General features: G+C 69.6%; 53 protein-coding genes, 2 tRNA genes and 1 riboswitch (2 of these 56 cut by a window edge). Of the genes, 25 read left to right on the top strand and 30 right to left on the bottom strand.

The genetic code is table 11. From position 1 onward, the window contains the following. Both Q5716_RS02435 and Q5716_RS02430 read right to left on the bottom strand, forming a co-directional pair. A protein-coding gene (locus tag Q5716_RS02435; RefSeq protein WP_305001494.1) for a BMP family lipoprotein crosses the window boundary here: on the bottom strand, nt 1-621 show its 5' portion. 477 nt of this gene lie to the left of the window's left edge; 621 of the gene's 1098 nt are visible here — the first part of the coding sequence; its start codon is at nt 619-621; its stop codon lies beyond the left edge, outside the window. A 175-nt stretch (nt 622-796) separates the two neighbouring features. Further along, nucleotides 797-1918: a mannose-1-phosphate guanylyltransferase gene (locus Q5716_RS02430; protein WP_305001493.1), complete on the bottom strand. Its 1122-nt coding sequence runs from the start codon at nt 1916-1918 to the stop codon at nt 797-799. Nucleotides 1919-2034: 116 nt separating this feature from the next. On the opposite strand from Q5716_RS02430, the gene Q5716_RS02425 reads away from it, so the two are divergent. Continuing rightward, a complete protein-coding gene (locus Q5716_RS02425) occupies nt 2035-3153 on the top strand; it encodes a glycosyltransferase family 4 protein (RefSeq protein WP_305001492.1) in 1119 nt (372 codons plus the stop codon). On the opposite strand, the gene Q5716_RS02420 is transcribed toward Q5716_RS02425, so the two are convergent. Further along, the gene (locus Q5716_RS02420; RefSeq protein WP_305001491.1) at nt 3150-3989 is read right to left on the bottom strand and encodes a hypothetical protein; all 840 of its coding nucleotides are present in this window, start codon (nt 3987-3989) and stop codon (nt 3150-3152) included. The two genes, Q5716_RS02425 and Q5716_RS02420, sit on opposite strands and share 4 nt — an antisense overlap. Before the next feature lie 266 nt (nt 3990-4255). On the opposite strand from Q5716_RS02420, the gene sdhC reads away from it, so the two are divergent. From sdhC to Q5716_RS02400, 4 genes are read left to right on the top strand one after another with little or no spacing between them, the layout of a single operon-like run. Further along, complete coding sequence (gene sdhC, locus Q5716_RS02415; RefSeq protein ID WP_305002952.1) at nt 4256-4636, top strand: succinate dehydrogenase, cytochrome b556 subunit; 381 nt, start codon at nt 4256-4258, stop codon at nt 4634-4636. After that, nucleotides 4636-5088, top strand: a complete 453-nt coding sequence (locus Q5716_RS02410) for a succinate dehydrogenase hydrophobic membrane anchor subunit (RefSeq protein WP_305001490.1) — start codon at nt 4636-4638, stop codon at nt 5086-5088. Before sdhC ends, Q5716_RS02410 begins: the two co-directional genes overlap by 1 nt. After that, on the top strand, nt 5085-6872 hold the full coding sequence (gene sdhA / locus Q5716_RS02405; RefSeq protein ID WP_305001489.1) for a succinate dehydrogenase flavoprotein subunit: 1788 nt from the start codon (nt 5085-5087) through the stop codon (nt 6870-6872). Before Q5716_RS02410 ends, sdhA begins: the two co-directional genes overlap by 4 nt. Further along, nucleotides 6872-7627: a succinate dehydrogenase iron-sulfur subunit gene (locus Q5716_RS02400; RefSeq protein WP_305001488.1), complete on the top strand. Its 756-nt coding sequence runs from the start codon at nt 6872-6874 to the stop codon at nt 7625-7627. The genes sdhA and Q5716_RS02400 overlap by 1 nt, the downstream gene beginning before the upstream one ends. 196 nt (nt 7628-7823) lie before the next feature. On the opposite strand, the gene Q5716_RS02395 is transcribed toward Q5716_RS02400, so the two are convergent. Both Q5716_RS02395 and ptsP read right to left on the bottom strand, forming a co-directional pair. Beyond that, nucleotides 7824-9392, bottom strand: coding sequence for an RNA polymerase sigma factor (locus Q5716_RS02395; protein ID WP_305001487.1), 1569 nt, complete (start codon nt 9390-9392; stop codon nt 7824-7826). A gap of 296 nt (nt 9393-9688) precedes the next feature. Continuing rightward, entirely contained in the window at nt 9689-11332 is a 1644-nt protein-coding gene (ptsP, locus tag Q5716_RS02390) for a phosphoenolpyruvate--protein phosphotransferase (protein WP_305001486.1), read from the bottom strand. Nucleotides 11333-11455: 123 nt separating this feature from the next. On the opposite strand from ptsP, the gene Q5716_RS02385 reads away from it, so the two are divergent. The 10 genes from Q5716_RS02385 to Q5716_RS02340 all read left to right on the top strand — a co-directional run bounded on the left by Q5716_RS02385 (nt 11456) and on the right by Q5716_RS02340 (nt 20469). Next, nucleotides 11456-12397 (top strand): YihY/virulence factor BrkB family protein, encoded by a 942-nt coding sequence (locus Q5716_RS02385; RefSeq protein WP_305001485.1) that lies wholly within the window; start codon nt 11456-11458, stop codon nt 12395-12397. 10 nt (nt 12398-12407) lie between these two features. Then, nucleotides 12408-13247, top strand: coding sequence for an exodeoxyribonuclease III (locus Q5716_RS02380; protein ID WP_305001484.1), 840 nt, complete (start codon nt 12408-12410; stop codon nt 13245-13247). 12 nt (nt 13248-13259) lie between these two features. Then, nucleotides 13260-14273: a tryptophan--tRNA ligase gene (gene trpS / locus Q5716_RS02375; RefSeq protein WP_305001483.1), complete on the top strand. Its 1014-nt coding sequence runs from the start codon at nt 13260-13262 to the stop codon at nt 14271-14273. Nucleotides 14274-14305: 32 nt separating this feature from the next. Further along, nucleotides 14306-14815 carry a GNAT family N-acetyltransferase gene (locus tag Q5716_RS02370; RefSeq protein WP_305001482.1) on the top strand — a complete coding sequence of 170 codons (510 nt, stop codon included), beginning with the start codon at nt 14306-14308 and terminating at the stop codon, nt 14813-14815. Continuing rightward, the gene (locus Q5716_RS02365; protein WP_305001481.1) at nt 14812-15513 is read left to right on the top strand and encodes an HAD family hydrolase; all 702 of its coding nucleotides are present in this window, start codon (nt 14812-14814) and stop codon (nt 15511-15513) included. Before Q5716_RS02370 ends, Q5716_RS02365 begins: the two co-directional genes overlap by 4 nt. A gap of 50 nt (nt 15514-15563) precedes the next feature. Continuing rightward, nucleotides 15564-15699, top strand: a riboswitch (FMN riboswitch). 78 nt (nt 15700-15777) lie between these two features. Then, on the top strand, nt 15778-16785 hold the full coding sequence (gene ribD / locus Q5716_RS02360; protein ID WP_305001480.1) for a bifunctional diaminohydroxyphosphoribosylaminopyrimidine deaminase/5-amino-6-(5-phosphoribosylamino)uracil reductase RibD: 1008 nt from the start codon (nt 15778-15780) through the stop codon (nt 16783-16785). 2 nt (nt 16786-16787) lie between these two features. Continuing rightward, nucleotides 16788-17414, top strand: a complete 627-nt coding sequence (locus Q5716_RS02355; RefSeq protein ID WP_305001479.1) for a riboflavin synthase — start codon at nt 16788-16790, stop codon at nt 17412-17414. Beyond that, nucleotides 17411-18694 carry a GTP cyclohydrolase II gene (ribA, locus tag Q5716_RS02350; protein ID WP_305001478.1) on the top strand — a complete coding sequence of 428 codons (1284 nt, stop codon included), beginning with the start codon at nt 17411-17413 and terminating at the stop codon, nt 18692-18694. Before Q5716_RS02355 ends, ribA begins: the two co-directional genes overlap by 4 nt. Further along, on the top strand, nt 18691-19161 hold the full coding sequence (gene ribH, locus Q5716_RS02345; RefSeq protein WP_305001477.1) for a 6,7-dimethyl-8-ribityllumazine synthase: 471 nt from the start codon (nt 18691-18693) through the stop codon (nt 19159-19161). The genes ribA and ribH overlap by 4 nt, the downstream gene beginning before the upstream one ends. Before the next feature lie 27 nt (nt 19162-19188). Next, the gene (locus tag Q5716_RS02340; RefSeq protein ID WP_305001476.1) at nt 19189-20469 is read left to right on the top strand and encodes an MFS transporter; all 1281 of its coding nucleotides are present in this window, start codon (nt 19189-19191) and stop codon (nt 20467-20469) included. 29 nt (nt 20470-20498) lie between these two features. Here Q5716_RS02340 and Q5716_RS02335 read toward each other — a convergent pair whose 3' ends face one another. The 3 genes from Q5716_RS02335 to Q5716_RS02325 are packed head-to-tail and all read right to left on the bottom strand — an operon-like array spanning nt 20499 to nt 23034. After that, nucleotides 20499-21314 (bottom strand): ABC transporter permease, encoded by an 816-nt coding sequence (locus tag Q5716_RS02335; RefSeq protein WP_305001475.1) that lies wholly within the window; start codon nt 21312-21314, stop codon nt 20499-20501. Further along, nucleotides 21311-22111: an ABC transporter permease gene (locus Q5716_RS02330; protein WP_305001474.1), complete on the bottom strand. Its 801-nt coding sequence runs from the start codon at nt 22109-22111 to the stop codon at nt 21311-21313. Before Q5716_RS02330 ends, Q5716_RS02335 begins: the two co-directional genes overlap by 4 nt. Next, nucleotides 22108-23034 carry an ABC transporter ATP-binding protein gene (locus tag Q5716_RS02325; RefSeq protein ID WP_305001473.1) on the bottom strand — a complete coding sequence of 309 codons (927 nt, stop codon included), beginning with the start codon at nt 23032-23034 and terminating at the stop codon, nt 22108-22110. Before Q5716_RS02325 ends, Q5716_RS02330 begins: the two co-directional genes overlap by 4 nt. A gap of 90 nt (nt 23035-23124) precedes the next feature. Between Q5716_RS02325 and Q5716_RS02320 the strand changes: the two genes are divergently transcribed. Next, entirely contained in the window at nt 23125-23340 is a 216-nt protein-coding gene (locus Q5716_RS02320) for a hypothetical protein (RefSeq protein WP_305001472.1), read from the top strand. A gap of 55 nt (nt 23341-23395) precedes the next feature. Further along, nucleotides 23396-25219 carry an ABC transporter ATP-binding protein gene (locus Q5716_RS02315; RefSeq protein ID WP_305001471.1) on the top strand — a complete coding sequence of 608 codons (1824 nt, stop codon included), beginning with the start codon at nt 23396-23398 and terminating at the stop codon, nt 25217-25219. An 88-nt stretch (nt 25220-25307) separates the two neighbouring features. Here the strand turns inward: Q5716_RS02315 and Q5716_RS02310 are convergent, their stop codons facing one another. From Q5716_RS02310 to Q5716_RS02230, 17 genes are all read right to left on the bottom strand, one after another. Then, complete coding sequence (locus tag Q5716_RS02310; protein WP_305001470.1) at nt 25308-26102, bottom strand: TrmH family RNA methyltransferase; 795 nt, start codon at nt 26100-26102, stop codon at nt 25308-25310. A gap of 18 nt (nt 26103-26120) precedes the next feature. Next, entirely contained in the window at nt 26121-27584 is a 1464-nt protein-coding gene (locus Q5716_RS02305) for an NAD-dependent succinate-semialdehyde dehydrogenase (protein ID WP_434056602.1), read from the bottom strand. Beyond that, nucleotides 27584-28201 (bottom strand): isochorismatase family protein, encoded by a 618-nt coding sequence (locus tag Q5716_RS02300; RefSeq protein ID WP_305001468.1) that lies wholly within the window; start codon nt 28199-28201, stop codon nt 27584-27586. Before Q5716_RS02300 ends, Q5716_RS02305 begins: the two co-directional genes overlap by 1 nt. A 13-nt stretch (nt 28202-28214) precedes the next feature. After that, a complete protein-coding gene (dacB, locus tag Q5716_RS02295; protein WP_305001467.1) occupies nt 28215-29699 on the bottom strand; it encodes a D-alanyl-D-alanine carboxypeptidase/D-alanyl-D-alanine endopeptidase in 1485 nt (494 codons plus the stop codon). Nucleotides 29700-29736: 37 nt separating this feature from the next. Beyond that, the gene (locus tag Q5716_RS02290) at nt 29737-30564 is read right to left on the bottom strand and encodes a hypothetical protein (protein WP_305001466.1); all 828 of its coding nucleotides are present in this window, start codon (nt 30562-30564) and stop codon (nt 29737-29739) included. Between the two features lie 353 nt (nt 30565-30917). Continuing rightward, a tRNA-Thr gene (locus Q5716_RS02285) sits at nt 30918-30993 on the bottom strand. Between the two features lie 48 nt (nt 30994-31041). Then, nucleotides 31042-31680, bottom strand: coding sequence for a TetR/AcrR family transcriptional regulator (locus Q5716_RS02280; RefSeq protein WP_305001465.1), 639 nt, complete (start codon nt 31678-31680; stop codon nt 31042-31044). A gap of 33 nt (nt 31681-31713) precedes the next feature. Further along, nucleotides 31714-33264 carry an alpha/beta hydrolase gene (locus Q5716_RS02275; RefSeq protein ID WP_305001464.1) on the bottom strand — a complete coding sequence of 517 codons (1551 nt, stop codon included), beginning with the start codon at nt 33262-33264 and terminating at the stop codon, nt 31714-31716. A gap of 15 nt (nt 33265-33279) precedes the next feature. Further along, nucleotides 33280-34818: an alpha/beta hydrolase gene (locus Q5716_RS02270; RefSeq protein WP_305001463.1), complete on the bottom strand. Its 1539-nt coding sequence runs from the start codon at nt 34816-34818 to the stop codon at nt 33280-33282. Then, on the bottom strand, nt 34815-35951 hold the full coding sequence (locus Q5716_RS02265; RefSeq protein WP_305001462.1) for a DNA polymerase III subunit delta': 1137 nt from the start codon (nt 35949-35951) through the stop codon (nt 34815-34817). The genes Q5716_RS02270 and Q5716_RS02265 overlap by 4 nt, the downstream gene beginning before the upstream one ends. Before the next feature lie 30 nt (nt 35952-35981). Beyond that, nucleotides 35982-36593, bottom strand: a complete 612-nt coding sequence (gene tmk / locus Q5716_RS02260; RefSeq protein ID WP_305001461.1) for a dTMP kinase — start codon at nt 36591-36593, stop codon at nt 35982-35984. Next, nucleotides 36593-39742, bottom strand: a complete 3150-nt coding sequence (gene topA, locus Q5716_RS02255; protein ID WP_305001460.1) for a type I DNA topoisomerase — start codon at nt 39740-39742, stop codon at nt 36593-36595. The genes tmk and topA overlap by 1 nt, the downstream gene beginning before the upstream one ends. Further along, complete coding sequence (locus tag Q5716_RS02250; protein ID WP_305001459.1) at nt 39739-40059, bottom strand: TadE family type IV pilus minor pilin; 321 nt, start codon at nt 40057-40059, stop codon at nt 39739-39741. Before Q5716_RS02250 ends, topA begins: the two co-directional genes overlap by 4 nt. Next, nucleotides 40056-40256 (bottom strand): DUF4244 domain-containing protein, encoded by a 201-nt coding sequence (locus tag Q5716_RS02245; protein WP_305002951.1) that lies wholly within the window; start codon nt 40254-40256, stop codon nt 40056-40058. Before Q5716_RS02245 ends, Q5716_RS02250 begins: the two co-directional genes overlap by 4 nt. A gap of 83 nt (nt 40257-40339) precedes the next feature. Beyond that, the gene (locus Q5716_RS02240; RefSeq protein WP_305001458.1) at nt 40340-42430 is read right to left on the bottom strand and encodes an acyltransferase family protein; all 2091 of its coding nucleotides are present in this window, start codon (nt 42428-42430) and stop codon (nt 40340-40342) included. Nucleotides 42431-42478: 48 nt separating this feature from the next. Next, on the bottom strand, nt 42479-43405 hold the full coding sequence (locus Q5716_RS02235; protein WP_305001457.1) for a type II secretion system F family protein: 927 nt from the start codon (nt 43403-43405) through the stop codon (nt 42479-42481). Next, nucleotides 43402-44370, bottom strand: a complete 969-nt coding sequence (locus tag Q5716_RS02230) for a TadA family conjugal transfer-associated ATPase (protein WP_305001456.1) — start codon at nt 44368-44370, stop codon at nt 43402-43404. The genes Q5716_RS02235 and Q5716_RS02230 overlap by 4 nt, the downstream gene beginning before the upstream one ends. Before the next feature lie 333 nt (nt 44371-44703). Between Q5716_RS02230 and acs the strand changes: the two genes are divergently transcribed. Then, nucleotides 44704-46665, top strand: a complete 1962-nt coding sequence (acs, locus tag Q5716_RS02225) for an acetate--CoA ligase (RefSeq protein ID WP_305001455.1) — start codon at nt 44704-44706, stop codon at nt 46663-46665. Nucleotides 46666-46697: 32 nt separating this feature from the next. Here the strand turns inward: acs and Q5716_RS02220 are convergent, their stop codons facing one another. After that, the gene (locus tag Q5716_RS02220) at nt 46698-47159 is read right to left on the bottom strand and encodes a RidA family protein (RefSeq protein WP_305001454.1); all 462 of its coding nucleotides are present in this window, start codon (nt 47157-47159) and stop codon (nt 46698-46700) included. Further along, a complete protein-coding gene (sp36, locus tag Q5716_RS02215) occupies nt 47159-47335 on the bottom strand; it encodes a Sp36 family protein (protein WP_305001453.1) in 177 nt (58 codons plus the stop codon). Before sp36 ends, Q5716_RS02220 begins: the two co-directional genes overlap by 1 nt. An 82-nt stretch (nt 47336-47417) precedes the next feature. Between sp36 and Q5716_RS02210 the strand changes: the two genes are divergently transcribed. Continuing rightward, nucleotides 47418-49958, top strand: a complete 2541-nt coding sequence (locus tag Q5716_RS02210; protein WP_305001452.1) for a transglycosylase domain-containing protein — start codon at nt 47418-47420, stop codon at nt 49956-49958. After that, entirely contained in the window at nt 49955-50929 is a 975-nt protein-coding gene (locus Q5716_RS02205; protein ID WP_434056575.1) for a metallophosphoesterase, read from the top strand. The genes Q5716_RS02210 and Q5716_RS02205 overlap by 4 nt, the downstream gene beginning before the upstream one ends. 27 nt (nt 50930-50956) lie before the next feature. On the opposite strand, the gene Q5716_RS02200 is transcribed toward Q5716_RS02205, so the two are convergent. Then, on the bottom strand, nt 50957-52750 hold the full coding sequence (locus Q5716_RS02200) for a DUF4012 domain-containing protein (protein WP_305001451.1): 1794 nt from the start codon (nt 52748-52750) through the stop codon (nt 50957-50959). A 106-nt stretch (nt 52751-52856) separates the two neighbouring features. Between Q5716_RS02200 and Q5716_RS02195 the strand changes: the two genes are divergently transcribed. Then, nucleotides 52857-52930, top strand: a tRNA-Pro gene (locus tag Q5716_RS02195). Between the two features lie 62 nt (nt 52931-52992). Then, nucleotides 52993-54441, top strand: a complete 1449-nt coding sequence (locus tag Q5716_RS02190) for a sugar transferase (protein ID WP_305001450.1) — start codon at nt 52993-52995, stop codon at nt 54439-54441. A 3-nt stretch (nt 54442-54444) separates the two neighbouring features. On the opposite strand, the gene Q5716_RS02185 is transcribed toward Q5716_RS02190, so the two are convergent. After that, on the bottom strand, nt 54445-55134 hold the full coding sequence (locus tag Q5716_RS02185) for a thymidine kinase (RefSeq protein ID WP_305001449.1): 690 nt from the start codon (nt 55132-55134) through the stop codon (nt 54445-54447). Further along, nucleotides 55131-55775, bottom strand: a complete 645-nt coding sequence (locus Q5716_RS02180; protein WP_305001448.1) for a response regulator transcription factor — start codon at nt 55773-55775, stop codon at nt 55131-55133. The genes Q5716_RS02185 and Q5716_RS02180 overlap by 4 nt, the downstream gene beginning before the upstream one ends. Before the next feature lie 100 nt (nt 55776-55875). On the opposite strand from Q5716_RS02180, the gene Q5716_RS02175 reads away from it, so the two are divergent. Further along, nucleotides 55876-56997 (top strand): glycosyltransferase, encoded by a 1122-nt coding sequence (locus Q5716_RS02175; protein ID WP_305001447.1) that lies wholly within the window; start codon nt 55876-55878, stop codon nt 56995-56997. Next, a complete protein-coding gene (locus Q5716_RS02170) occupies nt 56994-57671 on the top strand; it encodes an acyltransferase (protein WP_305001446.1) in 678 nt (225 codons plus the stop codon). The genes Q5716_RS02175 and Q5716_RS02170 overlap by 4 nt, the downstream gene beginning before the upstream one ends. Further along, a protein-coding gene (locus tag Q5716_RS02165) for a glycosyltransferase (protein WP_305001445.1) crosses the window boundary here: on the top strand, nt 57668-57671 show its start. The gene runs 935 nt beyond the window's last position; the window shows 4 of its 939 coding nt (coding positions 1-4); the start codon lies at nt 57668-57670; its stop codon lies off the right edge, out of view. Before Q5716_RS02170 ends, Q5716_RS02165 begins: the two co-directional genes overlap by 4 nt.

Here is a 57671-nt window from a genome sequence, read left to right as displayed (position 1 = left end):
CTGCACCGCGGTGCCCTTCTGCTCGTTGTAGTACGCGACACCCTGGGCGAAGCCGTCCATGAAGATCGTGACGGTCGGGAAGTTCATGCCGCCCCACGTCGCGACCGTGCCGGTCTTGGTGTAGCTCGCCGCGGCGTAGCCGACGAGGAACGCGGCCTCGGCCGTGTTGAAGACGATCGGCTTGGCGTTGTCGTAGTCGGGCTTGCCGTCGAAGTCGGCGTCCGCCGCGTCGTCGATGAGGGCGAAGTTGACGTCGGGGTTCGCGGCGGCGGCCTCGAGGGTCGCGGCCGAGAGCGCGAAGCCGACGGTGACGATGAGGTCGCAGCCCTGGCCGAGGAGGCTCTCGATGTTGGGCGCGTAGTCGGTCTCGGAGGCGGACTCGACGGTGATGGGCTCGACGCCGATCTCGGCGGCGGCCTCCGTCAGGCCCTCGTAGCCGAGCTGGTTGAACGACTTGTCGTCGAAGCCGCCGGCGTCGGAGACCATGCAGGGAAGGAAGTCGACTGCGGCCTCGCCGCCGTCGGTCTCCTCGGGTGCTGCGGCGCAGCCGGCGAGCACGAGTGCGCCCGTTCCGACGAGCGCAAGGCCGCTGAGAACGCGGCCGCGGGAGATGATGCTCAAGGTGTCCTCCAAGATGCAGCCCAGCGGGATAGCTGGGACATAGTGGAGTACACGTTACCTAAAGTTACGAGCGCCGGAACGGCCAATCGGAGGCCGTGGCCGAAAGGTTACACACTCGCGACGGCGCCGAAACGCGCTCGACACATATCCCGGCTGACCGGGACATTCCCTGACCTCAGAGCACGTCGTCGCGGCCGGAGAGCTTGAGGGCGTCGACCACGGATTTCACGCGCTGCGCGTTGGACGTGGTGGTCACGAGGAGGGCATCCGGCGTATCGACGACGACGATATCGGTGACCCCGACGAGGGAGATCATTCGATCGCTCTGGCTGATCACGATTCCGGTCGAGCGGTCGGCGAGCACGCGGGCGTTCTCCCCCAAGATGGCCAGATCCGACTTCCGCCCCCCGGCGTGCAGCTTCGCGATGGAGGCGAAGTCGCCGACGTCGTCCCACTCGAAGTCACCGGGGATCACGACGAGTCGACCGGCCGCGGCGGCGGGCTCCGCGACCGTGTAGTCGATGGCGATCTTCCGCAGCCGCGGCCACTCCTTGTCGACGACGGCTCCCCGGGCCGGGGTGTCCCACGCGTCGGCGAGCCGCTCGATGCCCGCGAGGAGGTCGGGGTCCGACTCACCGATCTGACGGAGCAAGACATCGGCGCGGGCGATGAACATCCCGCCGTTCCACAAATAGTCGCCGTCGGCCAGATACCGCTCCGCGGTGGCGAGGTCGGGCTTCTCCACGAAGGAGTTGGCGGCGACCGCGTTGGGCGCCCCGTCGATGGCGATCGGGCCGGCGCAGTGGATGTAGCCGAAGCCGATCGCGGGCTCTGTCGGGGTGATGCCGATGGTGGCGATGAACCCGGCTCGGGCGGCGGCCACACCCTCCTGCACGGCGCGGCGGAAGCCGCGGGCATCCCGGATCACATGGTCGGCGGCGAACGAGCCGACGATGACGTCGGGCTCCCGTCGCACCAGGATGGCGGCGGCGAGACCGATCGCGGCGGACGAGTCGCGCGGCTCGCTCTCCAGCACCACGTTGGGGTCGGAGAGGTCGGGCAGCTGATCCTCGACGGCGGCCCGGTGGGCGCGTCCGGTGACGACCATGATGCGGCTGGGGCCGGAGAGGGGCGCGAGCCTGTCCCAGGTGTCCTTGAGGAGCGTCTGGCCCGATCCTGTGAGGTCGTGGAGGAACTTCGGCGCGTCCGCGCGGGACAGCGGCCACAGTCGCGAACCGATGCCCCCCGCCGGGATCACGCTGTAGAAACCGTCGATCGGCGCACCGGTGGGGCTCATGGTCGACGATTCTAGGGCGTGGATGCTGTGAGCCGCCGTGGTCTGGACGACGATCGGTCACCGACACGACAGGCACGATTCACCCGCCGTCCACGTGCCCGGCGGACCCTGGGGCCATGCGGGTAGTCGTCGTGAGCGAGTCCTTCCTCCCCACCACCAACGGCGTCACCACGAGCGTTCGCAAGGTGCTCGACCATCTGGCGCTGCGCGGGCACGAGGCGATGGTGATCGCCCCGGCCGCGGGCGCGCCGCGGGACTACGCGGGGTTCCGGGTGCACGAGGTGCCCGCCGTCGCGTACCGCCAGTTCCCGGTGGGGCTCCCGAGCCCGCAAGTGACCAAGCTCATCGCCGACTTCGCGCCCGACGTCATCCACGCCGCCTCGCCGTTCCTGCTCGGCGCGCAGGCGATCGACGCCGGCAGGAGGCTCGGTATCCCCGCGGTGGCCATCTTCCAGACCGACGTCGCCGGGTACGCGCGCCGCAACCGGCTCGGCGCCGCCACGAAGTTCGCGTGGCGCGTCGTGCGCTGGGTGCACGAGGGAGCCGCCCTCACCCTCGCGCCGTCGACCGCGTCGCTCGCCGATCTCGAGGCCGCGGGCGTCGAGCGCCTCGGCCGCTGGGGGCGCGGCGTCGACCTCGCTACCTATCACCCGCGCAACCGGGTCGACCCCGCCGTCGTCCGGCTCCGCCAGCGTCTGGCGCCCGGGGGCGAGACCATCGTCGGCTATGTCGGGCGGATCGCCCCCGAGAAGCAAGTGGAGCGCTTCGACGCGCTGCGCGGGATGCCCGGCGTCCGACTCGCGATCGTCGGAGACGGGCCATCCCTGCCGTCCGTTCGCAAAGCACTGCGCGGGATGCCCGTCTCCTACCTCGGAGCGCTGTCGGGCCGCGACCTCGCCGTCGCCTACGCCTCGTTCGACGTCTTCGCCCATACCGGGGCGGAGGAGACCTTCGGCCAGACCGTGCAGGAGGCGCACGCGAGCGGGCTGCCCGTGATCTCGCCGCGCGCCGGCGGGCCGATCGACCTCATCGATCACGGCGTCGACGGCTACCTCTTCGACCCGCGCTTCGACGCGCAGCTGCGCGCCTACGTGGAAGGACTCGTGCTCGACGAGCCGCTGCGGCTGCGCATGGGCGAAGCCGGCCGACGCGCCGTCGTCGGCCGCTCGTGGGAGTCGGTGTGCGACGAACTCATCGGGCACTACGAGAGCGTGCTCGCGCCGGTGGGGGTTTAGCGGTTCAGGAGCGCCTGGCACTCGCTGCTGATGTACCCGATCGCGCCGCAGAACCACCCCTCGGGCAACGGGGCGAGGACGACAGATCCTCGGGGCGAACCAGAAGACTGACGAGAAGCCTCCGCCGCCGCATCCGCCGCTGCCTGCTGCGACGCGCGGAGCGCCGCCACAGCGCTCGCGTAGGCCGCGGCTGTCTCGGCGAGCGACTCGTCGTCCTCGATCGCGGCGAGCAGGGCGTCGCGAGCCGCCTCGACGGCCGACCGGGACTCCGGCGTCGCGAGCGGCGCGGCGCCGAGCGCCGTGGATGCCTCGGCCCCGACCGTCTCCGCGAGCGCGAGCAGCGCGGCGCTGCTCCCCTCGGTCGCCTCGGCCAGCTCGGCAGCCAGAGCAGCGACGGCAGCTGACCTCTCCCCCTCGGCATCCGCCCACTCCAGGAGCGGATCGACGCTCGCGCGGAGTTCCTCGACCGACTGTGGCCGCTCGGTCGCCGGCATGGCCGCCCCGTCGGGCGCCTCCGCGGCGAGGGCCTCGTCGAGCGCGGCGACGGCGGCGACCAGGGGGTCGAGCACGGCGGGGGCGAAGTAGCCGGGCGCGGAGGCAGCGACGGCGCGGGCATCCTCGAGCACCGGCTCGGCGGCCTCGCGGGCCTCCGCGAGCAATTGAGCGGCAGTCGCCGCGTCAGTGGATGCGTCGAGTGCCGACTCGGCGGCAGCGTCGAACGCTTCGGTCGCGATGCGCCGCTCCTCCCACGATTGCGTCTGGATGGCGAGCGCCGGCACGGCGGCACCGAGGACGAGCGCGACGACCGCGACCGCGGCCACGAGGAGCTTCTGCAATGAACACTCACTTTCTAGGGGCTGGCGACAGCATAGCGACGGCCGCAAGATTCGGTGTTCTTTCGCGAAGTATCTTGAAGTCGAGCTATTTAGGGCTGCCTAAGACGCATGTTCACCCTGAGTGAAATACACTGAGATGGTCTGCAATCCAGACGTCCGTCGGCCGCCAAGGACGCGGCCCGAATTCCTCGCAAGGAGGGTTCCTCGTGCCAGAGAAATCGGCGGGTACCCTGGCGACCGAGACGGTCGCCTCGCCCACGATCCGAATGCCGAAGCGACCGGCCGGCACCCTCTATCGAGGACGCGAGGGCATGTGGTCGTGGGTGCTGCACCGCATCACCGGTGTCGCGATCTACTTCTTCCTCCTGGTCCACATCCTCGACACCTCGCTCGTCCGGTTGAGCCCCGAGGCGTACAACGCCGTGATCGGCGCGTACAAGACGCCGATCATGGGCCTCGGCGAGATCGGCCTCGTCGCCGCGATCGGCCTGCACGCCCTCAACGGACTGCGGATCATCCTCATCGACTTCTGGAGCGTCGGCACCAAGCACCAGCGCGTCATGTTCTGGGTCGTCATCGGCCTGTGGCTCGTTCTGCTCGCCGGCTTCATCCCGCGCCAGCTCATGCACATCTTCGGAGGCGAGTGATGACCACCATCGAGGCTCCCCGCACCCCCGCGGCCAAGCCCCAGCGCCGCCGCGGCATCAACTGGGAGAAGTGGGGCTGGATGTACATGCGCGCGTCGGGCGTCGTGCTCGTCGTGCTCATCTTCGGCCACCTCTTCGTCAACCTCGTCGCCGGAGAGGGAGTCAAGGCGATCGACTTCGCGTTCGTCGCGGGCAAGCTCGCCGACCCGTTCTGGGTCGTGTGGGACACCCTGCTGCTGTGGCTCGCGCTCATCCACGGCGCCAACGGCATGCGCACCCTCGTCAACGACTACGCCACCAACCCGACCGTCCGGCGCATCCTGCTCGGGGCCATCCTCGCCTCGACGGTCGTCCTCCTCACCCTGGGAACCCTCGTGATCTACACCTTCGACCCCTGCCCCGCCGGGCAGCCCGCCGATCTGCTCCCGAGCTTCTGCCCGGTGAACCAGTGACCGAGCCCTACGAGAGCACGACCGTCGACGGAGTGCGCTACCACCAGTTCGACGTGGTCATCGTCGGCGCCGGCGGCGCCGGGATGCGCGCCGCGATCGAGGCCGGGCCGAAGGCTCGCACGGCCGTCATCTCCAAGCTCTACCCGACCCGCTCGCACACGGGCGCCGCGCAGGGCGGCATGGCTGCCGCGCTCGCGAACGTCGAGGAGGACAACTGGGAGTGGCACACCTTCGACACGGTCAAGGGCGGCGACTACCTCGTCGACCAAGACGCGGCGGAGATCCTTGCCAAGGAGGCCATCGACGCGGTCATCGACCTCGAGAACATGGGTCTGCCGTTCAACCGCACGCCCGAGGGCAAGATCGACCAGCGCCGCTTCGGTGGTCACACCCGCGACCACGGCAAGGCCCCCGTGCGCCGAGCGTGCTACGCGGCCGACCGCACCGGGCACATGATCCTGCAGACGCTGTTCCAGAACTGCGTCAAGCTCGGCATCAACTTCTTCAACGAGTTCTACGTGCTCGACCTCGTGATGACCGGCGACAAGCCGTCCGGAGTGGTCGCCTACGAGCTCTCGACCGGTGAGCTGCACGTGTTCCAGGCGAAGGCGATCGTCTTCGCGACGGGCGGCTTCGGCAAGATCTACAAGACCACGTCGAACGCGCACACCCTCACCGGTGACGGCGTCGGCATCATCTGGCGCAAGGGTCTCCCGCTCGAGGACATGGAGTTCTTCCAGTTCCACCCGACGGGACTCGCCGGTCTGGGCATCCTGCTCACCGAGGGCGCCCGAGGCGAGGGCGCCATCCTGCGCAACGCATCCGGCGAGCGCTTCATGGAGCGGTACGCCCCCACCATCAAGGACCTCGCTCCCCGAGACATCGTCTCGCGGTGCATGGTGCAGGAGGTCGCGGAGGGCCGCGGCGCCGGCCCCCACAAGGACTACGTGCTGCTCGACTGCACGCACCTCGGCGCCGAGATCCTCGAGACGAAGCTCCCCGACATCACCGAGTTCGCGCGCACCTACCTCGGGGTCGACCCCGTCGTCGAGCCGGTGCCGGTGATGCCGACGGCCCACTACGCGATGGGCGGCATCCCGACCAACGTCAAGGCAGAGGTACTGCGGGACAACGACACCGTCGTGCCCGGCCTCTACGCCGCCGGCGAGTGCGCGTGCGTGTCGGTGCACGGCTCCAACCGCCTCGGCACCAACTCGCTTCTCGACATCAACGTGTTCGGCAAGCGCGCCGGCAACAACGCGGTCGAGTACGCGGCGACCGTGGACTTCACGCCGCTTCCGGATGACCCGGCCGCGGGCATCCGGTCGCTCATCGAGTCGCTGCGCAACTCCACCGGCACCGAGCGCATCGCGGCCATCCGCAAGGAGCTGCAGGACCACATGGACCGCAGCGCCCAGGTGTTCCGCACCGAGGAGTCGCTCACCGAGGTCACCAAGGTCATCCACGACCTGCGCGAGCGCTACAAGAACATCGCGATCCAGGACCACGGCAAGCGCTTCAACACCGACCTGCTCGAGGCGATCGAGCTCGGGTTCCTGCTCGATCTCGCCGAGGTCGTGGTGTTCTCCGCCCGCAACCGCAAGGAGAGCCGCGGCGGCCACATGCGCGACGACTACCCCAACCGGGATGACGCGAACTACATGAAGCACACCATGGCGTACCTCACGGGCGACCCGCACTCCGCCGACGCCGCCGACCACATCCGGCTCGACTGGAAGCCGGTCACGATCACCCGCTACGAGCCGATGGAAAGAAAGTACTGATGACTCTCGTCACCGACGCGCCCGCCGAGGTCGGCGCCGTTCAGGCCTACACCGCGACGCTCATCATCCGCCGCTTCGACCCGGACGTCGACGCCGAGCCGTACTGGCAGGACTTCGACGTCGAGGTGTACTCGACGGACCGCGTACTGGACGCCCTGCACAAGATCAAGTGGGAGCAGGACGGGTCGCTGACCTTCCGGCGCTCGTGCGCGCACGGCATCTGCGGCTCCGACGCGATGCGGATCAACGGCAAGAACCGACTCGCCTGCAAGACCCTCATCAAGGACCTCGACATCTCCAAGCCGATCTACGTCGAGGCGATCAAGGGCCTTCCGCTGGAGAAGGACCTCATCGTCGACATGGAGCCGTTCTTCGAGTCGTACCGCTCGATCAACCCGTTCCTCATGGCGACGTCCAAGCCCGAGAAGGGCAAGGAGCGAGTGCAGTCCGTGGTCGCCCGCGAGCGCTTCGACGACACCACCAAGTGCATCCTCTGCGCGGCGTGCACGTCGAGCTGCCCGGTCTTCTGGACGGACGGCCAGTACTTCGGCCCCGCCGCGATCGTCAACGCGCACCGCTTCATCTTCGACGACCGCGACGAGGGCGCTCAGGTGCGCCTCGACATCCTCAACGACAAGGAGGGCGTGTGGCGCTGCCGCACGACCTTCAACTGCTCCGAGGCGTGCCCCCGCGGCATCCAGGTCACGCAGGCCATCGCCGAGGTGAAGCAGGCCATCCTCAGGGGGAAGCCCTAGGGGCTTTTCCCGCCGGATGGCGCCGCAGGGTGCGCCCCACAGGGCGCGCCCGAGGACCTCGTAGTACTTCCCGCGCATCATGGCGCTCCGGCTCTGCCTCAGCTGCGAGTTCCGGCACGTCTTGGCGTGCCGCGGCATCGCGCATTCTGCCGGAAGCCGCGCGGAAACGCGGACGACGGCGCGAGCGGCCCGCCGCTCAGTTCACGAGCACGACGTTGACCTGCGAGCTGCCGACGGTGAGCGCGAGCGGCTTGATGAGGGCGTTGACGAGGCCGTCGAGCGTGCCGAGCAGCTTCTCGACGGTTCCCCCGCCGGGCAGCAGGGTCGCCAGGTAGGAGCGGTCGACGTACTGCACGAGCTCGAGGGAGGAGAGCCCGCCGGGCACGGCTGTCGCGTTGATCGTGAACGATCCGTCGGGGTTGACGATCGTCGTCGCGTAGACCTGGCCCGCTGCCTGCAGTGAGAGGTGGGCGCCAGGAGTGCCCGTCCCGGCGAGCGACAGGTCGATGCCCGCCACTCCCCCGGGCGCGGTGTGCCCCTCGGGCGCCTCTCCGCCGGTGATCGTGTCGACGACCGAGTCGGTCAGGTCGTCGACCTCGTCCGCAACGCCCTCGAGGAGGTCACCTCCCGTGGTCGAGTCCGTGGGCGGCGCGTCGAGATCGGGGATGCTGATGGGCGAGTCGGCTCCGGGGGTGTCGTCGCCTATCCCATCCGGAGTGCCGCCGGGCGCGTCATCCGGCCGGTCGTCCGTCGGTGAGGCGATCGTCGTCGGCGTGAACTGCGGGATCGTGATGATCGCTGCCGCCCCGACGATCCCGACGGAGACGGCGATGGACCCGATGATCGCGACGGGAGCGGTGATGACGCTCGCGAGGCCGGCGGCCCCCGCGGCGCCCGCCGCGCCGACACCGGCAGTGGCGAGGTCGAGACTCGACAAGTCGGGGACGGGCGGCACATCCATGGCCATCGCCGTCGACGGCGCGTTCAGAGACGCCAGCAGCGTGCCGCCGGCGGCACCTCCGAGGAGGATCGGCATGAGCACGGACGCGAGCCGCGAGCCGACCTCGTCGACCTCCTCGCTGATGATCGCGCACTTCGTGCAGGTCTGGAGGTGGAAGACCATTCGCTCCTCGTCGCGGGCGCCGAGGGACTGGCGGGCGTGGTCGGCGAGCTTCGAGAGGGCCCACCGGCACTCGCCCGACGCCGTCGCGTCCGAGATGTGGGCCTGCAGCCACGCCTTGCGCAGCCCCTCGCGGGCGCGGTACGAGAGGGCGGCGACGCCGTTGGCGGTCATCCCCAGCACGGGCGCGACCTCGTGCGGGTCCATCCCCTCGACCTCGGTGTACCAGAGGACGGTCTGCCAGCGCTCGGGGAGGCTGCGGAACGCGCGCGCGGTAAGGGTGCGGTCGAGTGCGTCGGCGGCGGGGTCGACGAGGCTCGCCGGGTCTTCGAACTGCGCGAGGTCGTCGACGGCGATGTCGCGGGATGCCGCGCCCCACGTCGAGGCGACGTTGCGGATGCACGTGTACAGGTACGGGCGGAACGCCCCCGTCGGTCCCCCGCCGGCCTGCACGGCCTTGAAAATGCGGGTGAAGGCCTCGGATACGACGTCGTCGGCGTCGAGGGTGGTGAACTGGTGCGCCACCCGCACCCCTGCTCGGTAGTGCCGGCGCCAGAGCTCGGCGAAGGCGCGCTGGCTCCCCGCGCGGGCCCCCGCTACGAGGGACTCGTCACTCGCTGCTGTTGTCACGTCGTGTTCGGTCATGCCCCAACCAATCCCGAATTGCCTTCAGTCCTACACCCGATCGGCGCGGTGCACCAGGGGTTCTACCCAGAAAGACAGACAATTCGGTCTACTATGACGCGGCTCGGCGGAGGCGATTGTGTGGCCGCGTTAACGGGGAGAGCCGCCGTCCCACTCCCGAAACGGCGGCTCACTGCCCCAATCAACTCATCCCCGGTCCCTCTTTAACCCGATGGGGACGAATGAGTCTGCTTGCGCATTCTCACTGAGAAAGACCGCGCCACCGCGCAACTATGACGCGGGTCGGTCGATTGCCCTCACGCGGCGTCGGCTGCTGCCCGCGCGCCGGCGGCGGTCTGCGCGGCGAGGGCCGCTGCGGCCTTCGCGCGCGCCTGCTCCATCGTGACGCCCGCGAGCTCCGCCCGCACGTCGGCGAGCGCTGCGGGGGTCATGGACAGAGTGGTCGCACCGAGGCCCACGAGTACGACCGCGAGCTGCGGGTCGGCCGCCGCCTCGCCGCAGATTCCGACGGGCTTGCCCGCCGCCGCCCCTGCATCGCCGAGCATCTTCACGAGACGCAGGACTGCAGGATGCCACGGGTCCTGGTAGCTCGCGACGCTGCCGAGCATCCGGTCCGCCGCCAGCGTGTACTGGGTGAGGTCGTTGGTGCCGATCGACACGAAGTCGGCCGTCGCGAGCACCTGGTCGGCGACGACCGCGAGGGAAGGCACCTCGGCCATGACGCCCACGGTTTTGAGCCCGAGCGCCCTGCCGAGCTTGACGAAGTACTGCGTCTCCTCGGCGTCGGCGACCATGGGGGCCATCACCCAGAGGTCGGCGTCCGTGGCATCCTGCGCGCCCTTCAGCGCGGTGAGCTGGTCGAGCAGGATCTGCTCGCTCGCCCGGAGCGCCCGCAGGCCCCGCAGCCCGAGGGCCGGATTCTCCTCGTGGGCGTCGTTGAGGAACGACAGCGGCTTGTCCGCTCCCGCGTCGAGCGCCCGCACGACGACCTTCTTGCCGGGGAAGTGCGACAGCAGCTCGGTGTACTGCTCCTGCTGCTGGGCCACCGTGGGGGCCGTCTTGGAGTCGAGGAAGAGGAACTCGGTGCGGAACAGCCCGACCCCCTCCGCCCCGAGCTCGACCGCTGCCGGGCCGTCCTTCGGCGAGCCCACGTTCGCCAGCAGCGGCACCGGCGTCCCGTCGGCGAGCGCCCCGGGCACGATCGGCTGGCCGGAGGCGGCAGCTCGGGCGGCGATGCGGGCCTGCGCGTCGGCGACCTGGGCCTCGCTCGGGTTCGGGATCACGATGCCGGACGCGGCATCCGCCACGACAACGGTGCCGTCCTCGAGCTCGAGGGCCCCGGTGACGCCGACGATCGCGGGGATCGACTTGGACCGAGCGAGGATCGCGGTGTGGCTGGTCGGACCGCCGTCGCGGGTGACCAGGCCGAGCACCTTGTCGAGGTCGAGGAGCGCGGTGTCGGCCGGCGCGAGGTCGGTCGCGACGAGGATGAACGGGGTGTCGCTCGTGGGAACGCCGGGCGCGGGCACCCCGCGCAGGTTCGCGATGATGCGCTGGGCGACATCGCCGAGGTCGGTGGCGCGTTCCGCCATATAGCCGCCCATGCCGATGAGCATCTCCTGGAAGGCTCCGAACGCCTCGAAGACCGCGCGCTCGCCCGACTTGCCGGAGTCGATGCGCGCCTTCACGTCATCGACGAGAGTCGGGTCCTGGGCCATCATCGACGCTGCCTCGAGAACGGCCTGGGCCTCTCCCCCGGCCTTCTGGCCCTTGGCGGCGAGGTCCGCGGCCACGGCGGCCAGGGACCGCTGCACCGTTTCGAGCTCGGCAGCGGCATCCCCGCCGTGGCCGGCGTCAGCCGGCTCGGGCAGGGGCTCGGGCATCCTGAGGATCGGGCCGACCGCGACACCGCGACCGACGCCTACTCCGCGAAGTTCCATAGAAAAACGTTCCTCTCCATCGAAGTTGCCCACGTGAAGCCTAACCAGGCTGCCCGCGTACTGCGTTCGCGCTCGCGCGGCAACCCCTCCTCCGGGCATGCGGGACCCGCTTAGGGTTGACGTATGGCGCTCATGACTACGGTGCGGGCCTGGGTCGCCCGAATCATGAAGCTGAAGCCTGTGCGCGTGCTCCAGCACTACAGCGCCCACCGCGGGCCGTTGCTCGCCCAGGGCCTTTCGTACCAGGCGATCTTCGCGGTGTTCGCGGCGATCGCGGTGGGGTTCTCGGTGCTCGGGTCGGTGCTGCAGTCGCGGCCAGACCTACTGAATGCCCTCATCGACCTCATCTCGTCCAATGCTCCCGGACTCATCGACGACGGATCGGGAGAGGGCGCGATCGACCCCGACCAGCTCGTCCAGTCGACTCCCTTCACTCTCGCCGCCGTCATCGCCCTCGCTCTCTTGCTCTTCACGGCGACCGGATGGCTCTCCTCGGGAAGGGAGGCCGTGCGCATCCTCTTCGACCTCCCGAGCGCTGCGCTCAACCCGGTCCTCGCGTGGCTGAAGGACCTCGGGCTCGCGCTCGCGTTCGGTGCCGCGCTGCTGCTGTCCGCCTCGCTGTCGGTCGTGAGCACGACGGCGACGAGCGGGTTTCTCGACGCCCTCGGGGTGGAGGCGGAGTCGCCCGTCGCGCGGGTCGTGACGGCGGCGGTCGGCATCCTGCTCATGCTCGTTCTCGACGTCGCGATCCTCGCGGGGTTCTTCCGCATCGTGTCCGGCATCCGAATCCCCTTCCGCGTGCTGTGGCAGGGCGTGCTGATCGGCGCGGTCGCCCTCGGGGTCCTCAAGGTGTTGGGGTCGAGCCTCCTCGGCGGGGCGACGAGCAACCCGCTGCTCGCGTCGTTCGCCGTCATCATCGGGCTGCTGATCTGGTTCAACCTGATCTGCCAGGTCATCCTCGTGTCGGCGGCCTGGATCGCGGTGAGCGCGGCGGATGCCGGGCTCGACCTGCACGGCAAGCCCGCCGCGCCGAAACCGGCGAAGACCGTCGGTGGCGCTCAGTAGGCTCGATCGCATGGTTCGAGTGGCTACCGTGAACACCAACGGCGTGCGCGCCGCCTTCCGCAAGGGAATGGGCGACTGGCTGGATGCCCGGGGCGTCGACATCCTCGCGATGCAGGAGGTCAGGGCCGCCACCGAAGACCTGGAGAACCTCCTCGGCGACGAGTGGGACATCCTCCACGACGCGGCGACGGCGAAGGGCCGCGCGGGAGTGGCGATCGCGTCCCGCAACAAGGCGTCGATCCACCGGGTGGCGTTCGGCGCTGACGACTTCGACACGGCAGGACGGTGGCTCGAGGCGGACTACGAGGTCGACGGTCGCATCCTCACCGTCGTGTCGACCTACGTGCACACCGGGGGCGAGGTGGGCACCCCGAAGCAGGACGACAAGTACTCCTTCCTCGACGCGATGGAGGCGCGACTGCCCGAGCTGCAGGCGCACTCGGAGCTCGCGCTCGTCGTGGGCGACCTCAACGTGGGGCACCGGGAGCTCGACATCCGCAATTGGAAGGGCAACCGCAACAACGCGGGCTTCCTGCCGCGCGAGCGCTCCTACTTCGACCGCTTCTTCGGGCCCGCCGGCGAGCCCGTCGAGGGAGTCGACGGCTCGGTCGGGCCCGGCCTCGGCTGGGTCGACGTCGGTCGCCGGTGGGCGGGCGAAGTGGACGGGCCCTACTCGTGGTGGTCGCAGCGCGGCAAGGCTTTCGACACCGACACGGGGTGGCGCATCGACTACCACGTGGCGACCCCCGCCCTCGCGGAGACTGTGACCGCGTACTCGGTGGACCGCGCGGCCGCGTGGGACCAGCGGTGGAGCGACCACGCCCCCGTCGTCGTCGATTACGCCCTCTGACCCGGCGTTAAGATGGGTCGGGTGACCCAGCCCCGCCTCTTCTCCGGAATGCAGCCCTCCGCCGATTCGCTCCATCTCGGCAACTACATGGGGGCGCTGCTGCAGTGGCGGCAGATGCAGGAGACCTACGACGCGGTGTTCTGCGTCGTCGACCTGCACGCGATCACGGTTCCGCAGGACCCGGCGCTCCTGCGTGAGCAGACCCGCCGCACCGCGGCCCAGTACATCGCCGCCGGCATCGATCCGGAGAAGTCGACCCTCTTCGTGCAGTCGCACGTGGCGGCGCACCCCCAGCTCGCGTGGGTGCTCAACACGATCACGGGCTTCGGCGAGGCCAGCCGCATGACGCAGTTCAAGGACAAGTCGGCCAAGCAGGGCGCCGACTCCGCGTCGGTGGGCCTGTTCACCTACCCGATCCTCCAGGCGGCAGACATCCTGCTGTACGACGCCACCGTCGTTCCGGTCGGCGAGGACCAGCGGCAGCACATCGAGCTGACCCGCGACCTGGCCGGCCGCTTCAACTCGCGCTTCGGCGACACGTTCGTCGTGCCGGAAGTGCAGATCCTCAAAGAGACCGCGAAGGTCTACGACCTGCAGGAGCCGACCGCCAAGATGTCCAAGTCGGCCGCCAGCGACTCGGGCGTGCTGTGGCTGCTCGACGAGCCGTCGCGCACCGCGAAGAAGATCAAGTCCGCGGTCACCGACGCCGAGCGCGAGATCCGCTTCGACCGCGAGGCCAAGGCCGGAGTGTCGAACCTGCTCACGATCCACTCGGTGCTCTCCGGCCGGTCGATCGCCGACCTCGAGGTCGAGTTCGAGGGCAAGGGCTACGGCGACCTCAAGGGCGCCGTCGCCGAGGTCGTGACCGGCGAGTTCGGTCCGATCCGCGAGCGTGCCCTCGAGCTGCTCGCCGACCCGGCCGAGCTCGACCGACTGCTCTCCCGCGCCGCCGACCGCGCCGCCGAGATCGCGGATGCGACGCTCGCCCGCGTCTACGACCGCATCGGCTTCCTCCCGAAGGCCTGATGGAACCCGTTCGGCTAGCAACCGATCGACTGGTGCTCGACCAGCCGGTCGCCGACGACATCGACCTCGTCACCGAGTACTGCCAGGACCCGGTCTTCGAACGGTTCATGACCCTGCCCTGGCCGTACCGCCGCGGCGACGCCGAGTTCTTCGTGACCGAGTTCGTGCCGCACGGCTGGCGCTCCGACCTCGAGTACACGTGGGCGGTGCGAATCGACGGGGGCTTTGCCGGGGTGATCGGCTACCGTGTGCCGACAAGGAGCGTCGGTTTCTGGCTCGGCGCCCCGCACCGAGGCCGCGGCACCATGCCCGAAGCCCTGACGGCGGTCGCCGATTGGGCGTTCCAACGGGGCGAGCGGGAGCTGCGCTGGGAGTGCGTGCTCGGCAACCGCGCCTCCCTCGCGGCCGCCCGCAAAGCGGGCTTCCGCTACACCGGCCAGCGGCCCGCGGAGATCCCGATGCGCGACGGCTCGCGACCGGAAGCGTGGCACGGAGTGCTCCTGCGCGACGACGACCGCACCGAGAAGGACGGCTGGCCGTGATCGAGCTCGTGCTGTTCGACCTCGATGACACGCTCTTCGCGCATCGCGGTGCGGTGGAGGCGGGCATCCTTGCGCACCGCACCGCGCACGGACTACTCGGCGACGACCTCGCGGAGCTCGCGCGATGGAACGAGCTCGAGGAGGTGCACTACCACCGCTACCTCACCGGCGAGCTCGACTTCCTCGAGCAGCGTCGCGAGCGGGTGCGCGGCTTCGTCGAGCCGCACGGACTCACGATCGCCGACGCCGACGCGGATGCCTGGTTCGAGCGGTACCTCGCCGAGTACCGGCTTGCCTGGCGGCTCCACGAGGACGCGCTACCCGTGCTCGACGAACTCGAGGCGCGGGGCATCCGCACCGGAATCATCACGAACGGCGACATCGTCTTCCAGTCGTCGAAGATCGACGGGCTCGGCCTCACCGGGCGCTTCGAGCACGTCGTCGCGTCGGGCTCGGTCGGCGTCGCGAAGCCGGATGCCCGCATCTTCCACCTCGCCTGCGAGCTGTTCGGGGTGCCGCCCCAGGACGCCGCCTACGTCGGCGACCGGCTCGAGACCGATGCCGTGGGCGCCGCATCCGCGGGGCTCACGGGCGTGTGGCTTGCGCGGGGCGAGCCGACGGAGGAGCAGCTGCGCCGGGCGACGCAGGCCGGGGCCCGCGTCATCCGGTCGCTCACGGAGCTCCGCGACCTGGTCTGAGCATCCCGGGAATAGATCCAGCACGCCCGCGTTACACTCGACAGCAGTACTACGTGCTCCGGGGTCGGTGAAAGTCCGAACCGGCGGTGACAGTCCGCGAGCCCGCAAGGGTTGAGCCGGTGGAATTCCGGCACCGACGGTAATGAGGTCGAGAGGCCTCTCAGTCCGGATGGGAGGATGCACGGGCTCGCTGGTGTTGCCAGCGAGCAGGTCAGTCGACCATTGATGCCCCGGAGTCCGTCTCGACGACGACAGGAATCCGGGATGACCGAGCAGCAGCACTTCGAGCGGGCCATGCGCCACGGCCTCGAGCTCGCCGCGAACGGCCCCGTCACGGGCGGCAACCCCCAAGTGGGCTGCGTCCTCCTGGCCCCGGACGGCTCGATCGTCGCCGAGGGCTGGCACCGCGGCGCCGGGACCCCGCACGCCGAGGTCGATGCGCTCAGCAAGGTCGCCGACGCCCGGGGTCTCACCGCGGTCGTGACCCTCGAGCCCTGCAACCACACCGGGCGCACGGGGCCGTGCAGCGAAGCTCTCATCGCAGCCGGCGTCTCGCGCGTCGTGTTCGCGGTCTCCGACCCCGGTCGCGCGTCCGGCGGCGGAGCCGAGCGACTCCGCCAGGCCGGCGTCGAGGTGATCGCGGGCGTTCTCGCCGACGAGGCGGAGGCATTCCTCGAGAAGTGGCTCACGGCGACCCGTCGCGGCACCCCGTGGGTGACCGTGAAGTGGGCCTCGACACTCGACGGCCGCGCCGCCGCGGCCGACGGCTCGAGCCAGTGGATCACCGGCACGGCGTCCCGCCAGCGCGTCCACGAGCAGCGCGCCGAGTCCGACGCCATCGTCGTCGGCACCGGGACGGTGCTCGCGGATGACCCGACACTCACCGCCCGCGGCGACGCGGGCGAGCTGCTCGCGCACCAGCCCCTGCCGGTCGTGATCGGGGAGCGGGGCATCCCGGCGACCGCGAAGCTGCGAGACCGTCCGTTCGTGGAGGCCGCCACCCGGGACCTCGGTGCCGTGCTGCGCGACCTCTACTCCCGCGACGTGCGCCGCGTCTACGTCGAGGGCGGCCCGACTCTTGCGAGTGCGTTCATCGCCGCCGACCTCGTCGACGAGTACGCCGTCTACCTCGCCCCGAAGCTGCTCGGTGGCCCTCGACTGGCGATCACCGACCTCGGGGTCGCGTCCATCGACGACGCGCGCGAGCTCGTCCTCGTCTCCGTCGAAAGCCTCGGCGACGACATCCTCATCACGGCTCGGCCGAAGGAGTAACCATGTTCACCGGAATCATCGAAGAGGTCGGCGAGGTCATCGCCTGGGACCAGAGCGGGGATGCCGCGCGCCTCACCGTTCGGGCCCCCCTCGCGGTCTCCGACGCCGCCCACGGCGACTCGATCTCCGTCTCCGGCGTCTGCCTCACCGTCGTCGACCAGGGGCCGGACTGGTTCACCGCCGACGTCATGGCGATGACCATCGCCATGAGCACGCTCGGCGGCTCGCAGCCGGGGCGCCGCGTCAACCTGGAGCGCGCCGCACGGGTGGACAGCCGCCTCGGCGGCCACATCGTGCAGGGCCACATCGACGGGACCAGCACCGTGCTCGGCGTGACCCCGGGCAGCGCCTGGCAGGTCGTGCGCTTCAGCCTCGCCGACGAGCTGGCCCCCCTCGTCGCCCGCAAGGGCTCGATCGCCGTCGACGGCGTCTCGCTCACGGTCAGCGGGGTCGGTCGCGACTGGTTCGAGGTGTCCCTCATCCCCGAGACCCTTGCCGCCACCACCCTCGGCAGCCTGCAGCCGGGCGACCGCGTCAACATCGAGACCGACATCCTGGCGCGCCACGTGGCGCGACTGGCCGAGTTCAGCACCACCGAGTTCAGCACCACCGAGAGGAGCGAGTCATGAGCCTCGCCGACATCCCCGCCGCGCTCGACGCCCTGCGCGCCGGCCGGCCCGTCATCGTCGTCGACAATGAGAGCCGCGAGAACGAGGGCGACGTCATCCTCGCCGCCCAGTCGGCCACGCAGGAGTGGATGGCCTGGACCATCCGCCACACGTCGGGGTTCATCTGCGCTCCGATGACGAACGAGATCGCCGACCGGCTCGAGCTGCCGCTCATGGTCGCCGACAACCAGGACCCGCTCGGCACCGCGTACACGGTGTCGGTCGACGCGGCCGACCGATACTCGACGGGCATCAGTGCCGCGGACCGGGCTCACACGTTGCGCGTGCTCGCCGACATGACGTCGACGCCGACGAGCCTGCGCCGACCGGGCCACATCCTCCCGCTCCGCGCAGTCGAGGGCGGTGTCCGCACTCGCGCCGGGCACACCGAGGCGACCGTCGACCTGCTCAAGCTCGCCGGCCTCGTGCCGGTCGGGGCGATCGGCGAGATCGTCGCGGAGGACGGCGAGATGATGCGGTTGCCCGGGCTCATCGCGCTCGGCGAGGAGGCGGGCATCCCCGTCGTCACGATCGAGGCGCTCATCGCGTACCTGCAGGAGTGGCACTGCGACTCCGACGTCCCCGTCGCCGTGGCCATCCCCGAGAGCTCGCGCGTGATCTTCGAGGTCGAGACGACCGTGCCGACCGTGCACGGCGCGTTCCGCTTCCGCGCCTACCGCGACCGGATGACCGGCGCCGACCACCTGGCCATCATCAAGGGCACCCCCGCCAACGGGACTCTGCTGCGGGTGCACTCGGAGTGCCTCACGGGCGAGGTGTTCGGCTCGGAGAAGTGCGAGTGCGGTCCGCAGCTCGACTCGGCGCTCGAGCAGATCGACCGCGAGGGCGGCATCGTGATCTACATGCGCGGCCACGAGGGTCGCGGCATCGGCCTGATCAACAAGCTCAAGGCGTACCGTCTTCAAGAGGACGGCCTCGACACGCTCGACGCCAATCTCGCCCTCGGGTTCCCGGCGGACGGCCGCGATTACGGCGCCGCTGTGGCGATCCTCGAGGACCTCGGCGTGTCCGAGGTTCGCGCGATCACCAACAACCCCGAGAAGCTCCGCCAACTCACCGAGCGCGGCATCACCGTCGTCGAGCAGGTTCCGCTCGTCGTCGGCGTCGGCGAGTTCAACGAGGCCTACCTCGAGACCAAGCGCGACCGCATGGGTCACGTGCTCCCCAGTAACACCGTCCTCGAGGCCCAGGTGGCCTCGAACCAGAAAGGAATCGCATGAGCGGCGCAGGTTCGCCCACCATCACCTCCGACGGCCGCGGCCTGAAGGTCACCATCGTGGCCGGGCAGTGGCATGAGGAGATCACGAACGGCCTCCTCGAGGGTGCCCGTCGCGCGCTCGCCGAGGCGGGGGCCGAGGTCAGCGAGGTCCGCGTGCCCGGGAGCTTCGAGCTTCCCGTCGCGAGCAAGGCGGCGCTGGATGCGGGTGCCGATGCGGTCGTCGCCCTCGGCGTGATCATCCGCGGCGGTACGCCGCACTTCGAGTACGTGGCGGATGCCGCGACGTCGGGCCTCACCCAGGTCTCGATCGCCACCGGCAAGCCCGTCGGCTTCGGTGTCCTCACGCTGGAGGACGAGCAGCAGGGCCTCGACCGCGCCGGGCTTCCCGGCTCGAAGGAGGACAAGGGCGCGGAGGCCGCCGAGGCCGCTGTCGCCACGGCGATCGTGCTGCGCGACATCCGCGCGTAAGCGAGCGCGGGGCAGTAGTCTGGCGCGGTGACTGCTGCCCCTCCGCCGACGGCGCCAAGAGCCTTTACTCCGTTCGCCGAGCCCACTCGCCGCGTTCCCGCGGGCTGGATCGCCCTCTTCGCCACCGCCTGGTTCGGGATCTGGATGGCCCAGCTCACGCCCATCCAGCTGCTGCTGCCGCAGCAGGTCGACTCCGTCCTGAACCCCCTGAACTGGACTGACAGCGTCGTCGCCTTCGGCATCATCTCGGGCATCGCGGGGGCGTGCGCCCTGCTCGCCTACCCGATCACCGGTGCGCTCTCCGACCGCACCACCTCGCGCTTCGGCCGCCGGCGCCCGTGGATCTTCGCGGGAACCCTCGTCTTCGCCATCGCACTTTTCGTGCTCGGCCTGCAGACGACGATCCTCGGCGTCGGCATCTCCTGGGCGGTCGCCATCATCGGGTTCTGCATGCTCACGGCCGCCCTAACGGCGACGATCTCCGATCAGGTACCGGTGAACCAGCGCGGTTTCGTCTCGGGATGGGTCTCCGCACCCCAGGCCCTCGGCACCGTGCTCGGCATCCTGCTCGTCACGACCCTCGCGCTCAGCAACTTCGTCGGCTACGCCCTCATGTCGGTGCTGCTCGTCGTGCTCGTGCTGCCGTTCCTGCTCGCCATCCCCGACGAGGTGCTGCCGAAGGTGCTGCGTCCGCCGTTCACCCTCGGTGCGCTCATCAAGGGCTTCTGGATCAACCCGGTGAAGCACCCGGACTTCGGCTGGACCCTCCTCAGCCGCATCCTCGTCAACATCGGCAACGCGCTCGGGACGACCCTGCTGCTGTACTTCATCATGTTCGGCCTCGGCCGGGAGGCCACCGCCGAGGACGACCTGCTGAGCCTGACGGTCGTCTACCTCGTCTTCTTCATTCTCGCGGCGCTCGGCTTCGGCAAGCTCTCCGACGTCATCGGCAAGCGCAAGCCGTTCGTCTACGTCGCGGCGTATCTCCAGGGTCTCGCTGCTCTGCTCATCGCGTTCATCCCCGACCTCACGATCACGTACCTCGCCGCCGGTCTTCTCGGCCTCGGGTACGGGTGCTTCATGGCGGTGGACCAGGCGCTCGCGACGCAGGTTCTGCCCAACTCCCACACCCGCGGCAAGGACCTCGGCATCATGAACATCGCGACGACGGTGCCGCAAGCGGTCGCCCCGCTCGTCGGCGCGTTCATCGTGGCCTACCTGGGCGGGTTCCTCGGGCTGTTCATCGTCTCGGCGGCGACGGCCGTCGTGGGCGGGCTCGCGATCCTGCCGGTGCGCAGCGTCAAGTAGCGCGGGCGCGGTTCGAGAGCCTCCGGTAATCAGTCGAGGAACAGCGCGCGCAGGCGCCTCGTCGTGAAGATCAGCCCGAGGGCGATCATCACGAGGAAGTAGCCGAGGTGCACGAGCATCGCCCAGGTGAGAGCCCCCGTCGTGAGGCCGCGCACGAGCTCCACGCCGTGCCACAGCGGCAGGGCCTGGACGACCCACTGGATCGGCTCGGGGTACACCGTGATCGGATAGAACGTCGCGGAGAACAGGAACATCGGCAGCATCACGAACTGGATCCAGTCCATCTGCTGGAACGTCTTGAGGTAGCTCGTGATGCCCATTCCGAGCGACGCGAAGCCGAAGGCGATGAGGAGGATCGCCGGCAGCGCGAGCAGCGCCGTCCACGAGAGGTTGAGACCGAGCGCCTGCATCACCAGGAGGAAGGTCGTGCCGTAGGCCGCGCCGCGCAGCAGGGCGAGCGAGATCTCGCCGAGCGCGACATCCAGCGGCCCCAGGCTCGTCGCGAGCATGCCCTGGTAGAGCTTGCCGAAGTGCATCTTGAAGAAGACGTTCCACGTCGAGTCGTACACGGCTCCGTTCATCGCGGACACCGCGAGGAGGGCGGGAGCGATGAACGCCGCGTAGGGGATCTGGTCGCCCCGGGCATCCGTGACCCCGGAGATGTAGGAGCCGAGCCCGATCCCCATCGCGAGCAGGTAGAAGATCGGCTCGAACACGCCGGTGAGCACGATGATCCAGTTGGTGCTGCGGGTCGCGAGCAGCCCGCGCCCCACGACCGCGCGGGCATTGCCGGCGTACAGGGCCTTCACTCCGCCACTGCGCGGTCGGTCGAGGGTCGTCGTCACTTGTTCAGCCTCCTCGCGACGGTGCGGACGCACAGCTGCCAGCCGATGACGCCGAGCGCGAGCAGGTACACGACGTGCGCGACGGTGAGCCAGATCGGCTCGGTGGGTCCGTAGACGAACTGGCGACCGAGTTCGCTGGCGTGCCACAGCGGCGACAGCCAGCCGATCCACTGCAGGAACGCCGGAAGCTGCGTGAGCGGGAAGACGGTGCCGCTGAAGAGCGTGAGCGGCAGGATGACCGTGCGCTGGAGGATCGCGAATTGACCGCGGTCCTCCTGGATGGTGGCGGAGTACGCCGCCACCGGCGCGAAAGCGAAGCCGCCGAGCATCCCGGCGACGATCGTCAGGATGCCCCAGCCCGACGGCACGGCTCCGAACGCGAGCATGACGACGAAGTACACCGTCGTCGTGATGAGCATGCGGATGCCGATGAAGAGCATGAGCCCGTCGACGATCTGGCGGGCCGTGAGCGGCGTCGAGTTCATCCCGACGAAGATCGGGTTCCACTTGAGGCCGAGGAGGATGCCGAACGTGTACTCCTCCATCGCGACGAGCACGGCGGCGGTCGCGAGGAGCGCCGGGGCCACGAACTCCAGGTAGCTGATGCCCGGTACCGGCCCGACGTTCGACGTGATGAGGGTCGCGAGACCCACGCCGAACGCGAAGAGGTACAGCAGCGGGGTGCCGATCGTCGTCGCGATGATCGTGCCCGTGTACCCGCGCATCGCGCGGATCTTGTGCTCGGTGACGAACCAAGCCCTCGCGTGGGAACGCGGTTCGGCGGTGACGGCGCTCATTCGATGAGGCTCCGGCCGGTGAGCTTGAGGAAGACGTCCTCCAGGCTCGAGCGCCGCACGAGGCTCGTGATCGGCTCGAGGCCGCGCCGGGTGACCTCGGCGAGGGCCTCCTCGCCGGAGTGGGCGTAGAGAAGGATGCGGTCGGGCAGCACCTCGAGACGGTCGCCGATGCCGGCCAGATCGGCGGCGGCGGTCGCGTTGCGCTCCGACCCGAATCGCACCTCGAGCACCTCCCGGCTGGAGTGCTCGCGGATGAGCGACGCGGGAGAGCCCTCGGCCATGATGCGGCCCTTGTCGACGACGATGAGGCGGTCGGCGAGCTGCTCCGCCTCGTCCATGTAGTGGGTCGTGAGCACGAGAGTCGTGCCCTGCTCGCGGAGTCGGTACAGGCGGTCCCAGAGGATATGCCGGGCCTGCGGGTCGAGCCCCGTCGTCGGCTCGTCGAGGAGGAGCACGCGGGGCTCGTTGATGAGGGCGCGCGCGATGGTGAGGCGCCGCTTCATCCCGCCGGACAGGTCGTCGACCTTGGCCTTCGCCCGGTCGGAGAGCTGGGCGAACTCGAGAAGCTCGTCGGCTCGCGCGGCGACCTGAGCCCGGGGCAGCCCGAAGTAGCGGCCGTAGACGAGCAGGTTGTCGCGCACGCGCAGCTCGGTGTCGAGGTTGTCCTGCTGGGGCACGACGCCGAGCTGCGAGCGGATCGCCGGCCCGTGCTCGTTGGGGTCGAGGCCGAGGATGCTCAGGCTCCCGCTCGAGCGCGTGGACACCGCCCCGATCATCCGCATCGTCGTGGACTTGCCCGCTCCGTTCGGGCCGAGGAGACCGAAGCTCTCGCCGGGGGCGACCTCGAAGGTGATGCCGTCGACGGCGGCGAAGTCCTTGTACTTCTTGACGAGATCGGTGGCGACGATGACGGGGGCTGGCACGGTACAGGAGCCTAACCCGAGGCACCGACAGCGTCGACATTCGTCAACCTGAGTTGACGGCACCCCGTTCGTCAACTATGGTTGACGGCCATGGACTCCGCAACGATCCACACCCTCGCCGCCGACGCCGGGTCCGAGGACCCCATCGTCGCGCTGCGCGCGGTCGCCGGACTGCGGCGCGAGCTCGACCGGGTCGAGGCCGTCGCCGTGAGGCGCGCGCGCAACAGCAATGCCTCCTGGCAGCTGATCGCGCTCGCCCTCGGAGTCAGCAAGCAAGCCGTCCACAAGAAGTACGGCAGGAGCTAGCGAGTTACGCCGCCGGGAGTAAGCACGCGGCACCTCGCCAGGGAAGACTGGAACCATGAGCACAACCCCCGCCCCCTCGGGCCCCCGATCGCCGTTCGCCCGACCGAAGGACGACGGCCCCCGCGCGAGCCTGCGGCAGCTCCTGCCGTACCTCGGCGAGCACCGCGGCATGATCGCGTGGGCCATCGCGCTGAGCATCCTCGGCGCCGGAGCATCCCTCGCGCAGCCGCTCCTCGTGAGCCAGGTCATCGAGGTCGTCCAGGCCGGCGAGGCGCTCGGGCTCATCGTCTGGGCGCTCGTGGGGCTCGTCGTCGCCTCGGGCGTGCTGTCGGGCATCCAGCACTTCCTGCTGCAGCGCACCGGGACGTCCGTCGTGCTGTCCGCCCGCCGCCAGCTGGTGCGCCGGATGCTGCGGCTCCCGATCAGCGAGTTCGACACCCGCCGCACGGGCGATCTCGTCTCCCGCGTCGGGTCAGACACGACGCTGCTCTACGCCGTCATCACCCAGGGACTCGTCGACGCCGTCGGCGGAGCACTCGTGTTCGTGGGCGCTCTCATCGCCATGCTCCTGCTCGACCCCGTGCTGCTCGGCCTGACGGTGCTCGTGATCGCCGTCGCCGTCGTCACCGTCGTGACGCTGTCGTCGCGCATCCGGGTCGCGAGTCGCAAGCAGCAGGAGAAGGTCGGCGACCTCGCCGCCTCCGTCGAGCGCTCGCTGTCGGCCGTGCGCACCGTGCGCGCGGCCAATGCCACCGATCGCGAGATCGACGCGATCGAGGAGGACGCCCGGGGCGCGTGGCGGGCGGGGCTGCAGGTCGCGAAGATCTCGGCCCTCGTCGTGCCCGTCGCCGGCATCGCCCTGCAGGTGGCGCTCCTCGTCGTGCTCGGCGTGGGCGGCTTCCGCGTCGCGAGCGGCGCGATCACGGTCGCGAACCTCGTCGCGTTCATCCTCTTCCTGTTCATGATGATCATGCCGCTCGGCAGTGCGTTCGGCGCGATCAACTCGGTCAACCAAGCGCTTGGGGCGCTCGGCCGCATCCAGGAGATCGTCGCCCTGCCGTCGGAGACCGACGGGGATGCCGCCATCCGGCCGGTCGCGGCGATCGAGTCCGATGACGCGGTGTCGTTCGAGGACGTCGTGTTCACCTACCCCGAGGGCGCCGCGGGGCACTCCGACCTCGACGACGACGCCCCCGACCGCACCGTCCTGCACGGGGTCACGTTCTCGGCGCCCGCGGGGAAGCGCACGGCCCTCGTCGGCCCGTCAGGGGCGGGCAAGTCCACCATCCTCGCCCTCATCGAGCGCTTCTACGACCCGACCTCGGGAGTGGTCCGCTTCGGGGGCGTCGACATCCGCGGCCTCGATCGCACGGAGCTGCGCAGCCGCATCGGGTACGTGGAGCAGGATGCTCCGGTGCTCGCGGGGAGCATCCGCGACAACCTCCTGCTCGCGACGCCGGATGCCACGGACGAGCAGTGCATCGAGGTGCTGCGCTCGGTCAATCTCTCCGAGGTGCTCGAGCGCAACCCGCTCGGGCTCGACGCGCCCGTCGGCGAGGACGGCATCATGCTCTCCGGCGGGGAGCGGCAGCGGCTCGCGATCGCCCGCGCGCTGCTCGCCGCTCCCCCGATCCTGCTGCTCGACGAGTCGACCTCGTCGCTCGACGGGCTCAACGAGCAGCTCCTGCGCGAGGCGATCGACGCCGTCGCGACGGATCGCACGCTCATCGTGATCGCGCACCGGCTCTCCACGGTCGTCGACTCCGACCAGATCGTCGTGCTCGACCACGGCCGGGTCGTCGGCACGGGAACCCACTCCGAGCTCGTGGAGTCGACGCCCCTGTACCGCGACCTCGCGAAGCACCAGTTGCTCGTGTGAGAGTCGCGGGCCCGCACGGGCTCGTGCGATTCGCAGGGGCGCGTGTACCTTCCCGCGCCACAGCGAATGAGGCGAGCCCTTGTCCCGGCTATTCGGCGAGGGCGTACATCGCCACGGCGGCCGTGGCGGCGACGTTGAGCGAGTCGATGCCGTGGTGCATCGGGATCTGGACGACCGAGTCGGCGGCCGCGATCGCCTCGCGCGTGAGGCCGTATCCCTCCTCGCCGAGCACGAGTGCGACACGGTCCGGTGCGGTCGCAGCGTACTCGCGCAGCGACACCGCGCCCGGCTCGAGCGCGAGGGCGGCAGCGGAGAACCCGTGCTCGTCGAGGGCCGCGCGCGTGTCATCCCAGCCGCCGAGGCGCGTCCACGGCACCTGCAGCACGGTGCCCATCGAGACGCGGATCGCCCGCCGGTAGAACGGGTCGGAGCAGCGCTCCGTCACGAGCACCGCGTCAGCGCCGATCCCCGCAACGGAGCGGAAGATCGCGCCGACGTTGGTGGGGTCGGCGACGTTCTCGAGGATGACGACGCGCCGGGCATCCCGCAGCAGCTCGCCGGGCGAGGGCAGTGCCGGTCGGTGCATCGACGCGATGAGCCCCCGGTGCAGCAGGTACCCGGTGAGCTCCTCGAGCAGCTCCGACGGCCCCGAAAAGACCGGCACGTCATCGCCCACGAGGGCCAGCGCCTGCTCGACGGATGACCCGAGCGCGAGGACCGACCGGGGCCGATGCCCCGCGCGCAGCGCCCGCTCCAGCACGAGCGCCGACTCGGCGATGTAGAGCCCGTGCTCGGTGCCCTGCGCCTTCTTGAGAGCAACGTCGGTGCGATGCGAGAAGTCCGCCAGCCGCGGGTCGTCGAGCGAGTCGATCGGGATGATCATGCCGACCTCCCCGACCGCCTACGCGAACGGGTTCGGCGTCAGCACGTACTTGGTTTCGAGGTACTCGTGGATACCCTCGAAGCCGCCCTCGCGGCCGACACCCGACTGCTTGACGCCGCCGAACGGCGCCGCCGCGTTGGAGACGACACCCACGTTGAGCCCCATCATGCCGGTCTGCAGCGATTCGATGAGGCGCTGGCCGCGAGCGAGATCCTGGGTGAACGCGTACGACACGAGCCCGTACTCGGTGTCGTTGGCCTTCGCGACGGCATCCGCCTCGTCGGTGAACGTGATGATGGAGAGCACCGGCCCGAAGATCTCCTCGCGCAGGATGTCGCTGCCCGCGACGACCCCGGACACCACCGTCGGCGCGTAGAAGCTGCCGTCGCGGTCGAGCACAGTGCCGCCCGTGAGCACGGTCGCGCCGCGGGACACCGCGTCCTGGACGAGCTCGTCGGCCTTGGAGACCGCGGCGTCGTTGATGAGGGGGCCGATGGTGACGCCGTCGTCGGTCCCGCGACCGACGCGCATGCCCTTCACGCGCTCGGTGACCCGGCGGGCGAACTCCTCCGCGACCGACTCGTGGACGATGAAGCGATTGGCAGCGGTGCACGCCTGGCCGATGTTGCGGAACTTCGCGAGCATCGCGCCCTCGACGGCCTTGTCGAGGTCGGCGTCCTCGAAGACGAGGAACGGGGCGTTGCCGCCGAGCTCCATCGACGTGCGCAGGACGTTCTCCGACGCCTGCTTCATGAGCTGCTGGCCGACGCCCGTCGACCCGGTGAAGCTCAGCTTGCGCAGTCGCGGGTCGGCGATGATCGGGCCGGACACGTCACGGGAGGTCGAGGTCGTGATGACGTTGACGACGCCCTTCGGGAGCCCGGCGTCCCCGAGCAGCTTCACGAAGTAGAGGGTCGTGAGCGGGGTGAGCTCCGCGGGCTTGATGACGGAGGTGCACCCGGCGGCGATCGCCGGGGCGATCTTGCGGGTGGCCATCGCGAGCGGGAAGTTCCACGGCGTGATGAGGAACGAGGGGCCGACCGGCAGGTGAGTGACGATCATGCGCCCCGTGCCCTCGGGGTTCGAGCCGTAGCGCCCGGTGATGCGCACCGCCTCCTCGCCGAACCAGCGCAAGAACTCGCCACCGTAGGCGACCTCGCCGCGGGCCTCCGCGAGCGGCTTGCCCATCTCGAGGGTCATGAGCAGCGCGAACTCGTCTGCCCGCTCCTGCAGGAGGTCGAAGGCGCGGCGGAGGATCTCGCCGCGCACCCGGGGCGGGGTGGCGGCCCAGTAATCCTGGGCGGCGACGGCGGCGTCGAGGGCCCGCGTGCCGTCCTCGACCGACGCGTCGGCGATGGTCTTGATGACCGCGCCGGTCGCCGGATCCTGCACGTGGATGGATCGGCCGGAGGTCGACTCGACCCACTCGCCGCCGATGTAGAGGCCGGCCGGCACCTTCGCCAGCAGCTCGGATTCGGTGATCACTTCTCTCCCTTGGTGGTGGGCTGGGTGGTGGGGTTCGTGGTGGGCTGGGCGGTCACGAGCTCGACGCCCGCGGCCTCCAGCCGGGCGAGCGCCGCGGCGCTCGAGTCGTCGGCGACACCGGCGACGAGATCGGTCAGCACGCGCACGCGACGTCCCGCTGCGACGGCGTCGAGCGCGGACGCGAGCACGCAGTAGTCGGTTGCGATCCCGGCGACATCGATGTCGGTGACGCCGAGCCGGTCGAGCGCCTCGGGCACGGTCTCGCCGTCATCCGTGATGCCCTCGAAGATCGAGTAGGCGGGTTTGCCCTGGCCCTTGCGCACGTGCACGTCGATGAGCCCGTCGTCGAGAGCGGGGTGGTACTCGGCGCCCTCCGTGCCCGCGACGCAGTGCTCGGGCCAGGTGTCGACGAAATCCGGCTCCGGGTGGAAGTGCCCTCCGTTGTCGTTGTGGCCGTCATGCCAGTCGCGGGATGCCACGATCACGTCGTACGGATGCCCGTCGGCGAGGTACTCCGTGACTCCCGCGGCCACCGCCGCGCCCCCGTCGACGCCGAGCGCGCCGCCCTCGGTGAAATCGTTCTGCACGTCGATGATGAACAGCGCTGAAGTCACGTCCGCCCGCCGATTAGTTGTTGGAGAGGTTGTTGCCGCACGTGAAGAGCGCGGTCGCGAGGGTGTCCTGCGCCTCCTTGGCGTCGGAGCTGATGCCGTCGCGGATCGAGGTGAACATGAACGCGAGGGGCGTGCCATCCGCCGCGTTGACGATTCCCGCCAGCGTGTACGCGGTGTCGATCCAGCCGGTCTTGGCGATGACCTGACCGGCCGCGATCGCGTTCGCGCCCGTGAAGCGCCCCGCGAGCGTGCCGCTCACGCCGGCGACGGGGAGCGCGTTGTACATCACCCCGAGGTTCGCCTCCCCGGTGCGCGCCTTCTGCATGAGGGAGGTCACGAACGCCGGCGAGACCGCGTTGAGCGCGCTCAGCCCCGAGCCGTCGCGCACTCCCACACCGGCCGTGTCGAGACCGAGGGGGACGAGCGCTCCCGGGATGGCCTGCGCAAGCGATGCGGATGAGCCGTCGAAGCCCATCGCCTTGGCGGTGACGCGGGCGAGGTTCTCGGCGAGGACGTTGTCGCTCCACGACATCATCTGCGCGACGAGCACGCTCACCGGCTGCGATTGCACCTCCGCGAGCACCGTGGAGCTGACCGCGGAGCCCGTCGAGAAGGTGACGCCGTAGAGGCCCGCCGCTGACGCGAACGCGCGCCCGGCATCCCCGATCGGGTCGCCCGTGCGCGTGCTGACCGTGGAGGACGGGTCGGCGCGACCCCCGTCGACCATGAGCGCGGTCACCTCGGCCTGGTAGCCGTCGGCCTGCTCCTTGCGGTCCCAGGAGTCATCCCACCGGTCCGACGGGTTCCACATCGTCGAGTCGAGCACGATCTCGGTGATCGGGATGCCCGGGTGCAGCTGCTCGTAGCGCTGCATCGCCGCAGCCGCGAGGTCGGAGATCTGGGCGGCACCGCTGTAGACCGTGCCCGTGGTGGTCGCGAGGGTCGGGTCGCCGCCACCCTTGAGGACGATCACGCCGGGGGATGCACCGTCGAGGACCTGCGTCGTGAGTCGCCCGTCCGGGCCGAGGATCTGCAGCGCGGCCGATGCGGTGAGCGTCTTCATGACCGAGCCGGTGCGCTCCGGCACGAGGCCATTGCGGTCGAGCAGCACTTCGCCGGTGTTCGCGTTGACGACGTAGGCGGAGAGGTTCGCCAACCGCGGGTCGGCCATGACGGGAGCGACGGAGCACGTGCGAACGGGGCTTGCGCCGGGAGTAGTCGAGGGCTGCGGACGGGGCGGGATCGTGGCATCCGCGATCGGGGCGGAGACGGGCGCGCGCGAACCCGAGGCGATCCCCGCGAACACGGCGCCGGTGCCGAGGAGCAGGAACACCACGCCCAGCGCCCCCGCGAGCCAGGCGGTGGGGTGCTTGCGGATCAGCGCCGCGAGACCCGTGGGCGCTGCAGCCTCGGCGGGCGCCTCGGCATCGGCGGCCCCCGCTGGAGCATCCTGACGGCTGAGCGCCTGGGTCGGCTGCGAGTCCTGCGAATCCGTCACCCGTCAATGATACGGGGGCCGGATGCGGCCACCCGGGTCAGCAGCTGACCCAGCGGGCCGCCGCGCGCGTGAACGAGTAGGGCTCGTCGATGCCGCCGTGCGTCATCGCGAGGGCGATGCAGACGCCCGCCGTCGACGTGCCCGGGCGGTACAGCGATGCCCGGTGCGACAGCGATTCCCACCACTTCGTCGCGACCGTGGTTCCCGTGTTGTTGCTGCCGCCGGCGAGGTTGCCGTCGCAGCCGACACTCGGCACCCCGTCGATGCGCACGGAGCCGATGTGACCCCACGCGTCGAGCGGGTCGGGGCTCGGCGACTCCGCCATCCAGAAGAGGCGCTGCTCCATGCAGGAGTCGTAGATGAACCGTGACACCGGCGGCAGGCAGTTCTGGTAGCGCAGCAGGTTGTACTGCGTCGCAAAGGCGACGAGGTCGGCGCTCGTCGTCCCCGGCACGCCCTGGGCCGAGCGCGCACTCGGAGCGCCCGAGGTCGTGAAGGTGCCGAGCCCGGGGCACTCGAGGCCGCGCGACGCGAGGTCCTTGACCCGGGCGATCGTGTCCGGGTCGGTGCTCAGGTACGGCCCGCCGATGATGTTGGGGGCCGCCTCCTTGTCCGCGCCCACCCAGGGCGGGGCGTCCGAGCCGACGGCGGACTCGACACCGAGGTAGTCCAGCGGAGCGGCGACGTCGTCCGCGGGCGTCGCAGCGCCCGCCGTGTCGGTCCCATCCGTGGCGCCCGTCCCGGGCGACTCGACGACCGCGGGAACTCGCGTTGCGGTCGCCTCGATGACGGGGATGCTCGAGCTCGCGACCCCGACGGACCGCTCTGCGGTCGACGGGGCGGCGGGACCCGAACCCGCCGCCACCGGGGAGGAAGCCCCGATTCCGCCGCCGCTGACGAGAGGGATGGCCAGTGCCAACGCTGCTGCGAAGACCCCCGCACCAATGCCGAATCGCCCCATGTCGTGTACCCCCATACACTCAGGACACCAACCCCGAATGCGGTGTCCTGTGCAACACGGTAGAACCGCATTCACCACGCGGCAAGGGACTTAGGGCCCGACGGGAGGGTTTACCCGCGTATTGGGGGTACAAAATCGGCGGCGTGTCCGCACTTTGGAGGACAAATCGGGGTACATAATCGCGGAGCCGAGCTCGACGCCCGCACCACGTTAGCCCCCGGCCGCAGCGCTGCAGCGGCGACACGCAGACGACCGGATGGAGCCGCCCAAGGGAATCGAACCCTTGACCTTCTCATTACGAGTGAGATGCTCTGCCGACTGAGCTAGGGCGGCATACCGTCGACCGGGGCCGAGGCACAGCATGAAAGCTTAGCCCAAGATTCACGCGGCGTCGGACGAGAGCACGATTTTCAGTTCTGCAAAGCTCTCTGTCACATGATCGGCGAGGCGGCTGTCGCGATCGCCCCGGGCCCAGGATCCCCACGCGTGCCGCATGGCCGCGAAAGCAACATTGGCCACGAGGCGACCGCGGCTCTCCGCGACGGAGGGTTCGAGCGACGGGTCATCCGCGAGCAGTCGTCGCGCGACGATGCTGCCCATCTCGTCCTCGAGTCGGCGCATGCGGGCGATGCGCATCGCGAAGAGGTGCGGATGCTGCTGCAGCACCGACTTGCGCCGCTGCATGAGCTCCTGGTCGTGCCCCTCCCCCTCGACCGTCTCGACGATGATCTCCGCGAGACCATCCAGGAGGGAGGCGCCACGGCCGGCCGAGACGAAGCGCTCGACGAGCTCGCCCGACGGGAGAGGCGGCAGCTCGCCGACGACGGCGTCCTCCTTCGACGCGAAGTAGTTGAAGAACGTGCGGGGCGAGATGTCGGCCTGACGGCTGATCTCGTCGACGGTCGTCCCGTCGAGCCCGCGCTCCCCCACGAGGTCGATGACCGCGAGCTGGATCGCGCGGCGCGTCGCCCGGCGCTTGCGCTCGCGCAGGCCGAGCTCCTCGGTTGCTGAGGCGGTCATCATCCTATTCTTGCACAGTGCGCAAAAATATCGTCAGCAGTCCGGGTCCTCCGTCGGCACGATGCCCTTGAGGAAGTAGTCGTCGACCGTCGAGACGATGCACTCGTTGCCCTGGCCGTAGGCCGTGTGCCCCTCGCCGTTGAAGGTGATGAGCTGGGCGCTCTCGAGCTGGTCGGCGAGCGCGACACCCCACTCGTACGGCGTCGCCGGGTCGCCCGTGGTCGAGACCACGAGAATCGGCGGGGCGCCCGCGCCGGTGAGCTCCGTGATACCCGGCCCGATGTAGTGGAACGGCCAGTTGATGCACGTCGTGTCACCGATCGGCGGGGACGGCCGGTAGGTCGTCGGGGATGCCTCCTGCAGCAGCCGCTCCTGCTCGGCGAGCACCGCCGGGTCCGTCTCGACCGGGTAGTCGACGCAGTAGATCGCCAGGAACGCCTCGAGCGAGTTGTCGATGTAGGTGCCGTCGACATCCCGGCTGTAGTAGTAGTCGGCGAGGAAGAACGCAGTGTCCGTCTGGCCATCCATGGCCTCGCTGAACAGGTCGTTCAAGAAGCCCCACGACTCCTGCGAGTACAGCGCCATGCTCATCGCGATGTCGAGCACCCCGGCATCCATCAGGCGGCCGTCCGCGCCCGGAATCGGATTCGCGTCGTAGCGGTCGTAGAGCTCGCGGATGGTGGCGAGGTCCGTCGCCTTGTCTCCTGTGAAGGGGCAGTCGTCGAAGAGGTCCGGGCACGCCGCGAGGTAGTTCTCGAGGGCGAGCTGGAATCCGGCAGTCTGGGTGAGCCCCACCTCGAACACCGAGATCGAGGAATCCGTGGCCCCGTCCACCACGAGGCGGCCGACCTTGTCCGGGAAGTTCTCGACGTAGTACGAACCGATGTCGCTGCCGTAGGAGTAGCCGAGGTAGTTGAGCTTCTCGTCACCGACGATCGCGCGGAGCATGTCGAGGTCGTGCACCGTGCTCTGGGTGTCGATGAACTGCAACAGCTCGCCCGTGCCCTCGAGGCACGCCTGGCCGAAGTCGATCGACGCTTGCGTGACCTCGTCGATCCAGGCCTGGGTGCCGCGAGGCGCCTCCGGCAGCCCGAAGATGAACTCGTCGAGCTGGGCATCGTCGTAGCACGTCACCGGCGCGGAGCGGCCCACTCCGCGGGGGTCCCAGCCGACGATGTCGAACGACTCCTGCAGGTCCTCGCTCACCGCGAAGTCGACGCTGTCGTACACGAAGTCATAGCCGGATGCTCCGGGCCCACCCGGATTCGTGAAGAGCGAGCCGAGCTTCTGCCCGGAGCCCGTGGCCGGCTGGCGCACGAGCGCCAGCTCGATGTCCGTCTCCGGTGAGGGGTTCGCCCAGTCCATCGGGGCGGTCGCGGTCGTGCACTGCATGCCGTTGTCGCAGTCGACCCACGTGAGCACCTGCTCGTAGTACGGCTTCAGCTCCGCGGGCACCTCCTCGCCCGTGGGTGTGGAGGTGGTGCCGCCCCCGTCAGGGCCGGTGAGGGAGAAGCATCCCGAGAGCATGAGGACGGCGGCAGAGGCTGCTGATACAGCGGCGAGGAGTCCGAGTCGGCGAGTCACAACCCCGACCCTAGCTCAGCAACGCGGGTCGCCGTCGGGGACTGTCCCCTCGATGAGGAAATCGTCGACCGCGTCGTTCACGCAGTCGTTCGACTTGTTGTACGCGGTGTGCCCCTCGCCGTCGAAGGTGACGAGGTGCCCGTTCTGCAGAGTCTCGGCGACGGTCACCGCCCACGCGTACGGCGTGGCGGGGTCGTTCGTCGTGCCGATCACGAGGATGTCGGAGGACCCCGGCGCGACGATGGGGGCGCGCTCGCGGACCGCCGGCACTGGCCAGTTCGGGCAACCGGTGCCACCCCACGACATCTGCGGGCCGAACACGGGGGCGAGCTCGCGGAGCTCGGCGGCCTCGGCGCGCATAGTCGCCACGGACCCGTCGCCCCGGGCATCCAGGCAGTTGATGCTGATGAAGGCCTCAGTCTGATTGTCGAGATACGTGCCGTCGGGACTGCGCCGGTTGTAGGTGTCCGCGAGCTGGAACGCGTACTCGGCGTCACCGGAGAAGACGGACGCGAACAGCTGGCGCAAGTACACCCAGTTCGACTCGGTGTAGAGCGGCAGGATGATGGCCGTGAACATCGCGCTGCTGCCGAGCCGTCGCCCGTCGGGAGCGGACAGCGGACTCGCGTCGAGGGTATCGAGCAGCGCCCGGACCTCCGCCATCGCGTCATCCACTCCCCCGTCGAACGGACAGTCGGTCGCGCCGATGCAGTCCTCGAGGAAGGCGCGCAATGCGCTCTCGAAGCCCTGCGCCTGAGTCGCGGTGGCCTCGAAGTCGGTGGCGGCCGGGTCGACAGCGCCGTCGAGGACGAGCCGGCCGGTGCGCTCCGGGAAGAGCTCGGCGTACACCTGGCCGAGCAGCGTGCCGTAGGAGTAACCCAAGTAGTTGAGCGACTCATCGCCCAGCGCGGCCCGCAGCATGTCGAGGTCGCGCGCCGCACTCGGCGTGTCGACGTGGCCGAGGAGCGGGCCGGTGAGCTCGAGGCAGCGCTGCCCGAACGCGGCGGTGGACGCGGATGCCGCGGCCAGCCACTCATCGCTGCCCGGCACCCCCGGCGCGATGTCGTAGATATAGGCATCGAGCTCGGCGGGATCGTCGTAGCACGAGACGGCGGTGGAACGGTTGACCCCGCGGGGGTCGAAGCCGACCACGTCGAACGACGACTGGAGCCGCTCATCGGTCGCGTAATCGATGCTGTCGCGCACGAAGTCGTAGCCGGACGCGCCAGGACCGCCGGGGTTCAGCAGGAGCGAGCCGATCGGCGAGCCGGAGGTCGCCGGCTGACGGATGAGGGCGAGCTCGATCCGGTCGCCCGCGGGGTCGTTCCAGTCGAGCGGCGCTATCGCCGTCGAGCACTGCAGTCCGGCACCGCACGAGGTCCACTCGAGCACCTGGTGGTAGTAGGGCTCGAGCTCCGCCGCCACCTGCTCTCCCGTCGGGGTCGACGTCGATCGTTCGACGGGCGGGAGGAACCAGGAGACGCAGCCGCTGAGGGCGAGAGCCGCCGCGGCGAGGACAGCGACGGCAGCGGCCGCAGGAGCACGTCGAGTCACGCGCGCGGCCTCGTCCGCACCGCGGTGACGAGCATCGCCTCGAGCGCGAGCGCGGGGGCGACATTGGCATCGATCCGGCGGCGGGCGATGGTGATCGCATCCATGGTCGTGAGAGTCTGCGGCGCCTCGCACATCGCTGCGGCCTCCCGGATGCGGTCGACGATCTGCACATTCACGAGGTCGCCGGGCACGCCGAGCTGGATGAGCAGGATGTCGCGATACAGCGAGAGGAGGTCGACCATGATCCGGTCGATGCCGTCGCGAAGGCTGCGGGTCGCGCGGCGCTTCTGGTCCTCCTCCAGATTCTTCAGCTGGGCGCGCAGCGCGGGGGGAACGGTGCCGCCGGGCTCGACTCCGAGGGAGCGGAGCGCGGCATCCCGCTCCTCGGCGTCCCGCTCCTGGGTGAGCGCTTCGGCGTCGGCCTTCGCCACCTCGAGGAGCGCGGCGGCGGCGAGCACGGCGTCGGTCACCGAGCGGATGCCGAGGGCGATGTCGAGAGTACGATCGCGGCGCTCGAGCGCCCCGGCGTTCGTCGCGAGCCGGTGCGCCATTCCGATGTGCGATTGGGCCTCGCGCGCGGCACGCTCGGCGATCGCGGGGTCGACCCCGTCGCGACGCACGAGCAGGTCGGCGACCTCGGACACCTCGGGGACGCGGAGGCGGACCGTGCGCACCCGCGAGCGGATCGTCGGGAGCAGATCGGCCTCGCTCGGCGCGCACAGGATCCAGACCGTGCGGGGCGGCGGCTCCTCCAGTGCCTTGAGCAGCACGTTCGACGTCCGCTCGGCCATGCGGTCGGCATCCTCGATCACCATCACGCGGTAGCGGCCGACGGAGGGCGAGAACTGGGAGGCGGCGACCAACTGTCGCACGTCTTCGATGCGGATGATGACGTGCTCGGTGGAGAGCACGCCGAGATCCGGATGGGTACGGGCGGCGACCTGGCGCTCGGTCGCCTCGCCCCCGCCGAGGAGGGCAGCGGCGAACGCGTAGGCGAGGTTGGAGCGACCGGAACCGGGCGGGCCGGTGATGAGCCAGGAGTGCGTCATCGCCGAGTCGTCGGTGAGGGATGCCGCGGCCTCGACGACGGCGATGGCCTCCGCCTGGCCCGTCAGCTCGCTCCACAACGCCATGCGCGTAAGCCTATGCGAGGCGGCCGACGACTAGCCGAGCAGCGGCTGGACGCGGGAGCGGATGCGCGCCGCGATGTTCTCGATCGAGTCGCGCGCGTCGAGCACGAGGAACCGCTGCGGCTCCGCGGCCGCGAGCTCGAGGTAGGCCTCGCGCACTCTCGCGTGGAAGTCGTCGCCCGCCGCCTCGAGTCGGTCGTACCTCGTGCGATCGGCGAGCCGGTCCTGGCCCTCGTGCAGGTCGAGCAAGATAGTGAGGTCGGGGAGCAGTCCCTCCGTAGCCCACAGCGAGAGCTCGCGCACCTCCGCGCCGCCGAGGACGCGACCCGCGCCCTGGTAGGCCACGGACGAGTCGAGGTAGCGGTCCTGCACGACGATGTCGCCGCGCTCGAGGGCGGGTCGCACCCGGGTGGCGATGTTGTGGGCGCGATCGGCGGCGTAGATGAGCGCCTCCGCGCGAGGCGCGATGTGGCCGCGGCGATGCAGCACGATCTCGCGCAACTCGAGACCGAGGTCGGTGCCTCCCGGTTCGCGCGAGAGCACGACGGTCCGGCCGAGCGACTCGAGCCACTCGGTCAGGAGGGCCGACTGGGTGGACTTGCCCGACCCGTCCCCGCCTTCGAAGGTGATGAAGAGACCCGGCATCACTTCTTCTTGGCGGCGGGGCGAGCCGCGGTCTTGCGCGCGGCGGTCTTCGCCTTCGGCTTTGCAGGACCCTTCGCGCGCTTGTCGGCGAGCAGCTGCACAGCTCGGTCGTAGTCGATGTCCTCGATGGACTCGCCCCGCGGGATGGTCGCGTTCGTCGTGCCATCGGTGACGTACGCGCCGAACCGCCCGTCCTTGATCTTGATGGCCTTCTCGCTGACCGGGTCCGGCTTCTCGAACTCTTTGAGCGCGCTCGACGCTGCTCGGCCACCGTACTTCGGCTGGGCGAAGATCTCGAGCGCCCCGGGGAGGTCGATCTCGAAGATCTGGTCCTCGGTCGTCAACGACCGGCTGTCGGTGCCCCTCTTCAGGTAGGGACCGAAGCGCCCGTTCTGGGCGGTGATCTCGGCACCCGTCTCGGGGTCGAGCCCGACCACGCGAGGGAGCGACAAGAGCTTGAGGGCGGTATCGAGATCGATCGTCGCGAGGTCCATGGATTTGAAGATCGACGCCGTGCGCGGTTTCGGGGCAGCGACCTTCTTGGGCTTCTTCGTCTTCACCTCACCCGTCTTCGGGTCGACCACCTCGACGGCGGGCTCCTCCGGCACCTCGGGCTCGAGCTCGGTGATGTACGGCCCGAACCGGCCGTCCTTGGCGACGATCTCCTTGCCGTTCTCCGGGTTCACGCCGATCACGCGGTCGGTCACGACGGGGGCATCGATGAGTTCGCGCGCCTTCTCGGCCGTGAGCTCGTCGGGGGCGAGGTCCTGGGGGATGTTCACGCGACGCGGCGTGTCGGGATCGTCGCCCGGCGCCTCGAGGTACGGACCGTACTTGCCGATCCGGAGGGTCACGTCGTCGGCGATCCGGATGGAGTTGATCTCGCGGGCGTCGATCTCGCCGAGGTTGTCGATGACGGTCCTGAGGCCCCGGTGGTCGCCGCTGCCGAAGTAGAAGCCGGTGAGCCAGTCGACCCGGTCGGCCTCGCCGTCGGCAATGCGGTCGAGGTCGTCCTCCATCTCCGCAGTGAACCCGTACTCGACGAGGTCGGCGAAGTACTGCTCGAGCAGGCGGACGACACTGAACGCGATCCAGTTCGGCACGAGGGCCTGGCCGCGCGGGGTGACGTAACCCCGGTCGATGATCGTCGAGATGATGCTCGCGTACGTCGAGGGGCGCCCGATGCCGAGCTCCTCGAGCTGCTTGACGAGGCTCGCCTCGGTGTACCGCGGCGGCGGGCTCGTCTCGTGGCCCTTCGCCTCGACCTCGAGTGCGGTGAGCGACTGGCCGACCGTGAGCGGGGGCAGCTTGGCCTCCGTCGGCTCTGCCGGCTCGTTGCGCTCCTCGTCCTGGCTCTCCTCGTAGGCCTGCATGAAGCCGCGGAAGGTGATGACCGTTCCTGTCGCGACGAACTCGGCGACGCGCCCTTCCTCCGTCGTGCCGGTGATGGTGACGGATGCCGTCGACCCCTTCGCATCGGCCATCTGCGACGCGACCGTGCGCTTCCAGATGAGGTCGTAGAGCTTCCAGTCATTGCCGCGGAGCACCGACTGCAGCTCGCTCGGGGTGCGGAACGTGTCTCCCGAGGGACGGATCGCCTCGTGCGCCTCCTGGGCGTTCTTGCTCTTTCCGGAGTACTGGCGGGGAGCATCCGGCACCGTCTCCGCGCCGTAGAGGGAGCGGGCCTGAGCGCGGGCCGCCTCGATCGCCTGCTGACTGAGCGTCGGCGAGTCGGTTCGCATATAGGTGATGTACCCGTTCTCGTACAGAGACTGGGCGACGCTCATCGTCTGGCGGGCGGAGAAGCGCAGCTTGCGGCCCGCCTCCTGCTGCAGAGTGGATGTGGTGAAGGGCGCGGCCGGCCGGCGCGTGTACGGCTTCGACTCCACGTTGCTGACGACGATCGGCACACCCGGCTTCGACAGGGCGGCCGCGAGAGCGTGAGCGCCGCTCTCGTCGAGCGCGACCGCGTCGCCCTTGAGACGGCCGCGGTCGTCGAAGTCCCGACCGGCGGCGACGCGCTTGCCGTCGAGCCGCACAAGACGCGACTCGAAGCGATCCTTCTCCGCGCCGGGAGTGAGGGCGGCGACCAGGTCCCAGTACGCCGCGGTCACGAACGCGAGGCGCTCGCGCTCTCGATCGACGACCAGTCGGGTCGCCGCGGACTGCACCCGGCCCGCGGACAGGCCCGGGCCGACCTTGCGCCACAGCACCGGCGACACCTCGTAGCCGTACAGACGGTCGAGGATGCGACGGGTCTCCTGGGCGTCCACGAGCGCGGTATCGATCTCGCGGGTGTTGTCGCGGGCGTGCTGGATGGCGTCCTTGGTGATCTCGTGGAACACCATGCGCTTGACCGGGACCTTGGGCTTGAGCACCTCGAGCAGGTGCCACGCGATCGCCTCGCCCTCGCGGTCCTCATCAGTGGCGAGGTAGAGCTCGTCGGCGTCCTTGAGGGCGCGCTTGAGCTCGCTCACCGTCTTCTTCTTGGCATCGGAGACCACGTAGTAGGGCTCGAAGCGGTTCTCGACGTCGACCGAGAACTTGCCGAGCGAGCCTTTCTTGAGCTCCGGCGGGAGGTTCTTGGGCTCGATGAGATCGCGGATATGCCCCACCGATGACTGCACCTCGTAGCCGTCGCCCAGGTATTGGGCGATCGTCTTCGCCTTCGTGGGCGACTCGACGATGACGAGTTTCTTCGTGCCAGGCACGGCGCTCCTTGGTCTCGGACAGCAGGGTGCGAGATCGGGGGCCTCGCCAGCGACACCATACACACTCCTGCGGCGTTCTCGCCTATTGGACTCCTGAGGCGGTGGACCGGCCGTGGCGCGCGCCACTGTCGCGAAACCCGCCACGAGTCTGCCCGTGGAGACGGTCACTACGGCGCCGTCGACCTCGCATGACTCCAGGCTCGCGCCGTTTGCGGCGGCCACGCGCGACGCCGTCTCGCAGGGGAAGCCGGGGTGGATGCCCGCCGCCACGTCCGCCGCGGCGAGAGCCGCAGCATCCGCCGCTCCCGCTGCCGCCGTCCTGGCGACGAGCACGACGCACAGCGGGAGGACGAGCCCTGCCACGAGTACGACTGCCGCGACGACAGCGACGGCGAGCACCGCGCCGGCACCCGCATCAGAGCGCCACCGCCCCGTCACTGGCCGCCGCCGAGCGAGCAGGACATCGCCGACAACGGCACCGCAACCGATGCGAGCCGCCCGACCGCTGTCACCCGGACGCAGACGAGGTGGCCCTCTGACCACTGCTCCGCGGCCGCACCCGGCACGAGGCGCGAGACAACACCCACACCGTCACCGCGGCCGGCGTCCCGGGCTGCCGCCGCCGCGGCATCCTGGACCCGCACATACTGCGCGGCGAGGGCGAGTCCGCCCAGGCAGACAGCCAGCACGATCACGATCGCCGGCAGGGCGACAGCGAATTCTGCCGTCACACTGCCGCGCTCGGAGCGGCTCACGGCAGCGACAGCGCCCGCCGCACGATGTCGGTGAGCATCGCGCGAACCTCGTCCGAGCGCAGGATCACGACGAGCAGGCCGGCGAAGCCGACCGCGGCCATCGTCGCTATGGCGTACTCCGCGGTCGCCGCTCCGGACTCGTCGCGGAGCCAGTGATGCTTCTTCATTACTATCCCTCCTGGCGCGAGTAGATTCATCCTCACTGCCGACCTGGGGTGCGTGATGGGCAGCGTGGTCAATCGGGGAGAGGGTGGAGCGAGCGCTGCCTGGGGAGGAAGGGTCAGGGCATCACGGCGCCGAGGAGCTCACGGAGCGCCGGTTCAATCTTCGCCGCGTACCAGCGGCTCATGTGCACCGTGTCGATCTTCACCGGCACCGTGCCGACGAAGGCGGGGCACTCGCCGTCTGCTGTGCAAAACAGCCACTCGGTCTCCACGTAGGTCCCGCCGGCGCCCTCGGTCGCTCGGCGCTCGGCAGCTTCCAGATCTTGGTAGTAGCCCGCTGATGCCGTGACGCAGTCGCTGGGATCGCCAGCCGGAAGATAGCACTCCTCGATGCTCTTCTCCTGAGGCGGCGGCGCGAGCACGAGCAGCTGCCCGAATCCGTTGAGCCGCGACAGGGTCGCAGAGAGGTCGGCGCCCCACACATCCAGATCCCCCGCGACGGGGTAGTTGTTGGCGACGATGACCAGGTCCGGCTCGAGCTCGGCGACGAGGTCGATCATCTCTTCTTTGTGCCGGTCGCAGGAGTCGGGGGTATCCGGCTTGCTGGCGACGAAAGCGCAGCCGTGGTTGGCGCGGACGAGGAGCCTCCAGTCTCCCGTCGCGTACATCGGCATCAGGGCGGGCATCCAGGCGAGGGCTACCGAGTCGCCGAGCAGCACCGCAGTGCGCGGCGCCGAGCCATCCCCCCACGCGCACTCGTCCGGCGCGGGATCGACAAGGCTCCCGCAGGCGTTGACGCCCCCGACGGGTTCGCCCGTGTTGCCGATCACCTCGCGCATCGGGGGATCGAGCTCCGGCCAGGCGGTCGCACCGACGGCATCCAAAATCTCCCGCTCGAGGGCCACGTTGGCGGGACCCAGCTCGGACGCGGCCGGGACATCCCGGGTGGGTGGCGTCGAGTGCACGGATGCCGCGTGCGGGTCGGTCACGACGAGCACTGCCCCGGCACCAAAGGCCATCGCGCTCACCGCCGCCACCGAGACCGCTCGACGCGCCAGCACCCCGCGTGGAGCCGCGGCGCGACGCGGCGTGCCGCCCACCAGCCAGCGGGACCGCCGGATCGGGTTCTCGATGAGGTGATAGCCGACCACCGCCAGGGCGAACGTCACGAGCGCGAAGCCGAGCAGCGAGCGACGCCCACCATCGGGGAAGAGAGAAGAGCCGAGCACGATCACCGGCAAGTGCCACAGATAGAGGGAGTAAGAGATGTCGCCCACGTAGCGGCTTGCGGCGTTCGTGAGCGGCACGAGGGTTCGGCTGACCCGACCTGTGCCCGCAGCGATGACGAGCGCCGTCCCAAGCACAGGCAGTAGACCCCACGGTGCCGGGAACGTGGTGCGTCCGTCGATGAGCGCTCCCGACGCGAGGATGCCCGCGAGCCCCGACCAGGCCAGGAGCGGCCTCATCGCGCCCGGGAGCCGCAGGAGCAGTGGTGTCGCGCAGGCTAGGAGGGCGCCGACGCCGAGCTCCCAGACCCGGGTGAGAGTCGAGAAGTACGCGCTCGCGGGGTTCGCGGCGCTCTGCCCGAGCGCCCAGGCCAGGCTCGCGACCGTGATCGCTCCGATCGCTAGCGCTGCGGCGCGACGGGGGCCGTCTCCGCGCAGGCGTGCGCCGAGGATCGCGATCGCAGCCACCATGATCGCCGGCCAGACGAGGTAGAACTGCTCCTCAACTCCCAGCGACCAGTAGTGCTCGAGGGGCGACGGCGCGGAGGTCGCGGCGAAGTAGTCCGCGCCCTCTGCGACGAGCTGCCAGTTGGCGCTGAACAGGAGCGCCCAGACCGCATCCACGAGCACGCCTCGCGACCGCACCTCGTTGAACACCACAAAGCTCACGGCAACCGTCACTGCGAGGACAACGAGGGCCATCGGAAGGATGCGCTTCACGCGGCGCGCATAGAACGCGGCGAAGCTGATCCGCCCCTCGGTATCATGCTCGCGGAGGAGATGCCCTGTGATCAGGAAGCCGGAGATGACGAAGAACACGTCCACACCGACGAATCCGCCAGCGGGCCAGCCGACGAGATGGTTGAGGATCACGGCGGTCACCGCGAGAGCCCGCAGCCCCTGGATGTCGGAGCGCTGGCCAGTGGCATCCCAGCCGGCGAGCGAGCGCAGGCCATCGCCCACGGTGCGCGCTCGTGTCATGGTCTCCCCCGGGATGCTGATCTGATCCTAACGAGTAGGTGCGAGGCGTCATGTGAGACCGTCCAGGACGGACGTCACCACGGCGGCCACGAGAGGTGCGACCCCGAGCACGAGGAACGCCGGTAGCACGCACAGCCCGAGCGGCAGCATCAGGCGCACCGAGAGCGCGGCCGCACCGCGCTGCGCCTCGGAACGGGCATCCCGGCGAAGCTCCTCGGCCTCGGCGCGCAGCAGCTCAGCGACCGGCACACCGGCCCGCGTGGCGAGGCGGATGGCCGCGTCGGCTCGCCCGCCGTCGGCGGCCACGAGGCCGAAGCGCACCGTGGCGGCGTCGGCGGACGCGCGCGCTCGATCGAGGGATGCACCGCCGCCCATCGCAATGGCGAGCAGCTCGCACGACAGTCCGGGTGTCGAGTCCACCGGGCGCGCCGACTTCATGAGCCGCCAGTTCCAGGCTCGAGCAGCGAACATGAGCGCTCCCCCGATCGCAAGGCAGGCCCAGCCCAGCGGCGTCGCAAACAGTACCTCGAGAGTGCCAAACCCCATGAGCGCGCCGAACAGCACGCCGATCGCGGGAAGCGCGAGTACGACGCGGGCCGTGGCACGCGGCGAGGCGAGAGCTACCTCGACGTCTCGTTCGGCGTCGGCGAGCTCGCGAAGGGAACGGGCGTATTCGCGCAGCGCCGACGCGAGCGGTGCGCCGGCTGTGGTCGCGACCTGCCACGCCGCGGCAAGCCCGCGCCAGGCCCGCGACTCTGCGGCCGGGCGGCCGAGCGCTGCCGCACCGATGGCGTCGGCGATGCCCGCTGGTTCCGCGGCGCGAGCCACGTGCTCGGAGATACTCGGCGCGGCGGAGCGACTGTCGGAGTCGGCGACGAACTGCCACGCAGCGCTCGGGGCGACGCCGGCATCGAGCAGAACCGCGAGCCTCTGGGCGACCCGGGCGACATCCGCGAGCGCCGGAGCGGACCTCACAGCGGGATCACTTCGAGGCGATCGCGAGCATCGAGTCGGAATCTGCCCAGGGCGGCAAGTCGTCGGCCATCGGCAGTTCGCTCGACGTGCAGCACGGCCCCGATCGCACTTACCGCCTGGCGCGCGATCGCGTCCGGGCCGAGCGCGGCGAGCGCTCCGAGCGCTTCGAGCCTCGCCGGAACATCGACGAGGGAGTTGGCATGGATGGTGCCGGCTCCGCCGTCGTGACCCGTATTGAGCGCTCCGAGCAGCTCGCGCACCTCCGGGCCGCGGCACTCGCCGAGCACGAGCCGATCGGGGCGCATTCGCAGTGCCTCTCGCACGAGCTGCGCCAGTCCGATGCCGCCTGCCCCCTCCAGGTTCGGCTGGCGGGCCTCGAGCGAGACGACGTGCGGATGGCTCACCCGGAGTTCCGCGACATCCTCGATAAGCACGATCCGCTCGTGGGCGGGTGCCGCGGAGAGGAGCGCACCGAGGAGGGTGGTCTTGCCCGATCCCCCGGCGCCGGAGACGAGGAGGTTCGCCCGACGAGCGACGAGGGAGCGAACCCGGTCGCCGTCAGCCCCGAAGAAGCCCGATCGCTCGAGCTCGTCGAAGACGGGAGGGCGTGCGCGCGGCACGCGGATAGAGAGGAGCGCTCCCGCCGTCGCGACCGGCGGAAGGACGGCGTGCACCCGGATGCCCTCCCCCAAGCGGACGTCGACGCACGGGGTCGCCTCGTCGACGTGCCTGCCGCCGCGCGCGATGAGGCGGACGGCGAGCTCGCGCGCCTCTGCCTCGGACAGCGTCAGGGTGTCGCGCACGGCGCCCGCGCCACGATCGACCCACACTCCGGCACCGCCGTTCACGAACACGTCGGTGACGAGCGGGTCGGCGAGGAGCTCGCCCAGCGCACCGAACTGGTCGCGGCCCGCCCGAGCGCCGTCTGGCCCGGGGGTCCGTGGGACGAAGGGAGGAGCATCCACATCGCCACACTAAGAAAGAGGAACGAACGCGATGACGTGTACCCGACGAGGGCGAATGGATGCCCGCCCCGCCCGCCTGGGGAGGAGAAGTCGGGGGCTTAAACGAAGAGGGGCGGCGCCCATTGGGGGGAACAGGCGCCGCCACAGCGACACCGGATTGGGGGGAATCACTGGTATCGCCCGCCGCACTAGACGTGCGACGCAAGTTAGTGTACTCGTCTAGGTCGGGCACGCAATGGAAATGACCCAGCTCGTCTAAGATCGAAGCCAACTCCCTGTAAACACACAGTTCGCGGCTTCCTGGCAGCACCGCGAGATCGACGAGGATCGTTAATGACCAGCAATTCGATTGACAGCCTGCTGCACGAAGAACGCCGCTTCCCGCCGTCGCCCGACTTCACCGAGGGCTCCGTCGCGAGCCCCGCGCTGTACGAGCAGGCGAAGGCCGACCGGCTCGCGTTCTGGGCCGACCGGGCGCGCGAGCAGCTCCACTGGCACACGCCGTTCACCCAGACCCTCGACTGGAGCAACCCGCCCTTCGCGAAGTGGTTCGCCGACGGAACGCTCAACGTTGCCTACAACTGCCTCGACCGGCACGTTCTCGCCGGCAACGGCGACCGGGTCGCCATCCACTGGGAGGGCGAGCCGGGCGACACGCGCACGCTCACCTACGCCGAGCTCACCTCGGAGGTGTCGAAGGCGGCCAACGCCCTCGCCGCCCTGGGGATCGGGCAGGGCGACCGAGTCGCCATCTACCTGCCCGTCATCCCGGAAGCCGTGATCGCGATGCTCGCCGTCGCCCGATTGGGTGCGGTCCACTCGGTCGTGTTCGGCGGCTTCAGCGCCGAGAGCCTGCGCAGCCGCATCGACGACGCCTCCGCGAAGCTCGTCATCACCGCCGACGGCGGGTGGCGCAAGGGGAAGGTGTTCCCCCTGAAGCCCGCCGTGGATGCCGCACTCGCCGACAACGCGTCGACCGTCGAGCACGTGCTCGTGGTGCGTCGCGGCGAGAACGACGTGCAGTGGAACGAACGCGACCTGTGGTGGCACGAGGTCGTGTCATCCGCTTCTGCGGAGCACGAGGCCGAGGCCTTCGAGGCGGAGAACCCGCTCTTCATCCTCTACACGTCGGGAACCACTGGAAAGCCCAAGGGCATCCTGCACACCTCGGGCGGCTACCTCACCCAGGCGTCGTTCACCCACAAGAACGTCTTCGACCTGCATCCGGAGAAGGACGTGTACTGGTGCACCGCCGACGTCGGCTGGATCACCGGACACAGCTACGTCGTCTACGGTCCCCTCGCCAACGGGGCGACGCAGGTGCTCTACGAGGGGACGCCCGACACGCCGCACCCGGGCCGGTGGTGGGAGATCATCGAGAAGTACGGCGTCACGATCTTCTACACGGCCCCCACGGCCATCCGCAGCTTCATGAAGCTCGGCCGGGAGATCCCCGACGGGTTCGACCTCTCCTCGATCCGCGTGCTCGGCTCGGTCGGCGAGCCGATCAACCCGGAGGCGTGGATCTGGTACCGCGACGTCATCGGCGCCGGAAAGGCGCCGATCGTCGACACGTGGTGGCAGACGGAGACCGGCGCCATCATGATCTCGGCCCTGCCCGGGATCACGACCCTCAAGCCGGGGTCCGCACAAGTGCCGATCCCGGGCATCAAGATCGACATCCTCGGCGAGGACGGCACACGGGTCGACCCGCCGCAGGGCGGACTGCTCGTGGTGAGCGAGCCCTGGCCGTCCATGCTGCGGGGCATCTGGGGCGACCCCGAGCGGTTCGCCGACACCTACTGGTCCCGCTTCTCCACCCCGGAGGCCTACAAGTACTTCGCCGGCGATGGCGCGCACGTCGATGCCGACGGAGACATCTGGCTGCTCGGCCGGGTCGACGACGTCATGAACGTCTCCGGTCACCGATTGTCGACCACGGAGATCGAGTCGGCGCTCGTCTCGCACCCGATCGTCGCCGAGGCGGCGGTCGTCGGTGCGGCGGACGAACAGACGGGTCAGGCGGTCGTAGCCTTCGTGATCCTGAGAAGCGAGCACGCGGATGCCCAGACGCCAGACGAGGCGTCGACCCTCCTGAGGGCGCACGTCGCCAGCGCGATCGGGGCGATCGCCCGGCCGCGGCAGGTCTTCGTGGTGACGGAGCTGCCCAAGACCCGGTCCGGCAAGATCATGCGCCGTCTGCTGCAGGATGTCGCGGAGGGACGCGAGGTCGGCGACACGACGACCCTCGCCGACACCGCCGTGATGCAGATCATCAGCGACAAGCTCAAGTAGCCGATCGACGGGAGCCGGCCGGCGCGAGCCGCCTACGCGAATTCGAAGACGAACTCGATCTCGACGGGAGCATCCAGGGGCAGCACGGCGACGCCCACGGCGCTGCGCGCGTGCTGTCCCGCCTCACCGAAGATCTCCTGCAGGAGTTCCGAAGCCCCGTTGATGACGGCGGGCTGGCCGGTGAACGACGGGTCGGATGCGACGAACCCCACGACCTTCACCACGCGGGTGATGCGGTCGAGCGAGCCGATCGCCGTTCGAGCGGCGGCGAGGCTGTTGAGCACGCACTGACGCGCGAAGCGCTGGGCATCCTCCGGAGAGACGGATGCTCCGACCTTGCCGGTCGCGGGCAGTGCCCCGTCGACCATCGGGAGCTGGCCCGACGTGTAGACCAGATTCCCGGAGGTCACGGCGGGCAGGTAGGCGGCGACGGGCTTCGAGGTGGCGGGAACCTCGAGTCCGAGTTCGGCGAGCCGGGCATCCAGCTGGGACATCAGGCGGAGACCTCCGGAGACGACGCCGGGAGAGGGCGCTTGAGGTACGCGACGAGCCCGCCCTCCGGGCCGGTCACGATCTGCACGAGCTCCCAGCCCTGCGAACCCCAATTGTTGAGGATCGCCGTGGTGTTATGGATGAGCAGCGGGGTGGTGATGTACTCCCAGGAGGGCATTGGGGGGTTCCATTCAGGTTCGCTAACAGGTCGGTCCCGTAGCATTGATTGTATGTCTGCCCAAAATTCTCCGCGTAGGGGCGTGCTCTCCGGCGTCGCCGGCCTTGTCGGCTTCAGCGCCCTCGCCGGTCTCCTCGTGACAGTCATGGTGACCCCCGCCGTGGCCCTCACCGGCATCACCGCGTCCAGCACGATCGGAATCTTCGACAGCCTTCCCGAGTACATCGTCATCAACCAGCAGCCCGAGCGGAACACCCTCTGGGCTCAGTACCACGGCGAGGGCAACACCAACGGCTACTACCCGATCGCCACGATCTACGACCAGAACCGCCAGGAGGTGCCGTATGACCAGATCTCGCAGTTCGCTCTCGACGCGGCAGTGGCGGGTGAGGACGAGCGGTTCTTCACGCACGGCGGAGTCGACGTGCAGTCGGTCATCCGCACCGCGCTCGACAACGTGATCGCCGGCGGTATCGAGGGCGGCTCGTCGACTCTGTCGATGCAGCTCGTGAAGCAGATCTACGTGCAGCAGGCCCTCCAGGAGCCGACCGAGGAGGAGCGCAAGGCCGCCTACGAGCAGGCGACGGGGCTGAGCTTCGACCGCAAGCTCAAGGAGATGAAGCTCGCGATCGGCCTCGAGAAGCAGTACACCAAGAAGGAGATCCTGACCGCCTACCTGAACATCGCCTTCTTCGGCGACAACACGTACGGCATCCAGGCGGCGGCGCAGCGCTACTTCTCCGTCGACGCGAAGGACCTCACGCTCCCCCAGGCGGCGTCGCTCATCGCGATCGTGCAGTTCCCGAACTCGCGCGCTCTCGACACCCCCGACAACTACGAGGCGAACGAGGCGCGCCGTGACGTGATCCTCGCCTCGATGCAGCGGCTCGGCATGGTCACCGATGACGAGTACCAGGCCGCGTACGACACCCCGGTCGACGACGCGTTCGTCAAGCCCTCGCCGCCGTCGAACGGATGCATCGGCGCCCAGGAGCACTCGAAGTGGTTCTGCGACTACGTCGTCAAGAACGTGAAGAACTTCGCATTCCTCGGCGAGACCGAGGCGGACCGCGAGGCGGCTTGGAAGCGCGGCGGCTACAACGTCTACACGACGCTCGACCTCGACGTGCAGATCCCCGCGCAGAACCTGCTGTGGAACTACGTGCCCGCCGCGGAGACGGCGTTCGCGCTCGGCGGCGCCAACGTGTCGGTGGAGGTCGGCACGGGCCGAGTCCTCACCATGGCCGAGAACAAGGTCTACGACAACACCCTCGAGGGCGGCGGTCCGACGACGTCTGCCGTCAACTACAACGCCAACGAGGAGTACGGCTCCTCGACGGGCTTCCCCGGCGGCTCCACGTACAAGCTCTTCACCCTGCTGGCCTGGCTCGACGCGGGCAAGGGCCTCGGAGAGCGCGTGAGCGGGGATGCCCGCACGGTCGACCAGGCGAAGTTCAAGGTGTCCTGCACCGACGGCGGCGGCCCCTACGGCGGTCCCTACCCGTTCAAGAACGACGGCGGCCAGTCGCCCGGCGCGATGGACATCGTGACCGCGACCGCCGGCTCGGTCAACGGTGCGTTCATCTCGATGGGTCTGCAGCTCGACCAGTGCGCGATCCGCGACATGGCCAAGAACCTCGGCGTCGAGCGCGCCGACGGCGACCCGCTGACCACCAACCCCTCCGCGATCCTCGGCACCAACGAGATCACGCCGCTCGGCATGGCGGGGGCGTATGCGACGGTCGCGGCAAGCGGCAAGTACTGCGAGCCGATCGTCGTCGACCGCGCGACCGGGCCGGACGGGGAGGAGCTCCCCGGTCAGTCCCCGACGTGCCGCCAGGCGATCTCCGCGAACGTCGCCAACACGGCGGCGGTCGCGCTCCAGGCCGTCATGACGGGCGGCACCGGTTCCGCCTCGAACCCCGGCGACGGCATCCCGATCCTCGGCAAGACGGGTACGACCAACAACGCCGAGCACACCTGGATCGTCACGTCGACGACGCGCGTGGCGACGGCGGTATGGGTCGGCAACTCCGTCGGCCTGTACCCCCTCTACGACTACGAGTGGGCGGGCTACGTCGGCAACCGGCTCCGTCACCCCGTGATGGCGGGCACGATGGCGGCCATCAACGCGAAGTACGGTGGCGCCCTGTTCAACGCGGACGACGGCACGCTGCGCGGCGGCTCGAGCCTGCAGGTGCCCGACCTGCGCGGCCAGAGCCCCGAGGCCGCCAAGGCGCTCCTCGAGGGACTCGGCTTCGGCTACCTCGATGGCGGCCCCATCGACAGCGAGGTGGAGGCCGGCAAGGTCGCCCAGACGGACCCGCCCGCCGGAGCCACCTCGGCCTTCGGAATCGTGATCACCGTGTACACGTCGAAGGGCAACAAGACGGCCTTCCCCGATGTCGTCGGCGACGGGCAGACCTACTCCTTCGACGATGCGAAAACGCTCCTGCAGAGCCAGGGCTACAACAACGTCGACGAGGACTGCCAGAAGCTGCCCGCCAGCACGCTCCCCACAGATCCTCGGATCGACAAGGTCGGCAGCTCCAACCCGGCACCGGGATCGTTCGTCGTTCCGGGCCAGCGGGTGACGCTCGTGGTGCAGAAGCTGACCTGTTGACCGGCTCCAGCACCGGCCGCGCCGCAGCCACCGCCCTCGGGGTGGCGGCTGCGGCGGCCGCTGCCGCGCTGGCGTGGGGGACGCTCGTCGAGCGAAACCGCTTCCAGGTCCGCCACGAGGTCGTGCCCGTGCTCGCGCCCGGGGCGCGTCCGATCACCGTGCTGCATCTGAGCGACCTGCATGTCGCCCCGTGGCAGAAGCGGAAGCAGGAGTGGGTCGCCTCGCTCGCGCGGATCGTCGAGCCCGACCTCGTGATCGACACCGGCGACAACCTCGGCCACGAGCAGGGCCTGGAGGGACTTCGTCGCGCGCTCGACCCGTTCGCCGGCGTTCCGGGCGTCTTCGTCAACGGCTCGAACGACTACTTCGGACCGCAGTTCAAGAACCCGCTCAACTACTTCCGCGGCCCCTCGGCGCGGCCGGACAAGGCGGCGACCCTCGACACCGACGCGATGGAGCGCTACTTCGAGGACCGGCTCGGGTGGCTGAACCTCAACAACCGGGCCCGGGCGATCGAGCTTCGCGGCTCGCGCCTCGAGTTCTTCGGCGTCAACGACGCGCACCGGCGCTGGGACCGCCTCGACCGGCTGCCCGGCGTGATCGAGGAGCTTCGTGAGAATGTGGGGTGGCAGGATGCCCCGGCCGGCCCCGATCCCGTCTCGATCGGCGTGACCCACGCCCCCTATCGGCGCGTGCTCGACTCCTTCGTCACGAACGGCGCGGACGTCATCTTCGCCGGGCACACGCACGGCGGTCAGGTGCGCATTCCGGGCCGTCCGGCGCTCGTCACCAACTGCGACATCCCGCCCGAGCAGGCCTCCGGTCTCTCCCTGTGGCGTCACGCTCGCCGCACGGCGTTCCTCAACGTCAGTGCGGGCCTCGGGACGTCGATCTACGCGCCCGTGCGATTCGCGTGCCCGCCCGAAGCGGTCGTCGTCACCCTCGTCGCGGGCGACTCCGACGGCTGGTAGCGCGCACAGAAGCTTCGGCGGCGCCACTCAGCAGGTGAACTCGGGCGTCTCCTCGACGGGGATGGGGCGCGCGAGCGGGGTGACATAGGCCGTGAGCTCGCGGTCGGCGTTGTCATCCGGCCCCTTGAGGATGAAGTTCACCGGCTTCGTCTGGGAGGGATCGAGCACGAGGCGCTCTTCGATGGCGAGGTAGTTGCCCTCCTGCCGGACGATGGGCGTGAAGTCGGGGTCCCAACCCTCGGAGCGCACATAGGTGGAGCCGAGCGGCGCGTAGAGGGTCACGAGGACGCGAAGGGAACCCTGGGCCTGGTTCGCTACATAGGTCGGCAGCAGCGGGCCCTCGGCGGGGGTGACGATGTTCGACAGCTCCATGAGCACTCGGTATTCGACGCCCCCGGCCGCACACTGTGCCTGCCCGAGCGCGACCTTGCCATCGACGTAGTAGGTCATTTTCGACCCCAGGTTGTCGTTGATATAGAGGCCGAACGTGGTCCGCTCGTCGTCATTGACGGGCTCCTCGAGAGAGAACGGAAGCGAGCGCAGCGCCTCTCGCTCCTCGTCGGAGAAGAACCACGCGAGGACTCTGTGCTCCTTGCCACCCGCGAGCGCTGCATCGACGAGCTTCTTGGGATCGAAGGAACCACCGAGCATGGCACCGAACACACTCTTCGAGATCGCGCCGAACACCGCATCCTGTTGCGCCGGGTCGGGGTACTTGAGGTAGACGCCGTTCAGCAGGAACGTGGCGGCGTTCTCGGAGTTGATGACGTCACCCGTCGGGAGCTCGACGGGACCGATGGCCGCGAGGACGTATCCGAGAGCGACGGGATCGATGAAGAAGACAGCGCTCGGCTGGGTGCTGAATTTCGTCGCCCAGAATGCCGACGCGGTTTGCGCGGAGAGCCCCAGGTTGGGCACCATCGTCACATTCGACGGGTCGGATCCAGCGCCGGGCCAGAGAGCCAGTTGGTCGGCGGAGAGATGGATGACGGGCACACCACCCGTCTTGAGCTCGGACACCGTGGCCTGTCGCGCGAGCTCGATAGCACCGTCGTCGACGTTCACCTGAACCCACGATCCGGCGTGGCCTCCGAGCGATCGGGACTCCGAGTTGTTCTGGAAAACCACCAGGTAGCTACGCGGTCCGTCCGCACCGAGCATGGTCGGGAGCATCCCGACGATCTCGTCCGCCTGCTCGACGAGCGGGAGCATCGGCCCGAGCATCCCCTCGAGCTGCCGGTGGGCATCCTGGATCTGCCCGATCGCGCCGGAGGTGTCGATGGCCTGGATGTCCTCATAAGCGGTCTCGAGGGATGCCCTAGCTCCGGACACCACGGGAGCGGCAGCCGTGAACAACCCGACGTCGATGCGGCCGTCGACAGGCTTGAGCGCTGCGGGGTCGAGCGTGTCGGCGAGCCCGGCCACCGGCACCATCACGCCCTGCGCGATGTCGTCGGTAACATCCGCGAGTTCTCGGAACCCGGCCAGGTTGGGGCCGGCGCCCGGGATGATTTCCATCGCTCGCCAGATGGGGTCGCTCGTGAGCGCCTTCGCGTTCGCGGTTCGGGATGCCACGACCGCGACCGTCCCTTGGGCGCTCGACAGATCCACGGCCTTGAGGTCGTCCTTGAGGTCGGACACGAGCGGCAGCGCCGATTCGAGCTCCGACTTCGCGATGAGCCCGCGGATGCCCACCCAGCCGACGAGGAAGAGCAGGGCGGCGGCAATGCCGACGAGGACCCAGCGGATGACCCACGTCGTGGTGCTCGTGCGTCGTTCCGGGGCCCGATGGTCGCGGCGGCTCGCGGTCACCTCGGTCATCCGGATATTCAATCAGATTCACGCTGGACGACCGCTGCGCCCGTGGCGCGCGGCACTCGCTGGATCGGCTATCCTGGTACAGGCCTTCGATTCGTCGGGGGCCGATCGGGGTGTGGCGCAGTTTGGTAGCGCGCTTCGTTCGGGACGAAGAGGTCGTGGGTTCAAATCCCGCCACCCCGACACATGTGACATAAGCTCTACTACGGCGGAACCGCAGTCCGCCGGAAGGTGAGGCTCTGGGGTTGGTCGACTCGGCAGAGCCCGGCAGCGCGTATCCGCATTGGGGGCGTGCGATCGCCCGCCGACTGCTGGTCACCGACGTGGTGATCATCGCTCTCACCGTCGGAATCGCCCAGTACGTGCGCTTCTCCCTCGGCTGGCCCTCCCCCGGTCCCGGCCACGGACCGGCCTGGGAGACGCTAGTCTCCGTCGTCGTCGCCGGGGCGTGGATCGCCGCGCTCGGCATCAACGGGTCTCGCGACCGGCGCATCCTCGGAATCGGCTCCCTCGAGTACAAGCGGGTCTTCGACGCCACGTTCGCCGTCTTCGCGACGCTGGCCATCACCTCAGTGCTCTTCCTGCTGGGTATCGCCCGGGGCTACCTCGTTATGGCATTCCCCGTAGGGCTCGTGCTCCTCGTGACGGGCCGGTGGGCTTGGCGGAAGTGGCTCGTTCGGCGTCGACTCGCCGGCGAGAGCCTTCTCCGCTCGATCATCGTCGGATCGCCCGACAGCATCCAGTACATGGCTGACCAGCTCAGCCGGTTCCCGTACGCGGGGTACCAGGCGATCGGCGTGTGCCTTCCCCGGGGTCAGGCGACCGAGCTGGCAGAAGTCGCCGGCCTGCCCGTGCTCGGCTCCTTCACCGACGTGGCCGCCGCAGCCCGGACGCACGAAGCGGACAGCGTGATTCTCACGAGCTCTGACCAACTGCCCCCCGCAACGGTGCGACGCATTGCCTGGAGCCTCGAGACCTCGCCGGTCGAGCTCGCGGTGGCTCCCGCGCTCACCGAGATCGCGGGTCCGCGCATCCACATCCGCCAGCTCGCAGGGCTCCCGCTCCTGAACGTCGCGGTGCCGCAGTACGAGGGCAGCAAGCACGCCGCGAAGGCGGTCTTCGACGTCACGACGGCCGTGGTCCTCGGCATCCTGCTCCTCCCGCTGCTCCTCGTGCTCGCGCTCGTCGTGCGCGTGTCGAGCCCGGGGCCGGTGATCTTCCGCCAGGAGCGCGTCGGCCTCAACGGCAAGACGTTCCGGATGTTGAAGTTCCGCACCATGGTCGACGGGGCCGAGAACCGTCTCGGCGAGCTCTTACCCCACAACGAGGGAAGCGGGCTGCTGTTCAAGGTGCGCGACGACCCCCGCGTGACTCCCGTGGGCCGGTTTCTTCGCCGCTACAGCCTCGACGAGCTGCCCCAGCTGTGGAACGTCATCCGAGGCGACATGTCGATCGTCGGGCCGCGACCACCGCTGCCGAGCGAGGTCGAGCGCTACGAGCCCGATGTGCGGCGCCGCCTGCTCGTCAAGCCGGGGGTCACCGGCCCCTGGCAGATCAGCGGCCGCAGCGATCTCTCGTGGGCGGAGGGTGTTCGCCTCGACCTGTTCTACGTTGAGAACTGGAGCCTCGTCGGCGACCTGCTGATGATCTGGCGCACGATCCGGGTCGTCCTGCGCCGACAGGGCGCGTACTGAGCGCTAGGAGAAGTCGGAGTCGGGCGCGCTCGAGTAGCTGAACTCGTTCCGGGGGCGGTAACCGCTATTGAGCACGCCGCCCGACTCTTCGAGGTAGCACGCGCCGCACAGGGACTCGTAGGTCACGAGATCGCCGCCCGCGCTGAGGTCGCTCGACGCGTCGATCGCGACCTGATCGCCGTCGAAGATGAACCGCTCGCCGACCTTGCGCGCGTTGAAGACGGCCTTGCGGCCGCAGCGGCAGATGGTCTTGAGCTCCTCGAGCGAGTGGGCGATCTCGAGAAGGCGGCGACTCCCGGGGAACGCCACGGTCTGGAAATCGGTGCGGATGCCGTACGCCAGCACCGGCAGCCCCTCAACGATCGCGATCCGCAGCAGGTCGTCCACTTGCGCCTCGGTGAGGAACTGGGCCTCGTCGACGAGGAGGCAGCTGACGGGCTTGCCGGTCTCCGCGAGCACGCGCGCTCGATGCCGGGCGACGAGCTCGTAGACGTCGTCCTGCGGGGCGATCGTGAAGTCGACGGGCCGGGTGACGCCGAGGCGCGAGACGATGTCCGAGTCGCCCTTGGTGTCGATCTGCGGCTTCGCGAGGAGCACTTCTTGGCCGCGCTCCTCGTAGTTGAAGGCGGCCTGCAGCAGGGCCGTACTCTTGCCGCTGTTCATCGCGCCGTAGCGGAAGTAGAGCTTGCTCACCGCAGGTACCCGTCCTCGGCGGCTCGGCGGATCAGGTCGGCCTTGCGGCTCGCAGGTCGTCCTGCCTTCACGTACTTCTCCCTCACCCGTCGAAGATACGTCTTCGCGGTCTCGTACTGCACGCTCATGTGCTCCGCGACCTCCTGGGTCGACAGCCCCGAGACGTAGAGGCTGAGCGCCTCCGCCTCGCCCGCGCTGAGCTTCGGCTTCTGGCCCGACTCCCCGACCGGTGCGCGCCAGTCGCGCGGCTGCCGCGGTCGAGCGGTGATTCCCATCACCTTGCGCGCGACGTCCATCACCTCGCCCATCGGCATCGTCTTCGAGAGGAAGGCTGCGACTCCCGTGTCGGCCGCTCGCTGCCGCACCTCCGGGGTATCGAGGCTCGTGAGCACGATGACTTTCGCCCCCGCCGCTCGGCACGTGCGAACCCGCGCCTCGATGGAGACCGCCTCCCGCAGCTGGAAGTCGAGAATGACGAGGTCGGTCGGGAAGGCGTCGCTGTGAACGAGCTCGAGCCACGTGCTTGCCGTGAGTACGAGATCGAAGTCGGTCGCGTTCGCCGAGATCCACGACGCGAGGCTGTCGAGCAGCACCTCGTGGTCGTCGAGGATGGCGAGGCGCACGCGTTCCCCAGAGACCATACGGCGATTATGTCACCCGCGGAGCGCTCCTGTACCCCGCTCGCCTCCGTTAGACTCGCAAAGAGTGATGCATGCTCAAGGGCTGGCCGAAGGGGAGTTGATGCGGCGCTCAGTGGCCATCATCGGCAGCCGAGGCTACCCGAGCTTCTACGGCGGGTTCGAGACCGCCGTGCGCCACCTCGCCCCGTACCTGGCGGACCGCGGGTGGGACGTCACGGTTTACGGCAGGCGAGGCCAGACCGTGGATGCCCTCGCCGATCCTCGCGTTCACCGAGTCGCGACGGACGGCATCGAGTCGACGTCGCTCAGCACGCTCTCCCACGGCTTCACCGCGACGATCGCCGCCCTTCGAGCCCGCCACGACGTCGCGCTCGTGATGAACGTGGCGAACGGCTACTTCCTGCCACTGCTGAGACTCGGTCGCATCCCCACGGTCGTCAACGTTGATGGCGTCGAGTGGGAGCGGGCGAAGTGGGGACAGCTCGCGCGGTTCGTCTTCCGGCTCGGCGCCCGGCTCACCCGCCTTGCCGCGACGACCCTCGTCGTCGACGCGAGAGCGATCGGCGACTACTGGCAGCGCACCCTCGGCCGTGGCGGCGTGTTCATCCCTTACGGGGCTGACGCGCCCGGCCCGCTTCCTGTGATGGACTCGCTCATCGACGGCGCGTACATTCTGTTCGTGGCGCGACTCGTTCCGGAGAACTCGGTCCACCAGTTTCTCGATGCCGTCGAGGAACTGGATGCCGCGGTGCCCGTCGTCGTCGTCGGCGCACCGCCCGTCGGCGACACCGTGGTGACGCCGCGGCTCGAGGATCTCGCCCGGCGCCGGGCATCCTTCCACTGGCTCGGCCAGGTCAGCGACGACGACCTGCTCTTCGGTCTCTGGCAGCACGCCGGCGTCTACGTGCACGGGCACACCGTCGGCGGCACCAACCCCGCTCTCGTGCAGGCGATGGCGTGCGGCGCCCCCGTCGTCGCCCGCGACACCGTGTTCAATAGGGAAGTGCTCGGCGAGACCGGTGTCTTCGTGGGCGATTCCTCACGCGAGCTCTCCGACGCGATCAAGGGGATGCTCGCCTCCCCGGCCGACCGCGCCCGGCTGTCGGCGGCCGCGAGCGCCCGCGCCGCGAGCTCGTACTCGTGGCCGTCCGTGCTCGAAGCGTACGAGCGGGAGCTGGTCTCCGCGGCCGACCGCCAGGCGCGCGCGGCGGGTCGCCGGTGAGGCGCCTCCTCGACCGCCTGTACCGGTCGGTGCGGCGCACCCCGGTCGGACTCGACGCGGACCTGACGGCGGGCGACGTGCTCGCGTTCGTCGCACGCCACGCGATGGCGCGCGCTCGGGGCATCCTTCGCGGGCGGCCGCATGTGTTCCTGGGTCGGGGCGTGGCGCTGCGCTCCGGCCGCCGGATCGCCATCGGAGCGGGGTCGAGCATCGGCGAGCGGGTGCTCATCGAGGGGCTGTCCCGCTCGGGAGTGACGATCGGCGAGAACTCGACGATCGATCGCGGCGCGGTGCTGCGGGCGAGCGGCGTCGTGCGCAACCTTGGCACTGGCATCACCGTCGGCAGCCGGACGGCGATCGGCGCGGCCAACTTCCTCAACGGCGCGGGCGGAATCACTATCGGCGACGACTGCCTGCTCGGGCCGAACGTCTCGGTGTTCTCCGAGAACCACCGTTCGGCGGACCCCTCGGTGCCAATTCGCGAGCAGGGCGAGGACCGCGAGCCCGTGGTCATCGGCGACGACGTCTGGATCGGAGCCGGCAGCACTGTGCTCGCTGGGGTCACGATCGGCAGCGGCGCGGTCATCGCCGCGGGTGCCGTCGTGACGCGCGACGTCGAGCCGCTCACGATCGTCGCCGGGGTCCCGGCGGCGCCGATCGGCCGACGGTCGTGA

Source organism: Antiquaquibacter soli (assembly GCF_030580675.1).
In the GTDB taxonomy this organism is placed as follows: Bacteria; Actinomycetota; Actinomycetes; order Actinomycetales; family Microbacteriaceae; genus Rhodoglobus; species Rhodoglobus soli.
This window is presented reverse-complemented; position numbering and strand designations above follow the sequence as displayed.

Coding starts and splice junctions, on each gene's coding strand:
- sp36 (WP_305001453.1), bottom strand. CDS start 47,335: ATGCCCTCCTGGGAGTACATCACCACCCCGCTGCTCATCCATAACACC.
- Q5716_RS02280 (WP_305001465.1), bottom strand. CDS start 31,680: ATGACCGCCTCAGCAACCGAGGAGCTCGGCCTGCGCGAGCGCAAGCGC.
- Q5716_RS02385 (WP_305001485.1), top strand. CDS start 11,456: ATGGCGCTCATGACTACGGTGCGGGCCTGGGTCGCCCGAATCATGAAG.
- Q5716_RS02425 (WP_305001492.1), top strand. CDS start 2,035: ATGCGGGTAGTCGTCGTGAGCGAGTCCTTCCTCCCCACCACCAACGGC.
- Q5716_RS02200 (WP_305001451.1), bottom strand. CDS start 52,750: ATGACCGAGGTGACCGCGAGCCGCCGCGACCATCGGGCCCCGGAACGA.
- trpS (WP_305001483.1), top strand. CDS start 13,260: ATGGGTCGGGTGACCCAGCCCCGCCTCTTCTCCGGAATGCAGCCCTCC.
- ribA (WP_305001478.1), top strand. CDS start 17,411: ATGAGCCTCGCCGACATCCCCGCCGCGCTCGACGCCCTGCGCGCCGGC.
- sdhC (WP_305002952.1), top strand. CDS start 4,256: ATGCCGAAGCGACCGGCCGGCACCCTCTATCGAGGACGCGAGGGCATG.
- Q5716_RS02430 (WP_305001493.1), bottom strand. CDS start 1,918: ATGAGCCCCACCGGTGCGCCGATCGACGGTTTCTACAGCGTGATCCCG.
- Q5716_RS02220 (WP_305001454.1), bottom strand. CDS start 47,159: ATGTCCCAGCTGGATGCCCGGCTCGCCGAACTCGGACTCGAGGTTCCC.
- Q5716_RS02240 (WP_305001458.1), bottom strand. CDS start 42,430: ATGACACGAGCGCGCACCGTGGGCGATGGCCTGCGCTCGCTCGCCGGC.
- Q5716_RS02400 (WP_305001488.1), top strand. CDS start 6,872: ATGACTCTCGTCACCGACGCGCCCGCCGAGGTCGGCGCCGTTCAGGCC.
- Q5716_RS02180 (WP_305001448.1), bottom strand. CDS start 55,775: ATGGTCTCTGGGGAACGCGTGCGCCTCGCCATCCTCGACGACCACGAG.
- ptsP (WP_305001486.1), bottom strand. CDS start 11,332: ATGGAACTTCGCGGAGTAGGCGTCGGTCGCGGTGTCGCGGTCGGCCCG.
- Q5716_RS02315 (WP_305001471.1), top strand. CDS start 23,396: ATGAGCACAACCCCCGCCCCCTCGGGCCCCCGATCGCCGTTCGCCCGA.
- Q5716_RS02310 (WP_305001470.1), bottom strand. CDS start 26,102: ATGATCATCCCGATCGACTCGCTCGACGACCCGCGGCTGGCGGACTTC.
- Q5716_RS02175 (WP_305001447.1), top strand. CDS start 55,876: ATGCGGCGCTCAGTGGCCATCATCGGCAGCCGAGGCTACCCGAGCTTC.
- ribD (WP_305001480.1), top strand. CDS start 15,778: ATGACCGAGCAGCAGCACTTCGAGCGGGCCATGCGCCACGGCCTCGAG.
- Q5716_RS02265 (WP_305001462.1), bottom strand. CDS start 35,951: ATGGCGTTGTGGAGCGAGCTGACGGGCCAGGCGGAGGCCATCGCCGTC.
- Q5716_RS02330 (WP_305001474.1), bottom strand. CDS start 22,111: ATGAGCGCCGTCACCGCCGAACCGCGTTCCCACGCGAGGGCTTGGTTC.
- Q5716_RS02410 (WP_305001490.1), top strand. CDS start 4,636: ATGACCACCATCGAGGCTCCCCGCACCCCCGCGGCCAAGCCCCAGCGC.
- Q5716_RS02320 (WP_305001472.1), top strand. CDS start 23,125: ATGGACTCCGCAACGATCCACACCCTCGCCGCCGACGCCGGGTCCGAG.
- Q5716_RS02245 (WP_305002951.1), bottom strand. CDS start 40,256: ATGAATCTACTCGCGCCAGGAGGGATAGTAATGAAGAAGCATCACTGG.
- ribH (WP_305001477.1), top strand. CDS start 18,691: ATGAGCGGCGCAGGTTCGCCCACCATCACCTCCGACGGCCGCGGCCTG.
- Q5716_RS02355 (WP_305001479.1), top strand. CDS start 16,788: ATGTTCACCGGAATCATCGAAGAGGTCGGCGAGGTCATCGCCTGGGAC.
- Q5716_RS02380 (WP_305001484.1), top strand. CDS start 12,408: ATGGTTCGAGTGGCTACCGTGAACACCAACGGCGTGCGCGCCGCCTTC.
- acs (WP_305001455.1), top strand. CDS start 44,704: ATGACCAGCAATTCGATTGACAGCCTGCTGCACGAAGAACGCCGCTTC.
- tmk (WP_305001461.1), bottom strand. CDS start 36,593: ATGCCGGGTCTCTTCATCACCTTCGAAGGCGGGGACGGGTCGGGCAAG.
- Q5716_RS02395 (WP_305001487.1), bottom strand. CDS start 9,392: ATGACCGAACACGACGTGACAACAGCAGCGAGTGACGAGTCCCTCGTA.